Annotated in this window: 47 protein-coding genes (2 of these 47 running past the window's edge); 17 read left to right on the top strand and 30 right to left on the bottom strand. The window is 70.7% G+C overall.

Going from position 1 to position 57,671, the window contains the following annotated elements; genetic code table 11:
• From OV427_RS03630 to OV427_RS03640, 3 genes are all read left to right on the top strand, one after another.
• On the top strand, positions 1 to 997 hold the final stretch of the coding sequence (locus OV427_RS03630) for an efflux RND transporter permease subunit (protein ID WP_267854715.1). The gene continues 2,153 nt to the left of window position 1, outside the view; the window shows 997 of its 3,150 coding nt (coding positions 2,154–3,150); its start codon lies beyond the left edge, outside the window; it ends in the stop codon at positions 995 to 997.
• Positions 997 to 1,575: a MarR family winged helix-turn-helix transcriptional regulator gene (locus OV427_RS03635; RefSeq protein ID WP_267854716.1), complete on the top strand. Its 579-nt coding sequence runs from the start codon at positions 997 to 999 to the stop codon at positions 1,573 to 1,575. Before OV427_RS03630 ends, OV427_RS03635 begins: the two co-directional genes overlap by 1 nt.
• 61 nt (positions 1,576 to 1,636) lie before the next feature.
• Entirely contained in the window at positions 1,637 to 2,806 is a 1,170-nt protein-coding gene (locus OV427_RS03640; RefSeq protein WP_267854717.1) for a hypothetical protein, read from the top strand.
• On the opposite strand, the gene OV427_RS03645 is transcribed toward OV427_RS03640, so the two are convergent.
• The 3 genes from OV427_RS03645 to OV427_RS03655 form a co-directional block, all read right to left on the bottom strand.
• Entirely contained in the window at positions 2,772 to 3,944 is a 1,173-nt protein-coding gene (locus OV427_RS03645; RefSeq protein WP_267854718.1) for a CaiB/BaiF CoA transferase family protein, read from the bottom strand. The two genes, OV427_RS03640 and OV427_RS03645, sit on opposite strands and share 35 nt — an antisense overlap.
• Before the next feature lie 85 nt (positions 3,945 to 4,029).
• Positions 4,030 to 4,356 (bottom strand): SCP2 sterol-binding domain-containing protein, encoded by a 327-nt coding sequence (locus tag OV427_RS03650; protein WP_163997230.1) that lies wholly within the window; start codon positions 4,354 to 4,356, stop codon positions 4,030 to 4,032.
• A gap of 96 nt (positions 4,357 to 4,452) precedes the next feature.
• Positions 4,453 to 4,827: a response regulator gene (locus tag OV427_RS03655; protein WP_163997229.1), complete on the bottom strand. Its 375-nt coding sequence runs from the start codon at positions 4,825 to 4,827 to the stop codon at positions 4,453 to 4,455.
• A 210-nt stretch (positions 4,828 to 5,037) separates the two neighbouring features.
• Between OV427_RS03655 and OV427_RS03660 the strand changes: the two genes are divergently transcribed.
• Both OV427_RS03660 and OV427_RS03665 read left to right on the top strand, forming a co-directional pair.
• The gene (locus OV427_RS03660) at positions 5,038 to 6,039 is read left to right on the top strand and encodes a sensor histidine kinase (protein WP_267863350.1); all 1,002 of its coding nucleotides are present in this window, start codon (positions 5,038 to 5,040) and stop codon (positions 6,037 to 6,039) included.
• Positions 6,040 to 6,142: 103 nt separating this feature from the next.
• Positions 6,143 to 6,355 (top strand): twin-arginine translocase TatA/TatE family subunit, encoded by a 213-nt coding sequence (locus tag OV427_RS03665; protein WP_420718243.1) that lies wholly within the window; start codon positions 6,143 to 6,145, stop codon positions 6,353 to 6,355.
• A gap of 153 nt (positions 6,356 to 6,508) precedes the next feature.
• Here OV427_RS03665 and OV427_RS03670 read toward each other — a convergent pair whose 3' ends face one another.
• The 5 genes from OV427_RS03670 to OV427_RS03690 form a co-directional block, all read right to left on the bottom strand.
• The gene (locus OV427_RS03670) at positions 6,509 to 8,380 is read right to left on the bottom strand and encodes an AMP-dependent synthetase/ligase (RefSeq protein ID WP_267854720.1); all 1,872 of its coding nucleotides are present in this window, start codon (positions 8,378 to 8,380) and stop codon (positions 6,509 to 6,511) included.
• A gap of 240 nt (positions 8,381 to 8,620) precedes the next feature.
• Complete coding sequence (locus OV427_RS03675; RefSeq protein WP_267854721.1) at positions 8,621 to 9,370, bottom strand: sigma-70 family RNA polymerase sigma factor; 750 nt, start codon at positions 9,368 to 9,370, stop codon at positions 8,621 to 8,623.
• A gap of 221 nt (positions 9,371 to 9,591) precedes the next feature.
• Positions 9,592 to 11,016, bottom strand: a complete 1,425-nt coding sequence (locus OV427_RS03680; RefSeq protein ID WP_267854722.1) for an FAD-binding oxidoreductase — start codon at positions 11,014 to 11,016, stop codon at positions 9,592 to 9,594.
• Positions 11,013 to 11,570 (bottom strand): GTP cyclohydrolase I, encoded by a 558-nt coding sequence (gene folE / locus OV427_RS03685; protein ID WP_324290051.1) that lies wholly within the window; start codon positions 11,568 to 11,570, stop codon positions 11,013 to 11,015. The genes OV427_RS03680 and folE overlap by 4 nt, the downstream gene beginning before the upstream one ends.
• A 107-nt stretch (positions 11,571 to 11,677) precedes the next feature.
• Positions 11,678 to 12,019 (bottom strand): Rieske (2Fe-2S) protein, encoded by a 342-nt coding sequence (locus OV427_RS03690; RefSeq protein ID WP_267854724.1) that lies wholly within the window; start codon positions 12,017 to 12,019, stop codon positions 11,678 to 11,680.
• A 160-nt stretch (positions 12,020 to 12,179) separates the two neighbouring features.
• On the opposite strand from OV427_RS03690, the gene OV427_RS03695 reads away from it, so the two are divergent.
• From OV427_RS03695 to OV427_RS03725, 7 genes are all read left to right on the top strand, one after another.
• Positions 12,180 to 12,605, top strand: a complete 426-nt coding sequence (locus tag OV427_RS03695; RefSeq protein ID WP_267854725.1) for a hypothetical protein — start codon at positions 12,180 to 12,182, stop codon at positions 12,603 to 12,605.
• Positions 12,606 to 12,680: 75 nt separating this feature from the next.
• The gene (locus OV427_RS03700) at positions 12,681 to 14,039 is read left to right on the top strand and encodes a zinc-regulated TonB-dependent outer membrane receptor (protein WP_267854726.1); all 1,359 of its coding nucleotides are present in this window, start codon (positions 12,681 to 12,683) and stop codon (positions 14,037 to 14,039) included.
• 25 nt (positions 14,040 to 14,064) lie between these two features.
• Positions 14,065 to 14,988 (top strand): metal ABC transporter substrate-binding protein, encoded by a 924-nt coding sequence (locus OV427_RS03705; protein WP_267854727.1) that lies wholly within the window; start codon positions 14,065 to 14,067, stop codon positions 14,986 to 14,988.
• A 4-nt stretch (positions 14,989 to 14,992) separates the two neighbouring features.
• Complete coding sequence (locus OV427_RS03710) at positions 14,993 to 15,865, top strand: hypothetical protein (protein WP_267854728.1); 873 nt, start codon at positions 14,993 to 14,995, stop codon at positions 15,863 to 15,865.
• Positions 15,866 to 15,881: 16 nt separating this feature from the next.
• A complete protein-coding gene (locus tag OV427_RS03715; protein ID WP_267863351.1) occupies positions 15,882 to 16,673 on the top strand; it encodes a metal ABC transporter ATP-binding protein in 792 nt (263 codons plus the stop codon).
• On the top strand, positions 16,654 to 17,526 hold the full coding sequence (locus tag OV427_RS03720; RefSeq protein WP_267854729.1) for a metal ABC transporter permease: 873 nt from the start codon (positions 16,654 to 16,656) through the stop codon (positions 17,524 to 17,526). Before OV427_RS03715 ends, OV427_RS03720 begins: the two co-directional genes overlap by 20 nt.
• A 127-nt stretch (positions 17,527 to 17,653) precedes the next feature.
• A complete protein-coding gene (locus tag OV427_RS03725) occupies positions 17,654 to 19,132 on the top strand; it encodes a hypothetical protein (protein WP_267854730.1) in 1,479 nt (492 codons plus the stop codon).
• A gap of 3 nt (positions 19,133 to 19,135) precedes the next feature.
• On the opposite strand, the gene OV427_RS03730 is transcribed toward OV427_RS03725, so the two are convergent.
• The 5 genes from OV427_RS03730 to OV427_RS03750 all read right to left on the bottom strand — a co-directional run bounded on the left by OV427_RS03730 (position 19,136) and on the right by OV427_RS03750 (position 23,766).
• Positions 19,136 to 19,684, bottom strand: coding sequence for an isochorismatase family protein (locus OV427_RS03730; RefSeq protein ID WP_267854731.1), 549 nt, complete (start codon positions 19,682 to 19,684; stop codon positions 19,136 to 19,138).
• A gap of 75 nt (positions 19,685 to 19,759) precedes the next feature.
• Positions 19,760 to 20,176, bottom strand: coding sequence for a MerC domain-containing protein (locus tag OV427_RS03735; RefSeq protein WP_267854732.1), 417 nt, complete (start codon positions 20,174 to 20,176; stop codon positions 19,760 to 19,762).
• Positions 20,170 to 21,903 carry a hypothetical protein gene (locus OV427_RS03740; protein ID WP_267854733.1) on the bottom strand — a complete coding sequence of 578 codons (1,734 nt, stop codon included), beginning with the start codon at positions 21,901 to 21,903 and terminating at the stop codon, positions 20,170 to 20,172. The genes OV427_RS03735 and OV427_RS03740 overlap by 7 nt, the downstream gene beginning before the upstream one ends.
• 653 nt (positions 21,904 to 22,556) lie before the next feature.
• Entirely contained in the window at positions 22,557 to 23,054 is a 498-nt protein-coding gene (locus OV427_RS03745; protein ID WP_267854734.1) for a hypothetical protein, read from the bottom strand.
• A gap of 274 nt (positions 23,055 to 23,328) precedes the next feature.
• Entirely contained in the window at positions 23,329 to 23,766 is a 438-nt protein-coding gene (locus tag OV427_RS03750) for a hypothetical protein (RefSeq protein WP_267854735.1), read from the bottom strand.
• 272 nt (positions 23,767 to 24,038) lie between these two features.
• Between OV427_RS03750 and OV427_RS03755 the strand changes: the two genes are divergently transcribed.
• The 3 genes from OV427_RS03755 (at position 24,039) to OV427_RS03765 (ending at position 27,635) form a co-directional block, all read left to right on the top strand.
• The gene (locus tag OV427_RS03755) at positions 24,039 to 25,511 is read left to right on the top strand and encodes a hypothetical protein (RefSeq protein ID WP_267854736.1); all 1,473 of its coding nucleotides are present in this window, start codon (positions 24,039 to 24,041) and stop codon (positions 25,509 to 25,511) included.
• 98 nt (positions 25,512 to 25,609) lie between these two features.
• Positions 25,610 to 26,320 (top strand): Bax inhibitor-1/YccA family protein, encoded by a 711-nt coding sequence (locus OV427_RS03760; protein ID WP_267854737.1) that lies wholly within the window; start codon positions 25,610 to 25,612, stop codon positions 26,318 to 26,320.
• Between the two features lie 148 nt (positions 26,321 to 26,468).
• Positions 26,469 to 27,635 carry a lytic polysaccharide monooxygenase gene (locus OV427_RS03765; RefSeq protein ID WP_324289923.1) on the top strand — a complete coding sequence of 389 codons (1,167 nt, stop codon included), beginning with the start codon at positions 26,469 to 26,471 and terminating at the stop codon, positions 27,633 to 27,635.
• 57 nt (positions 27,636 to 27,692) lie between these two features.
• Here the strand turns inward: OV427_RS03765 and OV427_RS03770 are convergent, their stop codons facing one another.
• The 6 genes from OV427_RS03770 to OV427_RS03795 form a co-directional block, all read right to left on the bottom strand.
• Entirely contained in the window at positions 27,693 to 28,979 is a 1,287-nt protein-coding gene (locus OV427_RS03770; protein ID WP_267854738.1) for a DUF7305 domain-containing protein, read from the bottom strand.
• A complete protein-coding gene (locus OV427_RS03775) occupies positions 28,976 to 29,872 on the bottom strand; it encodes a tetratricopeptide repeat protein (RefSeq protein ID WP_267854739.1) in 897 nt (298 codons plus the stop codon). The genes OV427_RS03770 and OV427_RS03775 overlap by 4 nt, the downstream gene beginning before the upstream one ends.
• Complete coding sequence (locus OV427_RS03780) at positions 29,869 to 30,459, bottom strand: sigma-70 family RNA polymerase sigma factor (RefSeq protein ID WP_420718244.1); 591 nt, start codon at positions 30,457 to 30,459, stop codon at positions 29,869 to 29,871. Before OV427_RS03780 ends, OV427_RS03775 begins: the two co-directional genes overlap by 4 nt.
• Positions 30,460 to 30,493: 34 nt before the next feature.
• On the bottom strand, positions 30,494 to 31,576 hold the full coding sequence (locus tag OV427_RS03785; protein ID WP_267854740.1) for a hypothetical protein: 1,083 nt from the start codon (positions 31,574 to 31,576) through the stop codon (positions 30,494 to 30,496).
• Between the two features lie 121 nt (positions 31,577 to 31,697).
• Entirely contained in the window at positions 31,698 to 33,491 is a 1,794-nt protein-coding gene (locus OV427_RS03790) for a glycosyl hydrolase family 18 protein (RefSeq protein WP_267854741.1), read from the bottom strand.
• A gap of 180 nt (positions 33,492 to 33,671) precedes the next feature.
• Complete coding sequence (locus OV427_RS03795; RefSeq protein WP_267854742.1) at positions 33,672 to 34,013, bottom strand: (2Fe-2S) ferredoxin domain-containing protein; 342 nt, start codon at positions 34,011 to 34,013, stop codon at positions 33,672 to 33,674.
• Between the two features lie 605 nt (positions 34,014 to 34,618).
• On the opposite strand from OV427_RS03795, the gene OV427_RS03800 reads away from it, so the two are divergent.
• Positions 34,619 to 37,405 carry a vitamin B12-dependent ribonucleotide reductase gene (locus OV427_RS03800; protein ID WP_267854743.1) on the top strand — a complete coding sequence of 929 codons (2,787 nt, stop codon included), beginning with the start codon at positions 34,619 to 34,621 and terminating at the stop codon, positions 37,403 to 37,405.
• Positions 37,406 to 37,490: 85 nt separating this feature from the next.
• Here the strand turns inward: OV427_RS03800 and OV427_RS03805 are convergent, their stop codons facing one another.
• The 3 genes from OV427_RS03805 to OV427_RS03815 all read right to left on the bottom strand — a co-directional run bounded on the left by OV427_RS03805 (position 37,491) and on the right by OV427_RS03815 (position 46,016).
• Complete coding sequence (locus OV427_RS03805) at positions 37,491 to 43,043, bottom strand: hypothetical protein (RefSeq protein ID WP_267854744.1); 5,553 nt, start codon at positions 43,041 to 43,043, stop codon at positions 37,491 to 37,493.
• A gap of 217 nt (positions 43,044 to 43,260) precedes the next feature.
• The gene (locus tag OV427_RS03810) at positions 43,261 to 44,655 is read right to left on the bottom strand and encodes an undecaprenyl-phosphate glucose phosphotransferase (protein ID WP_267854745.1); all 1,395 of its coding nucleotides are present in this window, start codon (positions 44,653 to 44,655) and stop codon (positions 43,261 to 43,263) included.
• Between the two features lie 218 nt (positions 44,656 to 44,873).
• Positions 44,874 to 46,016: a glycosyltransferase gene (locus tag OV427_RS03815; protein WP_267854746.1), complete on the bottom strand. Its 1,143-nt coding sequence runs from the start codon at positions 46,014 to 46,016 to the stop codon at positions 44,874 to 44,876.
• A 102-nt stretch (positions 46,017 to 46,118) separates the two neighbouring features.
• Between OV427_RS03815 and OV427_RS03820 the strand changes: the two genes are divergently transcribed.
• On the top strand, positions 46,119 to 47,225 hold the full coding sequence (locus OV427_RS03820) for a glycosyltransferase family 4 protein (RefSeq protein ID WP_420718245.1): 1,107 nt from the start codon (positions 46,119 to 46,121) through the stop codon (positions 47,223 to 47,225).
• On the opposite strand, the gene OV427_RS03825 is transcribed toward OV427_RS03820, so the two are convergent.
• The 8 genes from OV427_RS03825 to OV427_RS03860 all read right to left on the bottom strand — a co-directional run.
• Positions 47,199 to 48,503, bottom strand: coding sequence for an O-antigen ligase family protein (locus OV427_RS03825; RefSeq protein WP_324289924.1), 1,305 nt, complete (start codon positions 48,501 to 48,503; stop codon positions 47,199 to 47,201). The genes OV427_RS03820 and OV427_RS03825 overlap by 27 nt on opposite strands.
• A 1-nt stretch (position 48,504) precedes the next feature.
• Positions 48,505 to 49,620: an LptF/LptG family permease gene (locus OV427_RS03830; RefSeq protein ID WP_267854747.1), complete on the bottom strand. Its 1,116-nt coding sequence runs from the start codon at positions 49,618 to 49,620 to the stop codon at positions 48,505 to 48,507.
• On the bottom strand, positions 49,617 to 50,726 hold the full coding sequence (locus tag OV427_RS03835; protein ID WP_267854748.1) for an LptF/LptG family permease: 1,110 nt from the start codon (positions 50,724 to 50,726) through the stop codon (positions 49,617 to 49,619). Before OV427_RS03835 ends, OV427_RS03830 begins: the two co-directional genes overlap by 4 nt.
• Positions 50,723 to 51,988 (bottom strand): phosphoribosylamine--glycine ligase, encoded by a 1,266-nt coding sequence (gene purD / locus OV427_RS03840; protein WP_267854749.1) that lies wholly within the window; start codon positions 51,986 to 51,988, stop codon positions 50,723 to 50,725. The genes OV427_RS03835 and purD overlap by 4 nt, the downstream gene beginning before the upstream one ends.
• A gap of 1 nt (position 51,989) precedes the next feature.
• Complete coding sequence (locus OV427_RS03845) at positions 51,990 to 55,001, bottom strand: zinc-ribbon domain-containing protein (protein WP_267854750.1); 3,012 nt, start codon at positions 54,999 to 55,001, stop codon at positions 51,990 to 51,992.
• Positions 55,002 to 55,004: 3 nt separating this feature from the next.
• Positions 55,005 to 56,549 carry a bifunctional phosphoribosylaminoimidazolecarboxamide formyltransferase/IMP cyclohydrolase gene (gene purH / locus OV427_RS03850; protein WP_267854751.1) on the bottom strand — a complete coding sequence of 515 codons (1,545 nt, stop codon included), beginning with the start codon at positions 56,547 to 56,549 and terminating at the stop codon, positions 55,005 to 55,007.
• Positions 56,550 to 56,654: 105 nt separating this feature from the next.
• Entirely contained in the window at positions 56,655 to 57,146 is a 492-nt protein-coding gene (locus tag OV427_RS03855) for a sigma factor-like helix-turn-helix DNA-binding protein (RefSeq protein ID WP_267854752.1), read from the bottom strand.
• Positions 57,147 to 57,191: 45 nt separating this feature from the next.
• On the bottom strand, positions 57,192 to 57,671 hold the 3' portion of the coding sequence (locus tag OV427_RS03860) for a MerR family transcriptional regulator (RefSeq protein ID WP_267854753.1). Its footprint extends 45 nt past the window's final position; 480 of the gene's 525 nt are visible here — the last part of the coding sequence; its start codon lies beyond the right edge, outside the window — the gene reads right to left on this strand; it ends in the stop codon at positions 57,192 to 57,194.

Consider the following 57,671-nt stretch of genomic DNA (forward strand, 5'->3'; position numbering starts at 1 on the left):
GGCGGCGTCGCTGGGCGCCACGCTGCGCGCCTTCCTGGGCCGCGACAAGTTCGCGGACTACCGCGAGGGCGGCGACACGTACGAGGTGAAGCTGCGGCTGCCGGAGGAGACGCTGGCCTCCGCGGACGCGCTGGGCAAGCTCACCGTGCGCGCGCCGAGCGGGCAGCTGGTGGAGCTGCGCAACCTGGCGAAGATCACCCCGGCTGACGGCCCGGTGCAGATCGACCGCGAGTCGCAGAAGCGGCAGATCACCCTGCTGGCCAACCTGAACAGCGGCTACGCGCTGAGCGAGGCCATCGCCTTCATGAATGGCTACGCGTCGAAGGAACTGCCCAAGACGGTCATCTACGACTTCGAGGGCAACGCGAAGGAGCTGGGCAAGTCGATGGCGGCATTCGGCTCCGCGCTGCTCCTGGGAATCATCCTCATCTACATGATTCTGGCGGCGCAGTTCGAGAGCCTCATCCACCCCTTCACCATCATGATGTCGCTGCCCTTCGCGCTCATCGGCGCCATCGGCGCGCTGCTCATCACCGGGCAGGCCATGTCGATGTTCGCCCTCATCGGCATCATCATGCTCATGGGTCTGGTGGTGAAGAACGGCATCCTCCTGGTGGACTTCACCCTGCAGCTTCGCGAGCAGGGGAAGACGGCCACCGAGGCACTGCTGGAGGCCGCCCCGGTCCGTCTGCGGCCCATCCTGATGACGACCATCGCGATGATCGCCGGCATGATTCCGGTGGCGGTGGCCCGCGGCGACGGCGCGGAGACGCGCGCGCCCATGGCCATCACCATCATCGGCGGCCTCGTCACCTCCACGTTCCTCACGCTGGGCGTGGTGCCGGTGGTGTACTCGCTGATGGACCAGCTCACGCAGAAGTTCAAGCGCCGCCGGGGTCCGGGCATGGCCCCGGGCACGGGGACGCCGCACGCGGTGGGCCCGCATGGTGAGACCCAGCCGGGGGTCGCCGCGGCGGCCCGTGTGGAGACGGCTTGATGCGACGGCCGGACGACAAGCCGGCCCTGCGCGTGGAGCCGCTCGCCGTCACGGGCGAGCCGGAGCATGAACTCGTCGAGGAGGGAGGCCTGTCGGATGAGGGCCTTCCTCCCGAGGTGGACGTCGATGCGTCCACCGAGGAGTCCCGCCGGCTGCATGAGCTCATCATCCAGCTCGGGCGGTACCGCTCACTGAGGGACCCGCTCCACGGCATCTGCGAGAACCACCAGCTCACCCCCACGCAGATCCACGCGCTGATGTGGCTGGGGAACGACGGCCCGACGAACGTGGGCGTGCTCGCGCAGCGCATCGGCATCACCAAGAAGACGATTACGGGCGTGGTGGACCGGCTGGAGCACATGAACCTGGTGGAGCGCGCCAGGGATGCCGAGGACCGACGCGCCGTCGTCGCGCGGCTCACCGAGCGGGGTGAGGCGCTGTATCACCAGATCAACCGCAGCGTGGACCAGGGCCTCCGGCGCGTGCTGGAGCTGCTGGAGCCCGACGACCAGGCGTCCCTGTTCGGGCTGCTGGAGCGGGTGCTGCAACGACTCGCCAGCCGAGCGCAGGCGATGTGAGAGAGTAGGGGCGCGCGTCGGCGGGAAATCCGTCCGGCGCGCGCACTGCTTCCCGTCGCGCATGCGCTCCTTCGTCATCCTCGTCGCCGGACTCGTTGCGCTGGTGGGGCCTGCTTCGGGCGCGCCCGCGGGAGCCCCGGTGTCGCCTCCTCCCTCCCCTGCCCCGCCTTCCCTGCTGGCGACACGGTGCCGGGCCTGGGCCGCCGACCCGCGCAATCCCTGGGCGCTGGCCCACGGCATGGTGCTGGACGGGCGCGCCTTCCGCACGACAGGCGGACGGGCCGCGGCGGACGTGGTGGTGGCGGACTTCCTCCATCGGACACCCCGCGCATCCGCGGCGGCCCCTGACCTCTTCTTCGACGCGTCCACCTCGGACGGCACGCCGGTGGAACCCCACCCCGCCCTCCAGGTGAAGACGCTGCTGCTCGCCGGCTACCCGCTGTCGCAGCGCTTCGAGGCGGCGTGGGGCCCGGTGACACTCCGCGAGCTGGTGGAGGACCTGAAGCGCGACTTCAGTCCCGCGCTGGCGTCGTCCCCCGACGGCGCCTGGACGCTGGATGCGCTGTCCCAGGTGATGAAGCCGGGAGCCACCTTCCGCGATGGCACCGGCGCCACCGTGCGCTTCGACGCGGTGATGGAGACCGCGCTCACCACGCTGGAGACGGCCCACGCCGAGCTGTCGGCGGGCCTGAAGGCCGGCCGCGCCGAGGTCCCCAAGCGCGGCCAGGGCATCTACGCCCACCCCTGCGGCGGGCTGCACTTCTTCCAGGCGGTGGCCGGCTGGGCCCGCCACCCTTCCGTGCGCAAGGCCTGGCGCAAGCGGCTGGACGCGCAGGTGGACGTGCTGCTGTACCGGCTGGACTCCGAGACGCGGCAGTACGAGACGGCCCTCGCCTCCGCGCCCGCGTACCGGCTCCCGCTGCTCGTGCAGATGCTGAAGTTCCACGGCCACCTGCTGGAGACGCTGGGCCGCTACCGGGACGACACGGGCTGGAAGCCCACGGAGGGCCAGCTCCAGACGGTGGAGCGGGCGCGCACGTACCTGGAGGGCACCGTGCGCCGGCTGGAGGCGCTGGGCGCCTTCAACGAGCTGCCGGCCATCGCCGCACGGGAGCGCCAGCTCGCGCTGGACCTCGTGGGTGACACCTGCCACGCCGCGCACGGCGAGGCCCTGTGGAGCGGGCGAAGCGGCGCGCTCAGTGCCCCAGGCGCTTCAGGTCCTCGTCGGTGAAGCCGGCCTCCGCGAGCACCTCCCGCGAGTGCTGACCCAGCGCGGGCGGCTCACGCAGCGGCGTGTCCCCCATGCGCAGCGGCGTCAGCAGATGGGTCACCTTGCGGCCCAGCCTCGCGTCCTCCGCCTCCACGAAGAGGCCCCGTGCGCGCAGCTGCGCGTCGTGCAGCACGTCGTCCCCTTCCGCCACCGCCTCGATGCACAAATCCGAGCCCGCGAAGCGCTCCTGCCAGTACGCCAGCGGGTGCTCCGCGAACAGGCGCGTCAGCTCCGCCTTCACGCGCGCCCCCGCCTCGCCCGGCGCATACGCGTCCTCCATCAAATCCATCCGCTCCAGCCGCTGGCATACGCCCGAGAAGAACTTGGGCTCCAGCGCGCCCACCGCCAGCCACCGGTCATCCGCCGTGCGGTACAGGCCGTAGCACGCGTAGCCACCGTTGAGCGCCTCCGTCCCACGCTGCAGCGGCCCGCCCTCCGTCCCCATGAAGAGCCGCGACGCCAGGTGCATGTGCAGGAAGGCCACCGCCCCGTCCGTCATCGACACGTCCACCATCCGCCCCTTCCCGGTGCGCTCGCGCTCGTGCAGCGCCGCGAGGATGCCCACCAGCGCGAAGAGGCTCCCTCCGCCGATGTCGCCCATCTGCACGCCCGGGAAGGCCGGCGCCCCACCCGCCTCGCCGCCGTACCCGAGCAGCCCCGCGCGGGCCACGTAGTTCAGGTCGTGCCCCGCCTTCAGCCGGTCCGGCCCCGTCTGCCCGTAGCCGGAGATGGCGCAGTAGATGAGGCGCGGGTTCTCCTCCCGCAGCACCGCCTCGCCCACGCCCAGCTTGTCCATGACGCCGGGCCGGAAGCTCTCCACCAGCACGTCGTAGTGGCGCACCAGCCGCTTCAGCGCCTCGCGCCCCTCGGGCGTCTTGAGGTTGAGCGTCACCGAGCGCTTGTTGCGGTTGAGGCCGTAGAACAGCCCGCTCACGTCGTCGCGCAGGGGCGGCATCTGCCGGACGTAGTCGCCGCCGTCCGGCTCCTCCAGCTTGTCCACGGTGGCCCCCAGGTCCGCCAGCACCAGCGTGGCGTAGGGCCCGGGCAACAGGCGCGACAAATCCAGCACGCGCAGTCCGGTGAGCGGAAGCGACGACATGGGGACTCCTCCAGCGGGTGGAAACGACAGCGGCGCGGCCCCCGGCAGGAGGTCGCGCCGCGCGAGCCGAGAGGCTCTGGATTCGTTACGCCAGCAGCTTGGCCAGCTTCATCGCGAGGCCCATGTCCATGGGCTTGAACTTCAGCTTGCCCTGCATGGCGGCCATCTGCGCGTTGAGCTTCTTCTCGCGGATCTTCACGAAGTCGTCGTTGCTCACCGCAACGGTCATCTTCGCGGTGCCCTCGGCACCCTTGGAGACCCAGTTGTCCGGCTTCGTCAGGTCCACCGTCCACTTGCCGCCACCTTCGCCAGAGATGTCGAAGTGGATGACGGCGTTGATCTCCTTGGCCAGCTCCGGCTTCTGCTTGAGGACGTTGGGGATTTCGGTCTCGATAATGTCCTGCGCGGTCACGGCTCGCTCCTTGGCCTGGTCGTTGATTGTTGAATCAAGACGGGGGGACCGTAATGGCGCCCCCCAGGTAGGTCAAGACAACCGATGCGCCATCCGTCAGGCGCTGGTGGATGCCGCGGTGGGGTTCAACGAGCGGCGGACCATGTCCAGCAGGTCGTTCAGCTCGAAGGGCTTGGCCAGGTGCCCCACCGCGCCAATGTCGGCGGCCTTGCTGCCCACGTTGCGGTCCGCGCTGAGGACGATGATGGGCACGTCGGCCACCGCGGGCCGCTGCCGCATCCGCTGGGCGAACTCCCAGCCATCCATCACCGGCATCATCAGGTCCAACAGGATGAGGTGGGGGGGCTCGGGCTCGAGCCGCTCCAGGGCCTCCTTGCCGTTGCGAGCGCGGCGAATCTCGAAACCCTCGGCCTCCAGAATCTCAGAGAGCGCTTCCAAGATGTCCGGGTCGTCGTCGACGACCAGGACCACCGGGGCGCCAGCATGTTGTGCGTTGTGCGGGGTCAGAGCAGTCTCCCTGGGTGCGTCGCCGGGATTCTTCCACCATGCCTGCGTCCGGCGGCGCAAGAAAGTGCGCCGGTCCTTCCAACCTGCGGCGCACGTTGCAAAACCGACAGTGGCTGTCCACCCTTTCCGTGACCTGCTGGACTGGAGGCGGAAAACGTGGCGAGCCCAAGGGACATGGGAGCAGGCGGTACCCCGGCAGCCCCCGGTCTCATCCTCCTTCCACGCCAGGGGAGCCCACGCCTGCTCGGCCGCACGCTCCTCGAGCACCTGGGCCTGAGCGAACTCCCCCCCGCCGTGACGTCCGTGGACACGCTGCTCGGCGCCGCCGGCTTCCGGCCGCGCTCCGCGGACCGGAGCGTCTGGGAGCGTGATGGCCACGCGGTGCTCGCGGGCGAGGAGTCCCTGGAGGACGGGGCGAGGCTCCTGTGGACCTTCCCGGTGCGCTGGGACGAGGAGTCCGTCCGCCGGCACGTGAAGTACCTGGGCCTGGCGTCGCACGACCTACGAGGCTCGCTGGCCAACATCCGCTCCTACGCGGCCCTGTTGCTCAACGGGCGCTCGCCGCTGGAGCCGAAGGTGAAGCGCGGCCTGGAGACGATTCTGCGCAACGCGGACCGCTCGCTGTCCTTCGCCCAGGACTTCTTCGACGCCAGCCGCGCGGACCTGGGCTCGCTCCCCTGTGAGGCGGAGCGCCAGTCGCTCCTGCCCCTGCTGGACGCGGCGGTGGAACGCCAGCGCGCGGCGGCCACGGCGGCCAACGTGGTGTTGGTGCTGGACGTGGACCCGGTGGCGGGCCTGCCGGACGTGTCCGTGGACGGCGCCCGCATCCAGCACGCGGTGGAGTCCTTCATCCAGTACCAGCTGGCGCGCGCCCAGGCCGGCGAGGTCATCCACCTGCGCGTGCGCCCCGCTCCGCCCCACGTGAGGGTGGAGGTGCGCCGCGACGGAGCGCCCCTGTCCGACGAGGACGCCTCGGCCGTCTTCCAGCGCGAGGAGCGCGCCTTCCGCGAGAAGAAGCTGGAAGACCCGCTGCGCATCTCCCTCGCCCGGCAGGAGGTGGAGGCACACGGCGGGGGCGTGGGCGTGGAGACGGACCGTGGAGGAAGTACCCTGTTCCTCACACTCCTCCTCGCCCCTCCGGCCGAGCTTGGTCCTCCGGCGAGCATGCAGGTGTAGGCGCTCCACCGGCTTTGCTGGCGGATGGTGACGCCCACCGGTATGCTCCGGCGCGTTTACGCGAAGGAGCCGTCCGATGCTCGGGCTGAAGCCTATGGAATTGATGCTGATCCTTTTCGTGCTGCTGCTCCTGTTCGGGGCCACGCGGCTGCCGCAGCTCGGCTCCTCCCTGGGGAGTGCCATCCGCAACTTCAAGAAGGGCTTCGGCGGCGAGGAAGAGGCCGCCCCCGGCCAGAAGTCGCCCGGCAACCTCGCCAGCGGCGGCGGCGTGGAGAAGGACGTCTCCAAGTCGCAGAGCCCCAGCCACCACGCCTGAAGTCTCCGGGGCCCCTTCAGGGCCCTGAAGCACCGACGCCCGAGCCACCCCGCCTTCGCGAGGTGATTCGGGCGTCGTCGTTTCCGGCCACGGCCTGTGCCGCCCCCACAAGCCCGGCCCCACAAGGGAGCCGGGCCGCGAGGCGACGGGACGTCAGTCCACGACGGCGGTGCCTTCGTACATGGCGTCAATCTGCGCCTTGTACTTGGCGTTGCAGACCTTGCGCTTCACGCTGAGCTTGGGCGTCAGCTCCCCCGTCTCCTGGGAGAAGTCCGCCTCCAGCACCGAGAAGCGCTTGATGGTGGAGTACGGCGGCATCTCCCCGTTGACGGCGTCCATGGCGGCCTTCACCGCGGCATGGACCTCCGGCCGCTTCGCGTTCTCCGCGTAGGTGCCCACCGGAGCGCCCTTGTCCTGGAGGAGCTTGCGCGCGCCCTCCTCGGACACGGTGATGAGCGTCACGAGGTACGGGCGCTTGTCGCCGTACACCATCGCCTGGCTGATGATGGCGTGCGTCTTGAGCTGGTTCTCGATGTTCTGCGGCGCCACATTCTTGCCGCCCGCGGTAACGATGATGTCCTTCTTGCGGTCGGTGATGCGCAGGTAGTTGTCCGCGTCCAGCTCGCCGATGTCGCCGGTGTGGAACCAGCCCTCGGGGTTGATGGCCTCGGCGGTGGCGGCGGGGTTCTTGTAGTAGCCCTTCATGACGCCGGGGCCGCGGATGAGGATTTCCCCGTCGGAGGCAATCTTCAGCTCGCTGCCCGGCAGGGGCGCGCCCACGGTGCCAATCTTGATCTTGTTCTCGCGGTTGACGGTGGTGCCGGCGGACGTCTCCGTCAGGCCGTAGCCCTCCAGCACCTTGAGGCCCAGCAGGTCGAAGAAGTAGCCAATCTTCGCGGACAGGGGCGCGCCGCCGGAGATGAACAGGCGCATGTTGCCGCCCAGCTTCTCGCTGATGGCGGCCCGCACCTTGGCGAACACCAACTTCTTCGCCAGCGAGAAGGCCAGGGTGTCGTACGCGCGGCCCTGCTTGCGCGCCTCCACGTACTCGTCGAAGAGCTTGAAGGCCCACCGGAACAGCCGGCCCTTGAGGCCCGGCGACGAGGAGCCGTTGGAGACGACGTTGTTGTAGACCTTCTCGAAGACGCGCGGCACCGAGGGCAGCACGGTGGGCTTCGTCTCCACCAGGTTGGCGAGGAGCTTGTCCACCGACTCGGCGATGATGAGGCGGTAGCCCATGCTCAGCCACGCGGCCTTCACCACCTGGGCGAACACGTGCGCCAGCGGCAGGAAGAGCATGACCGAGTCGGTGGGCTCCATCATGCCCACCGACTGGGAGGCCTTCGCCTCGTAGTACCAGTTGTTGTGGGTGAGGATGACGCCCTTGGGCTCGCCCGTGGTGCCGGACGTGTAGATGAGCGAGTTGGTGTCGTCCAGGCGGATGCCGGACACGCGCGTGTCGAAGGCCTCGGGGCGCGCCTGGATGGCCTCGCGGCCGTGCTTCATCAGGTCGGCCAGCGACATCTCCACGCCGCCCGCGATGGCGCCGTCGAAGACGACCACCCGCTTCAGCGAGGGCATGTCCGCCAGCTTCTGGCGGATGCGCGTGAGGCGGCCCGCCTGCTTCGCGTCCTTCTCATCGTTGTCGATGAAGAGGAACGACGTCTCCGAGTGGTTGATGATGTAGCGACACTCGTCCGGCGTGTTGGACGAATAGATGGGGACGGTGATGGCCTGCGCCGCGCTGATGGCCAGGTCACAGACAATCCACTGGAGGCTGGTGTTGCCGAAGACGGCCACCCGGTCCCCGGGTTGCACGCCCTGGGCCACCAGGGCCTCGGAGAGCGTCTTCACCTCCTCCAGGATCTGCGCCCACGTCACGTCCTGCCAACGCCCGTCCCTCTTGTGCGTGACGCCCACCTTGGAGGCGTTGCGCGCATTCTGGACGAGCAGTTGGACGAGGTTCCCATCTTGCGACCCCCCGGCCGCGGGAGCCGGAGCTGCCATCTGATTCTCTGCTCTCACTTGAGCTCCTCCTCGAAATCCGCTTTGGCCTGTCTGGCCCACGGCTGCGCGCGCCTTCCCTCGCACAACACAAGGAAAATCAAGCGCATGGCGGGTGGGTTTAGCACGCACGATTGCTTGCAGGCAAACCAACCTGACAGTCGCGTCACGCGAAAAAACGAGAGCGGGGCCGGCCGGGGAGAGAACCCGTCCAGTCCCGCTCGCTTGAGGCATCTCCCCGGGTGGGGAGGCGGCCCTGACTCACGCCGCGTCGGCGGAAGCCAGGTCGTCCATGTGCTCCTCGTTCTCGTTGAACGCGGAGAGGTAGCGCTCGAGGAAGTTCTTCGTCTTGAGCTCCACCTGGCGCACGCGCTCTCGCGATACGCCCCAGCGCTGGCCCAGCTCCTCCAGGGTGAGCGGCTTGTCCTGGGTGAGCCGCTCCGTGAGGATGTCCCAGCCCAGGTCGCCAATCCGCTTGCGGACCTTGGAGAGGGCCTCCTGGATTTCCGTGTCCTGCTCGCGCGACAGGTACACCTGCTGGGGAGAGGGGCCGCCGTCCTCGATGCGGTCGAGGAACGTGGTTTCGCCCTCCTCGTCGATGGTGGCGTCCAGGGAGAAGTCCACCATGCTGCCGCGCTCGGCCTCACCGCCGCGCACCTGGCTGCGGTTGTCCTTCAGGTACCGGGTGATGTAGGCGCGAATCCACCACACCGCATAGGTGGCGAAGCGCACGTTCTTCTTGGGGTCGAAGTGCTCGATCGCCTTCATGAGACCGACGTTGCCCTCCTGGACGAGGTCATCCAGGCGAGCGCCGCGGTTGGCGAACTTCTTCGCCACGGCGACCACGAAGGCCAGGTTGGAGCTGGCGAGCGTCTGTCGCGCGGACTCGTCTCCCTTCCGGGCGCGCCGAGCCAGCTCGTACTCCTGCTCGCGCGTCAGCTGCTGGTGCCCGCCGAGGTTGCGCAGGTAGTGCGACAGGCCCTCGGCCGCGTACTTCGTCGTGTTGGCCATGTTTCCCGTCCTCCGTTCGATGCCGGACGCGCTCGCCCCCGCCGCTCCGCGTCCACCTGCAACTAAGACGCGCAACGAACGAAAGGGTTTCTCATTCCGACTCAGAGGGACATTTCAGTCGCTGTTCCGAGTCACGGAGCCGTCAATGCCCACTGCTTCCCGATACTTGGGAAGTAAGGGGCACGACGGCCCGGCGAAAATGAGCCCGTTTCGGCTACGAATTAAGAACGCTTGGGCGCGGGGAAGATTTTCTCGGGATTGAGGAGCCCTGATGGGTCGAAGAAGCGCTTGAGGCGGCGCTGCAATTCGATGAGCCCCGGCTGCTGCTCCAGCGACAAATATTCCCGCTTCGCGTGGCCTACACCATGCTCGCCTGTGATCGTGCCGCCCAGCTCCACCGTCATCACCAGCATGCGGCGCAGGGCCTCCTCCACCAGCGGCCGTTGGTGCGGCCCCTCATAGAGGATGTTGGCGTGCAGGTTTCCGTCGCCCGCGTGGCCATACGTGGCCACGGTGAGGCCCAGCTCCGCGCCCAGGGCCTTCAACCGTTCGATGATTTCCGGAATCTTCGAACGTGGGACGACGATGTCCTCGGAAATCTTGTGAGGTTTGAGAGCACGGAGCGCCGGGGAAATGGAGCGGCGTGCGGCCCAGAGCTTCTCGCGCTGGGAGTCGTCCTGGGCCGCCAGCGTCTGGGTGGCTCCCTGCTGTGTGCAGATGTCACCCAACTGCGACAGCTCGGCGAGCAGGCCGTCTTCATTGTTGCCGTCCACCTCGGCGATGACGGCGGCGCCGGCGCCCGGCGGGAAGTGGAAGCCGCGCCCGTCCACCGCGCGCAGGGCCACGTCGTCGATGAGCTCCAGGCAGCGCGGGAGGATGCCGGCGGCGAGCACCGCGGACACGCCGCGCGCGGCCTGCAGGACGGAGGGGAAGACCACCAGGGCGGTCATCACCTTGCGTGGCAGGGGGATGAGCTGGACGGTGATTTCGGTGGCCACGCCCAGGGTGCCCTCCGAGCCGACGAAGAGGCCCACGAGGTCATAGCCGGCCACGCCCTTGATGGTGCGCCGGCCGACGCGGACGACCTCACCGTCCGGTAGCACCCACTCCAGGCCGATGACGTAGTCGCGCGTGACGCCGTACTTCAGCGCGCGCGGGCCGCCGGCGTTCTCCGCGATGTTGCCGCCCAGCGTGCAGAACTCCCACGAGTTCGGGTCCGGCGGGTAGAAGAGACCCACCGCCTCCACCGCCTTCATGAAGTCACCCGTCACCACGCCGGGCTCCACCACCGCGGTGAGGTCCTCCACGGAGATGGAGCGGATGCGCTTCATGCGCTCCAGGCTCACCGCCACGCCGCCGCACAGGGGCAGCGAGCCCCCGCTCTTGCCACTGCGCGCCCCGCAGGGCGTGAAGGGCACGCCGTGCGCGTTGCACACCTTGAAGACGGCGGACACCTGCTCCGTCGTCTCCGGGAAGACGACGGCGTCCGGCGCGTACACGCCGCTGTCCGACTCGTCGCGCGCGTAGGCGGCGAGCGTGTCCTCGTCGCGCCGCACCTGCTCCGGGGAGAGCGAGCGCAGCAGGTCCGCGCAGGCGCGCTCCACCCGCGCAAGCTCCACGCGGGTGAAGTGCGCGGGCGTGCTCATCGGCGGGCCCCCAGCCGCGCCCACAGCTCCCGGCGCAGCGCCCCGTCGCGCCGCAGGCCGCCCTCGTAGGCCTCCGCATGGGTGACGGCATCGCGCTGGTGGTCGCCCCGCAGCCGCATGCAGGCCTGCTCCGCTTCGATGATGCAGGCGGTGGCGGGACTGCCGAGCACTCGGGCCAGGGAGCCGGCCACCTGCCTCGCCAGGTCCTCCTGGAGGATGAGCCGGTGCGCGAAGCAGTCCACCAGCGCCGACAGCCGGCCGAAGCCCACCACGCGCGAGCGCGGCACGTAGGCCACGTGGGCGCGCCCGGTGAAGGGCAGCAGGTGGTGCGGGCACATGGAGTGGAAGCGGAGGTCCGTCACCACCACCAACTCGCCCGACGAGTCCTTGGGCGCGGGGAAGGTCTCGCCCAGCGCCGCCTCGGGCGTCCGGGCATAGCCGTCGAGGAACTCGCTCACCCAGGCCTCGGCCACGCGCTCGGGGGTACCCTCGAGGTTGGCGTCCTGGAGCGGCAGGCCCGCGGCGCGCAGGAAGTCCTCCACCGCGCGGGCCATGGCCGCCCGGTCCGGGACGACGGCGGAGGGAGTCTGGGCGGTGGCGCTCTTGCGACGGGCTCGGGGAGGACTCAAGGGGCGGGCGCTCCTGGTGTGGGGGGCGGCGTTCAGCGGGCCGGGAAACTACCCGATGCGGACAGGAGGATGTGCTCGCCCTCCACACGCACTTCGTAGATGCGGACACCCGCGCCGGGTCGCCGCGAGCACTGCCCCGTCCGGACGTCGAACGGCCAGGCGTGTAGCGGGCAGTGCAGCACATGCCCGTCCAGGTCGCCCTCCGACAGCGGGCCGCCGCGGTGGGGGCAGGTGTCGTCCAGGGCATGGAGGCGCCCCTCCACCCGGACGAGCGCCACCCGGGTGCCGCCCACCATCACCACCGCGCGGCCCCGGTCGTCCAGGTCCGCCAGCGTCGCCACCGGAATGAAGTCACCGTCCGGATGTCCTTGCATGCGCGGGTCTCCAACGCCTGGGGGCGCGTGACGCATCCCGCCGCCGTGAATGTGAATGGAGGAATGCCCGGCACGTCCATCTCCATGAACACGGTGTGATAGCTTGCCTTGACACTCCAAGGGGTCCGTCAGTACAGCACCCAGGCTCATCCCTCTTCCGATGACCCGACACGCTCACACCTTCTCCCGGTACATCGCGACGCTGCTCGTCGCGCTGTGGGCGTGTCAGCCGGTGGGTGCGCTGTTGCACGGGAGGACGGCGCACGCGCACCGCTTCTGCCCGCAGCACCAGACCTTCGAGGAGTCGGCGCGCGGCACGGGCTCGGGCCTGTCCCGGCTCGCCGCCGCGCGCAGCCCCCAGCTGAGCGCCGTCCCCGACGCCGCGACGGACACGACGGGCCCGCTGCACGAGTCCTGCCCACTGCTCACGTCCAGCTCGCGCGACGAAGTGGCGGCCTCGCGCCCGGTGACGTTCTCACTGGAGCGGGTCGTGGTGTGCGCTCCCGCCACCGCGCCGCCCAGGGCCTCCCCTCCCCTCGCCATCCTCGCCACCGCTCCCAAGGCCTCTCCTCCCGCACGCGGCTGAAGTCGCGTCCTGTCGGGTCATCAGCCTTTGGTCGACGTCCGCTTGCGCGGGCGTCCGGTACGAGGAGCATCCCAGGTGTCCACCGTGTCCAGGCGTCCCAGCGACGCCCTCATCGTCGTGTCCGTCGTCACCCTCCTGTCCACCGCCAGCGCCGCGGCGCAGGAGACGTCTCCACCCACTGAATCCACACCGCCCGCGGCCGAGTCGGGCCCTCCCGGGGAGGCGCCCCCCGCCGAGCTCAGCCCGGAGGAGCTGGAGGAAATCCAGAAGGCGCTGGGCAGCGACACGCAGGAGGCGCAGCAGAACGCGCCCTCCGGCACCGCCAGCGCGCCGCAGTCCTCGCCCGGGGGCAACACGCTCGCCGTGCCGGGACTGAACACCAGCGGCACCAACTTCCTGGACCTGAGCCTCATCCTCGACGTGGCCGGCGCGGCCTTCACCGCGAAGGAGCCCTTGCAGACCGGTGGACATGACCCCACCCACAACGGCTTCAACCTCCAGCAGTTGGAGCTGTCCATCGGCTCGGTGGTGGACCCCTACTTCCGCTTCGACGCCAACCTCGTCTTCAGCCAGTTCGGCGTGGAGATTGAAGAGGCGTACGGCACCACGCTGGCACTGCCCGCCAACCTCCAGGTGCGCGCGGGCCAGTTCCTCACGCGCTTCGGACGCATCAACGCCACCCACCCGCATGCGTGGGACTTCGTGGACCAGCCCTTCGCCGTGGGCCGCGTCTTCGGCGGCGAGGGCAACCGCGGCCTGGGCACGGAAGTGTCGTGGCTCACGCCCCTGCCCTGGTACGTGGAGCTCATCGGCAGCGCCACCGATGCCGTCGGAGAAGGCACCGCGCGCAGCTTCTTCGGCGCGACCGACGAGCGCGTGCTGTCGCCGCTGGACCTCCAGCTCACCGGCGCCGTGAAGCAGTTCTTCCCGCTGTCGGACAACCTGTCCCTGCTGTGGGGACTGTCCGCGGCCACCGGGCCCAACCCCACCGGCCACGACAACCGCACGGACGTGTACGGCACGGACGTGTACCTGCGCTACCGGCCCATCACCGAGGCCAGCACCACGCTCGTCACCTTCCAGACGGAGGGCTTCTACCGCCGCCGCCAGGTGCCCGGGGGCGTGCTGACCGACTTCAACGCCTACGCCCAGGCCGCGTGGCGCTTCTCCCAGCGATGGGCCACCGCCGTGCGCTACGAATTGGGCACGGCCGCGAAGGGCGAAGGCGGCGCCACCGTCGTGGACCCGCTGGACCCGGACTGGACGGAGGACCGGCAACGCATCACCGCCAACGTCACCTTCTGGCCCACCGAGTTCTCCCGCCTGCGCCTCCAGGGCGCCACGGACCGGGTCGGCTGGCACGAGTCGCCGGACTACTCGGTGTTCCTCGCCCTCGAGCTCGTCACCGGCGCCCATGGCGCCCACGCATTCTAGACCCTCTCACAGGAGCTCACGCCCCATGCGAAACTTCCGTCTTCTCGCGGCCCTGTGCGCCGCCGTTTCCCTCCTCGCCGCCGCGCCCGCGCGCGCGGACCTCAACGTCGTCACCACCCTGCCGGACCTCGCCGCCATCACCAAGGCTGTGGGTGGCGACCACGTGCAGGTGCAGTCCCTGGCGCTGTCCAGCCAGGACCCGCACTTCGTGGACGCCAAGCCCAACCTCGCCCTGGCCCTCAACCGCGCGGACCTGCTCATCGCCATCGGCCTGGATTTGGAGATTGGCTGGCTGCCCACGCTGCAGCAGGGCGCGCGCAACTCGAAAATCCTGGTGAACAACCCGGGCTTCCTCAACGCCTCGCAGTTCCCCCGCATCCTCGAAATCCCCCAGGGCAAGGTGGACCGCAGCCTGGGTGACGTGCACCCGGGCGGCAACCCGCACTACCTCTATGACCCGCGGCAGGGCCTCGCGGTGGCGCGTGGCATCACCGAGCGGCTGGCGCAACTGGACCCGAAGAACGCCGCCGACTACCGCGCCAACCTCGCGAAGTTCTCCGATGAAATCGAGAAGGCACGCGCGGGCTGGGAGAAGCGGCTGGCCGGCATGAAGGGCGCCCCCGTCATCGCGTACCACCGGACGACGGCGTACCTGGCGGACTGGCTCGGCTTCCAGCCCATCGCCTTCCTGGAGCCCAAGCCCGGCATCCCGCCCAACCCGTCCCACGTCGCCTCGGTGCTGGCGCAGGGCCGGCAGCAGAAGGCGCGCATGTTGCTCATCGAGAGCTACTACCCGGACACCACCGCGAAGCTCGTCGCGTCCAAGATTCCCGCCCCGCTCGTCACGGTGCACGGCGGCACGGACTTCCGCGCGGGTGAGACGTACATCCAGCACATCGAAGAGCTGGTGGGTCGCATGGAAAAGGCGCTCGCCGGAAAGGGGGACTGACGCCATGAGGGCACGACTCCTCCTTCCCCTGATGCTCCTGTCCGGCTGCGCGCTGGACGCCGGCGAGGGCTTCGCCGTGCTGGAGCCCACGGTGAGCGCCAGCTACACGCCCCTGTCCTCGCGCGACGCGGGCAACGGCTTCCAGCAGCTCGCGTCCGACTTCCAGGTGCGCCTGGACGCCGCGGCGCTGGGCCTCTCCCACGTCGAGCTGCTCAGCGCCGCGAGTGGCGGGAGTAGCGGCGGAGGGAGCGGTGAGACGTTCGACCCGGCCAACCCTCCGCCCGGCTACAGCCTGTGCCACGGCGGGCACTGCCACCGCGATGACGGTGCGCTGGTGAGCTACGAGGACATCCAGGCGGAGCTGAACGGCGGCGGTGGCTCCACGTCCTCGCTGGTGGCCGCGCTGCACGTGGACGCGGAGCTGGACCTGCTGGCCTCGCAGACGCTCACACCCGAGTGCGAGCCGGACTGCGAGCTGCCGAAGGGCACCGTGTCGACCGCGCACTGGGACGTGATGGCCGTGCGGCTCCAGGGCGCGGTGAGAGACCACCGCGCCACGCCGCGCTTCGCAGGCGAGCGCCCCTTCCGCCTGGACCTGGCGGTGGAGGGAGATGAAGAGGAAGCCGAGCCGCTGGTGGAGCTGAGCGGGGCGCTGGACGTCCCCGCGGACCGCGAGCACGAGCCGCGCGTGAAGCTGGCGCTGGCCCTGGCGCTGCCCCCCACCCTCTTCGACGGGCTGGACTGGTCGGCCGCCACGCCCGGTACCGACGGCGTGGTGGACCTGGGCGCGCCGGAGAACGAGGCCGTGCGCAAGCAACTGCTGGACGCGCTGGCCGCACTGAAACCCGAGGCGGAGGTGAGCCGTGAAGACCGCTGACACGACAGACCCCTTGATGGCCGAGCACTCGGTGCCCGCCACCTTCACGCCCGGCGACCCGCTGCTCACGTGCGAGAAGCTGGTCATCGGCTACAACGACAAGCCCATGCTGCCGCCCATCGACATGGTCATCCGGCGCGGCCAGTTCGTGGCGGTGGTGGGCCGCAACGGCTCCGGCAAGAGCACCTGGTTCAAGACGCTGCTGGGGATGCAGCCCCCCGTGTCGGGTGAAATCCGCAGCAACTCGCCAGAGATGCGCAGCGCGTACGTGCCGCAGACGTCCGCCATCGACTCGCTGATGCCGCTGCGCGCGCGCGAGCTGGCAGGCTGGGGCCGGCTGCGCGGGTGGAGCTTCCTCTGGCCCTTCCCCCGGAAGGCGGACCGAGACGCGGTGGAGCGGGCCCTGGAGACGGCGGGGGCCAAGGCCATTGCCTCGCGGCCGTACCGAGAGCTGTCGGAGGGCCAGAAGCAGCGGACGCTGCTGGCTCGGCTCATCGCCACCGAGGCGGACCTGGTGCTGCTGGACGAGCCCACCGCCGCCATGGACGCCGTCGCCGAGCGCGAGACGATGCAGCGGCTGTGCTCGCTGGCGCACAATCGGGGCATGGGCGTGGTGGTGGTGGTCCACGACCTGGAGGTGGCCGCCGAGCACGCCGACATCCTGTTCTTCGTGGACCGGGAGACGTCCGCCTTCGTCATGGGAGACGCGCAGCACGTGTTCTGCCACCCCGCCTTCCGCCGCCAGTACGGCGACGAGTACTGCCAACGCGCACCCAAGGGACCCCACCGTGGAAACGATGCTCGCTGAACCCTCCAAGTGGCAGGAGTTCCTGGCGGGGTTCGAGCTGTTCCGAGACCCCCTGCTGTGCGCCCTCATCGCCGGGGGCGTGCTGGGCTTCCTGAGCGTGTACGTGGTGCTGCGGCGCATGGTGTTCGTCAGCGCCGCGGTGGCCCAGTCCGCGGGCCTGGGCGTGGCCCTGGCCTTCTTCGCGAGCATCCACCTGGGCTTCCACGTGGAGCCCGTGCTGGGCGCCACCGCCATGGCCCTGGCCGCCACGCTGCTCCTGATGACCGAGCCCACGAAGCTGAAGCTCACGCGCGAGAGCCTGCTCGGCCTGGCCTACGCGCTGGCCGGCGGCGCGGCCATTCTCGTGGGCGACCGCATCGCCCAGGAGGCCCACGACATCCAGGGCATCCTCTTCGGCACCGCGGTGCTGGTGACGCCGGAGCAACTGCACACCGTGGCGATTGCCGGCGCGCTGGTGATGGTCATCCACCTGTGGTGGTACCGGGGCATCACCTTCGCCAGCTTCGACCGCATCGGAGCCCACGTGCAGGGGCTGCCGGTGCGCCTGCTGGACGGGGTGCTGATGGTCTCCATCGGCGTCATGGTGGGCGTGTGCGCCCGCGCCCTGGGCGCGCTACCGGTGTTCGCCTTCTCCACGCTGTCCGCCATCGCCGCGCTGATGCTGGAGTTGCGGCTGCCGGCGACGTTCTTCGTGGCCACCCTCGCGGGGGCCATCTCCGGCGTGGGCGGATACCTCTTCGCCTACTTCTACGACTTCCCGGTGGGCGGCTCGCAGACGGTGCTCGCCGGAGTGCTGGTGGCTGTGGCCATGGCGGTGCGGAGTCTGATGCGGCTCGTACAGCGGGCGGCCTGAGCGGGACGCGGGCGCCGGGTTGACGGCGCCCGCCCCTCGTCGCGTGTCGCGCGGCCCGATATACGACTCCAATCGTAGCGTTCCATCGGCAGACCGTGCGTTCCGTCCCAGGCCGGAGGGGGCTTACATGAATGTCCGTGGGTTGATGCCGTGGCTCGTGATGATGGCGGTGGGCTGTGCACATGCCCCCCGGACCGCGGAGCCGGAGCAGCCGAAGTTCGAGCACGTCTTCCAGAAGCCACTGGCCGAGGCACTGGCCACCACGCGCGAGCTGCTGTCCGCGAAGGGCTACACCTTCGAGGAAACGCAGGACGCGAGCCAGTTGCTCACGACGTGGGAGAAGCCGGACCACCGGGGCACCGGCAACATGACCTTCTCCCGCTACCTGGTGACGGGCATCGCCGTGGGCCCGCGCCAGTCGGTGGTCCGCATCTTCCGCATGAAGTTCAACGCGGTGGGCAACGACGCCAGCCTGAGGAACGTGTGGTGGAAGACCCTCCGGGAGCGGGCCGAGCTGACCGGCACCGCACAATTCGCCGTCACCGTCATCGACGATGCCCCGGTGGCACCGCTCGAGATGCGCATGGCCTCACGTGGCAGCCGCGACATGGACCTGGAGAAGGAGCTCACCCTGCGACTGGAGTCCGCGCCCTCCCTCGAGGTGGTGAGCGGCAACCTGCACCAGGACCCGGTGCTCACGCCCGTGCGGAACGCCGAGTTCTACCTCGTCCGCTGGCATGACACGGCGCCGCCGCCGGGCCAGTGCGGGGAGACGGTGCGCGACCTGGACGGGCTGATGATTCCGGCGCTCACCCTGCTCATCGGCGAGCAGCTCGGCTCGCGCGAAGTGCCCCTCGTGGTGGGCAACGTCGTCTGCCATCTGGCCGAGGCGGGGCTGCCCGTGGCGCTCGGCCTCTCCATTCCCCAGACGGAGCAGCAGCGGGTGGACCGCTACCTCGCGAGCGCGGGCACACCGGCCGACCAGGACGCGCTGCTGGAGGGGCGCTTCTGGACGCGCCCCTACCAGGACGGCCGCAGCAGCCGCGCCATCTTCGACCTCATCGACCGGGTGCGCGCCATGCGGGCCGCCGGCCTGCGCGTGACGCTGGTGGCCTATGACACCGACACGGCCTGGGCGAGCGAGCGCGACGCCGAGCTGGCGAAGGTGTGGACGCAGCGCCGCAAGACCCACCCCGACGAGCTCCAGGTCATCCTGGCCGGCAATGCGCACACGCGCACCGTCACCGGGGCGGCATGGGACCGGGACTTCACCCCCATGGCGCACCACCTGAAGAAGGGACGGCTGGTGGTACTGGAGATGAGCTACGCGCAGGGCACGCGCTGGGGCTGTGACCTGGACCGCGCCGGCAAGCTGCAGTGTGGATACATCGGCGCGACGCCCTCGGAGCGGGTCGCCGCGCCGCCGGGGCAGACGCCGTACGTCCAGCGCTTCGAGTCCTCCACGAGCGAGGGCATCGACGGGCTGCTCTACGTGGGCCAGTTGTCGCCGTCGCTGCCCGCCATCTCCAAGGACGTGCTGCCGCCTCCGCCGTCCGGCCTCGGTCCGTTGCCTCCGCCGGGGGCCGACAAGCCGTCCGTTTTCTAGGCGTCAGCGCACCGCCGCGGAGACCTTCTTGAACTCGGGCGTGCCCGCACGCTCGAGCAGGTCGAACAGCGCGGCCTCCACGGTGACGACCTGGGCGCCCGCGTCGCGGCACAAATCCAGCCCCACGCGGCGGTCCTCCGCCGAGCGCGACAGCACCGCGTCCGCCAGCAGGAAGGGGGACAGCCCGCGCTCGGTCAGGTCGCGCACCGTCTGGAAGACGCAGATGTGCGCCTCCATGCCGGCCACCAGCACCTGACGCCGGTGGCCCAGCGCGGCCAGCACCTCTGGAACGGCCGCGCTGAACTCCATCTTCTCCACGGGCTTCACGTCGCCCAGCCGCATGCGCACCAGCGAGTGCGTGGGGCCCAGCCCCTTGGAGTACTGCTCGGTGAGGATGATGGGGAGGCCGAGCGCGCGCGCCCCTTCGATGGCGGCGTTGGTGCGCGTGAGCGTCCGCTCCAGCGCGTCCCGGTCCATGGCGGCGCACAGCCGCTCCTGGATGTCCACGATGAGCAGCGCAGCCTGGTCCAGCTTGAGGCGGAAGGTGGGCATGTCCCCTCCTCGCGCGAACCCGTCCGGCCCGTCAAGCGGCGGAGGCGGGACACCGCTCGCGAAAGACGCTCCCACTCACCGTGATTCGGGAGGGCAACAGTCGCGGCACAGGGCGCGGTTTCGCCCGTGGGCCACCGCCATCACCAGCCCGCCCGCCAGCGTGAGGCCCGTCTCCCACCAGCCAGCAGCCCCTTCCGGGACGAGGAAGGCCCCACCCGCGAGCAGCCCCACGCCCAGCGCGGCGAGCCCCGGCGCGGAGATGCGGCGGTGGTGGCGCCAGCCCGGGACGAAGGAGGCCAGCGCGCTCGCGGCCACCAGCACGAGGAGCCAGCGGTGCACGGACTCGGCCCCCAGCACCCCGGCGACAGCCACTGGAAGCACGCCCAGCACCACGGGCAGCACCACGCAGTGGACGATGCACAGCGCGGAGAGCCACTGGCCCACGCCATCCCAGCGCGAACGCGCAGGCGTCGTTTCCGAAGCGGTCAGCAAGACACCTTCTCCAGGGGCCGAGGGCCCGTGCTTCCGGCCTCCGGCGTGGGCGCGAGCTCCGACGGGCGGACCAGCCGCAGCACGCGGCCCCGTCCGGCGATGAAGAGTCGCGCGCGCCGCAACTCCGGCAGGTGCGGGTCCGCGTCGCGCCAGCAGTCGAGGAAGGCGGTGAACGCCGCCACCGCCTCCTCCCACGCGCCCACCGCCACCAGCACCTCGGCGGACAGCAGGCGGGCGTGGCCGCAGCCAGGCCGCTCCGACACCAACGACCTCGACAGCTCCAACGCCCGGTCCTCGCGGTCCGAGTGCAGCCGCAGCCGGGTCAGCGCCTCGCGCGCGGGACGTGAGAAGGGCATGGGACCGGCCGCGCGCAGGCGGCGCTCCAGGCGCAGGGCGCGCGTCAGCGTGGCTTCAGCACGGCCCATGTCGCCCCGGCGGGCCTCCAGCGCGCCGCGCAGCTCGTGCGCGGCCACCTCCACCACCCGGGCCACATCTCGCGGACACAGGGCGCGGCCCTCCGAGCGGCGCTCCTCCGACAGCGGTGGATGGAGCGCGTCGAGCGCCTCGCACGCGTGCTCCACCACCGGCAGCCGGCCCGACTCCAGCGCGCTCAGGCCGCGCGTGTAGTGGCGCACGCCGTCGCGCAAGGCACGGTCGGCCAGCGTGGCGGAGTCCGGCAGCTCCATGGGCACGTCCGCGGCCGCGCGCCAGAAGCCGAAGCGCAGGTGCGCGGACACCATGGAGAGGGCCCCGAAGAGCACTGCTTGCGGCTCGCTCCCCGTCCCTTCCACGCGGTGCCGCAGGCGCCGGGCCCAGGACTGGGCCTCGGTGTACCGCCCCGCCTCCGCGCAGCCCTGGCTGAGCAGCCGCATGGCGGTCTCTGCGCTCGGGGCCGAGGGAGAAGACAGCGACTCGCCCGCGAGGTACGCATCGTCCGCGGTCACCGCGGCCTCCAGCGCCCGGCGTGCCTCGTCTCCTCGCCCCACCCGCTGCAGCAGCCGGCCCGCGGTGAGCAGCGCGGGGCTGGCCGCGGGGGCGAGCTCCACCAGCTTCCGCGCGCTCTCCAGCGCCGCCTCGGGCCGCGCGCTGTGCAGCATGGCGTTCGCCCATGCGTGGTGCACACCCGCGTGGTCCGGATGCGTGCGCAGCAATTCACGCAGCAGGGCCTGTGCATAGGGCTGACCCTGTCCGGGGCGGCCGTCCGCCTCGTAGCCGTCCACGAGGAAGCCGGCCAGCAGCAGCCGCGCCTCGCCGTCCTCGGGGTAGCGGTCCACCAGGCACTCCATGTCCCGCACGAAGGCATGACGGCCATTGGAGGGGCCCTTGTCCGCGAGCAGGCTGGCGGCGACGACGTAGCGCTGCTCCAAATCGGTGGTGCCCTCGCTCAGCGCCAGCGCGCGGCGGATGGCCTCCGCCCGCGTGCCGGCGAAGCGGGCGCCAGCACCTCGCGTGAGGGCCAGGCCCCACCACGCCATGGCCAGCTCGGAATCCCTCCGCGCCGCCTCGGCGAAGGAGCGGCGTGCCTCCGAACCCCAGCCCAGGTGCAACAGCCGCAGCCCCTGGTCGAAGTACGCCTGCGCCAGCGGCTCGCGGGTGCTCACTTCCAGGTGCGCGGTGCCCAGGCCCTCGCGCAGCGGTGGGGACGGCAGGGCATTGTCCGCCACGTCCTCCCACGGAATCTGGATGTAGACGGACGGCTCGTCTGCTCGAAGAAGTCGCGCCAGCATGATGTGCTCCTCAGGCCCCGGAGACCGGGGCGAGACAGGCGTTCAATCCAGAATCCAGTGCACTGATGCGAGAACCGAGACGCCTCCAGGCCGCGGCCAACGCATCCGCCGCGACGGGAGACGTCTTCCCGCGCGCCCCCAGACACGTGCGACGCCAGCCCGTCCCCAGCTCCCGCGCCACCCACTCCTCATGGCCGGCGAGCCACCCGGCCAGCGACGCCAGCACGACACGAGCACCGCGATTCTGCTCCGCTGTGACGGGCTCGCGCCACGGGCCTAATTCCTGCGCTCGAAAGACAGATGTGGGAGGCGCCACTTCCAGCAGGCGCGGAGAAAAACCGTCCCTTGCAACGAATACGGCTTCCCCGCACTCACACAGCACCCCGAAGCCCCACAACACCAGACGCCCCTCACCCTGCATATCCATTGAGTATGCGCTCTGCCCTTCGGCGCCCTCGGGACGCGCATGGCGTACGAGCCCACGGCGCAGGAGGAGGTTTCCCTCGGGGCAGCACACGTCCCGGCCGAGGCACCACATGGAGACGTCGAACAGACGCGCTCCCTCGCGGCGCAAGTCGTCGGGCAGTACGGAGGTGGCACGCATCTCAATTCCTCACACGATGGATATGCAGGGCGCGGGAGTCGGGGTGGGACTACTCCTCGTGGTCGTGGCCTTCGTGCGAGGACTCCTCGATGACCAGTGAGATGGTCGCCGTGGAGGTGGGACCGAAGGTGAGGGTATGGGTGCCCACTGTGAGGGGAACCACGTAGCGGCCCTTGATGTCGGTGCACACGGAGGAGCTCGTCGTGTGCTCCTCGATGTCCACCACGGTGCCGCTGGAGTTCCGGATGACGAGCGGCACGTCCACCTGGGTGAAGAAGACGTAGTCGGTGGCCTCGGTCGCGGCGAAGGACACGGAGCCCGTCTTGCCGCCCGTGCCATCCACGAGGGTGACGTCGTAGCGGCGGTGGTCATTGCCCACGGCCGGAGGCGTGCCGGTGGTGGTGGCGGTGAGGGCGACGGCCGGCCCCTCCTGGAGGTGCTCGCATCCCTCGACGTCGACGCTCGCCTCCTCTTCTTCGTCGTCTCCGCAGGCAGTGGAGAGCAGCGCGGTGGACATCAGGAGGGCGGCAAGGAGCTTCTTGTTCATGGTGTGACTCCACGGTGGTTGGACTGCGATTGCGCCACGCCGCCACGCCGCGCGGGACACCGCCAGGGAAGGCAGTGCCAGCGCGAACGCGTAGGCATGGAATAGTCAGACGTCTGCGCGATGCGGTGGGCGCGAGAGGGCGTCAGCCAGCGACTGCATGGAGCCACGGTCCTCTCGCTCCGCACGGGGCGGAACGAGGACCTGGGACTTCACGGGTCGACGGACGCCACACGACACGAGCGTGCCGTGTGAAGAGGAGACGCGCTCCCGAGTCTCACGCGCGAGGCGGAGAGCCCTTGGGAGCGAGGTGCAGCCGTGCGACAGGCTCCGCGTGAAAGCGGAACACCGCCAGCGCGGGCGCGGAGCGGATGGACACCACCGGGAGGACGGCGGTGGCCTCCGCCGGAGGCAGGGCCTCACGACGGAAGAAGACATGGACGCAGTGCGCGTCCACGTCGTGCGTTCCTCCGACGACGTCGGGACGGGAGGCGACGCGGGCATCGTCGAAGGAGTCCTCGACCTGCCCGGATGCGTGCGCGCTCCCCTCCTCCACGTGCACCATCTCGCCGTGCTCCAGACACGTGGCGTGCTGGACGAGGGCGAAGTGCATGACGTTTCCCACGTACGCCAGCGCGCACACGAGCACGAGCGGCAGCGCCAGGAGGCGCGACCGGACGAGACTCACGGGCAGATGGCGGGTGGAAGGGCTCACGTCAGCGGGTTCCCAAATGATACGGGATTGCGTTTTGTAAACGATACGTGAGGCCCGCGCAAGTCATACCCTCGCATGTGTTTCACACGGCATACCCCATCGCACCCGACTTCACCGGAGCGTCCGGGTCCAGCGGCATCGTGGTGAAACCGGGTCCACGCCGACCACCCGGGAGGGCTCCGGTGGCCTCGGGCTGATGGACCGGTGAACCCGTGTGGGCGTAGGGTTCCCGCGCCCCGGGGAGTCCCGGGCGTTTTCGAGGACAGGACTTCGTGCAAGAGTTCATCGACGTGCTGCGGAGCCAGGCGCGCCACATCGCTCCCGAGCTGGCGCAGCTCGCGTACAAGCGGGGCCTGGCGGTGACGCAGCAGGACGGCACCACCCGGCCCATCCCCATCACCGCCACCCCCGTGGTGCTGGACGCGGCGGAAATCCGCCGCCGCGCCGAGCTGTCCGCCCGCTTGTCGTCCGCCACCGTGAAGATGGCGCGCGCGCTGCTGGACGGCCCCGACGCGCAGGAGCTGCTGGGCGCGCTCTCTCCGCTCGAGCGCTCGCTCGCGGAGCGCACCTGGCGCCAGGCCACACGCCTGGCCACCACGCGGGTGGACTACTTCGTCGCCGGCGGCAAGCCGTGGGCGCTGGAGGTCAACGCCACCATCCCCGCCATGCAGGGGTATTCCGACATCGCGGCGCGCACCTTCATCGAGGTGGTGGGCCGCTACTTCCGCTACCCGGAGAAGGCCCTGCACACGCTGCTGAGCCTCAATGGCAGCAACGCGCTGGCGCTGTACCGCTCGCTGCTGGACGGGTACGCGGCGGAGCGCAACGGGAAGATGCCGGACACGGTGGCCCTGCTGTGCCGCCGCAACGACGCGCAAATCACCGAGCTGCGCTGGCTGTGCGAGCGCTTCCGCGAGTTCGGCGCGGACGCGGACGTGGTGCACCCGGATGAGGTCTCCGGCGACGACGCCTTCGAGGTGCGCGGCAAGAAGTACGACCTCGTGTACCGGCACCTCTTCGTGCGGCGGCTGGAGGAGACGCCCTCGCCGTGGGTGGAGGACTTCGTGGGCACGGTGCCGGGGAAGAAGGCCGTGTTCCTCAACCCGCCCGCCTCGCAGGTGGAGGTGAAGTCCACCTTCGCGCGCCTGTCGCAGGCGCTGTCCGAGCCGAGCCTCGCCAAGGCCGCGGGCCTCACGGCGGACGAACTGGAGGCGGTGCGCGCCTCGGTGCCGTGGACACGCGTCTTCCGCCCCGGCCCCGCGGTGGGCCCCGACGGCGAGCGCGCCGGGGACCTGGTGGCCCTGGTGGCCGCGGACCCGAAGCGCTTCGTGCTCAAGCGGGCGTGGGACTACGGCGGTAAGGCCGTGTTCCTGGGCCGCTCGACGGGCACGGTGCCGTACACGGAGCGCGTGAAGGCCGCCTACGGCGAGCTGCTGGGCTGGCCGGAACTGTGCGCGCGCGCCGCGGCGGACCCGGCGGGCGGCGGCTTCGTGGTGCAGGAGGTGGTGGACTCGCCGCCCGAGGACCACCTGCTCTGCGAGCCGACCGGCACGGTGCTCCCCGCGTCCTTCTTCGTGGACTACTCGGCGTACGCGTCGGTAGGGCTCGCTCGCCAGCCTGCCTGGGGAGGGGTGTGCCGGGGTTCCATGTCGGAGATCGTCAACATCGTCGGCGGCGGTGGGGTCCTACCGCTCATCACCTCGGAAGTGGCCTCCAAGCTTTTGCTGGCATGGAAGGCCATTTAAGGGGTTTCACACGGGCCGGCGCGCGCGCATGACGCGGCCGGACACGCTATAAGAGCTTCGCCGCCGGGCCCATCCCGGCATGAAAGGAATCACAGTCCATGGCCTGGGAAACCTCCGGTTGGCAGACGGCTGAACACGCGCCGGTCGACACCGTGCTGGTGCAGGAGTCGCAGCGCGCCTTCATGACGCGCGTGCACGGTTGGATGTTCGGTGGGCTGATGGTGACCGCCATCATGGCCCTGGTGACGGTCAGCAACGAGCCGCTGCTGCGCGCGGTCATCAACTTCCGCATGCCCCTGCTGCTGGTGCAGTTCGGCGTGGTGCTCGGGCTGTCCTTCCTGGCCCCCCGCCTGTCGGGGGCGGTCGCCGCGTTGATGTTCCTCGGCTACTCGGCGCTCACGGGGATGACGCTGTCCATCTTCTTCCTCATCTACACCGCGGGCAGCATCGCCCAGGCGTTCTTCCTGACGGCGGGCGTCTACGGCGCCATGGCCATCTACGGCACCGTCACCAAGAAGAACCTGAGCTCGTGGGGCACGTTCCTCTTCATGGGCCTGGTGGGCATCATCCTGGCCAGCCTCGTCAACTTCATCATGCGCAGCGACGCGATGTCCTTCGTGGTGGCGTGCGCGTCCGTCGTCGTCTTCGCGGGCCTGACTGCGTACGACACCCAGAAGCTGAGGGAGCTGCACGCCGGCACGGGCTACAGCAGCGCCGCCACGGTGAGCATCGTCGGCGCGCTGACGCTCTACCTGGACTTCATCAACCTGTTCATCGCCCTCATGCGGCTGCTCGGCAAGCGCCGGTAGGCACCGAGCACCCTCGCGGTACACGAGAAGCCGTGGCGCGGGCCCTTCCGGGGGCGGCGCCACGGCTTCTTCGTTTTTCGCAACCCGATGACCCGAAGTCCGGGGCTGCCCCCTCCTCTCCCTCGCGCAGTCCGCACAGGAGGAAGGGATGTTCCCAGCAATCCGGAAGTCGCTTGCGTCGTTGCTCGTCGTGTCGAGTGTGCTGTCCGCCAGTCCGGCCCTGGCGCATGGCTCCATGGAGGTGCCCCTCAGCCGCGTCTACAGCTGCTTCAAGGAAGGGCCGGAGACGCCGAAGTCCGCCGCGTGCAAGGCCGCCATCCAGGCAGGAGGAACCCAGGCGCTCTACGACTGGAACGGAGTGCGTCAGGGCAATGCGAATGACAGGCATCGCGAAATCATCCCGGACGGGAAGCTGTGCAGTGCGGCGAACGAGAGCCACAAGGGGCTGGACCTGGCGAGGGCGGACTGGCCGTCCACGCTCATCGCCCCGGACGCCAGCGGGCGCTTCGAGTTCGTCTTCCATGCGACCGCGGTCCACGCCACGGGGTACTTCCGGCTCTACGTGACGCGGGAGGGCTACAACCCCGCGCTGCCGCTGAAGTGGTCGGACCTGGAGGCGAATCCCTTCTGCACGGTGACGAACGTCTCCGCCCAGAACAACCGCTACCGGCTGAGCTGCCCGTTTCCGCAGGGGAAGACAGGCTCGCACGTCGTCTATGGCATCTGGCAGCGCTCCGACAGCCCGGAGGCGTTCTATGCCTGCACCGACGTGAGGTTCAGCGACACGCCGCCTCCGCCTGTTTCCTGGAAGGAATTGGGACAGCTTCAGGCCCGCGAGGACCTGCCCTCCGGGAGCAAGGTGACCTTCCGCCTGTTCGACGCCGCGGGCGGTGACGTGGAGTCCCATGTCCTGGCGCTGGACGGCGCGGCGAGCACGGCGGCCAGCTGGATGTACCGGCTCGCGCAGCGGGTGAACACGGGCTCCAGCCGCGTGCAGGTGGGCGTGCTCCAGACGACGGGGAGCGTCGTCCCCGTGGAGAGCGCGACGGCCAACCGCGTCTATGCGCGCGAGACGGGCTACACGTTCCAGCTCGACGTGGAGAAGCCCTCCAGCGGCGGAGATGGCGGCACGGCCGCGTACAAGTACCCGGCGGGCCTCTCCAGCTACACGGCGGGGACCGTGGTGGAGGGCACGGACGGACTGCTCTACCGCTGCAAGCCGTTCCCCTACTCCGGCTGGTGCAAGGGCGCGGCGGCGTACTACGCGCCGGGAACGGGGAGCCACTGGCAGGACGCCTGGGAGCGCGTGCCCTGACAGGTGCTCGCCGCCGGTGACGGTGGGCCGAATGCAACCGTCACCGGCCGCGAGGAGTCAGTTGCCCGGACACTCGACACCGGCGTCGAGCACGTCCGCGTCGTAGTGGAGCCGGAGCGTCCCGGAGGACTCGAGATGCCGCACGAACACCGAGCCGAACACCTCCGCGTTGCCGCTCAGGCTCAGCAGGGCGCCGGGCGCGTAGACGTTGCCGGCCAGCACGCTGCCCGCGGACAGGGCGAGCACGCTGGAGCCCACGACGTACACGCGGGTCCGCGAAGGCATGTCGGCGGAGCCCAGCGTGAGCGGCCCCGCCACGGCGACGCTCCCCCCGATGAACAGGTCCAGCTCTCCGGGTGGCCGCACGTCCACCGTGAGGCCATCGCCCAGGTCCACCGCGTCACCGATGAAGAGCGCGGTGCGCGCACGGATGACGAGCGTCGCGCGCCCCGTGCCGGTGATGCGCGTGAGGTGGAAGCGCCCGCAGGGCAGCTCCAGCGTGCGCTCGCCCTGGATGCCCTCCAGTGCCGCCGCATCCAGGCCGATGGCCGCGTTGTCGTTGTCCAGCGAGTGATGGGCGACGAGCGCGGCGACATCCACCTGGGACGCGGCCTCGCAGGCACAGGGCATCACGGCGTCGACGGGCTCACGGAGCACCTCGGCGGCCTGCACCGGGCCCAGCGTGTACTCCGGCGGAACCGAGAGACTGCCGCCCACGGTGAGGGAGGCCAGCGCCACGTCTCCTCGTACGCGGGCCGTGCCCGTGACGGTCGCGGAGACGGTGCTCCCGCTGAGGGGACCGCCGCTGTACAGCGCTCCGCCCACCGTGAGCGGGCGCCCCAGTTGGATGCCTCCGTCACCGCCGACCTGGAGCGTCCCGCCCACGGAGACAGTGTCGTTGGCGGACAGGCTCCCGTTCACTCCGACATCACCACCGGCGCCGCCCGGCTGATACGGAGCCAGCGAGCCCCGGAAGGCATCGGTCTCCAGAGACGCACTGAGCGCGAGCCGCTCGCAGGTGCAGAGCGCCTTGCGGAAGGTCCGCTCCGCGAGCTGGCCGCTGCAGACACTCGCGCCGGTGTCTCCCACGACGATGGGCGGACCGCGTCCCGCGCAGTACGCCGTCCAGTCGGGAGGCACGCCGGAGTCGGGAGGCACGCCTGCGTCGAATGGGTTGCCGCCGTCGACAGGCTCGCCGCCATCCGGCGGGCCGGCGTCTTCGGAGGGCACCTCGAGTCCTCCACCGTCGGGCGAGCGGAGGGTGGCCACCAGGTCGCCCTGGGTACAGCTGGCGCTCAGGGTGGTGCCCGCGAGCAGCAGGGAGAGGCCCCAGTGCCGCTTCATGGCGCGGAGAGCTCCCGCAGCCGGGCCCTGGCCGTCTTGCCGAGCGGAGAGTCGGGGTGGCTCGCCAGGAACGACTCCAGCGCCCGGGCCTCCGCCGCCGCGTCGCCGAGCGCCCGGTACGCCTCCGCGATGCCGTGACGGGCTTCCTGACCGAGCACGCCCTGGGGCTGGAGCCGGAGCGCTTCCTGGAAGTGGCGCAGCGCGCCTCGCGCGTCACCCAGGTGCTCCAGCCGGAGCGAGCCCGAGGCAACCCGCGCGACATAGGACGCCAGGGACGCGGGCTCGGCGCGAATGACGCGTACGTACAGCGCGTCCGCCTCCTTCCAGCGTCCACCGGCCCGGAGCTCGTTGGCCTTGCGGAGCAGGTCCTCCGGAGCAACCGTCGAGAGGGCCTGCGAGGGCGCATCCCGCCGTGGCAGGCGCGTGGGCGGTGTGGCCTTCTTCGGGGAAGCCTCGGAGGACCCTGCTGGCGTGACGGGCGCGGGCACCGGAGCCTCCACCGCCGCGACATCGTCACCGGGCGAAGCCGGACTCACCCCTGGCGGAGTCCCTTCCGCCGCGACAGGGGCACCCGCTGGAGCTGGCCGCACGACAGGCCGCACCGCTTCCCGAGGCTCCGACATAGGCTCGGAGAACGCGAACCGCCAAACGGTCGCGGCCGCGGCTCCCGTGAGCACGAGCGCCCCCGCCATCAACCACATGGGGGGCCGCTTCGGCTTCCGGATGGGTTGCCGGGCTGAAGCCGCTTCCTCGACGGCCACCGCCGCCAACACGGCGCCAACGAGCGCGGCCGACTTCTGCCGGGAGATGCGGCGCGCCGGGCCCGCCTCTCCATCCAGCGGCGCCAGCAGGTCATCCAGGAGCGCGTCCCCCTCTTCTCGCACCGGGCTCATCCCTCCCCCTCCCCCGCCGACGCGAGCGCACGCAGTGCCGCACGCCCCAGCCGGAGCCGGCTGCGCACGGTCTCGAAAGGAATCCCGAGCTCCGTGGAGATCTCCGGCACGCTCAACTCCAGCACATGGTGCAGCACCATCGCGTGCCGCTGTTCCGTGGACAGCTTGTCCAGCAACGTCACCATGTCCCGCCGGTGGACGTACTCGTCCGGCTGCGCATCCTCCGAAGGCACCGCGACCAGCTCCGCCGGCTCATCCGCGTGCCGGGCCTCGCGTCCCCTCGAGCGCTTCAGCCAGGCGAATGTCGCTCGCGCCACCACGCGGTCGGCCCACGCATGGAAGCGGCCCTCGCTCCGGTACGTAGGCAGCCCGCGCATCAGGGCGATGAGCCCTTCCTGCGCGATGTCGTCCACGTCCGCGTCGCCCCGCACGAGGTAGCGCACCAGGTTGCGCACACGCGGCAGCAACTCCATCAACAGGGACTCGGTCGCCTCGCGCCGTCCCTGGATGGCCGCCTGGATGCGAGGGTCCTCCGCCTCGCGGGGGGCAACGGTCGCATATGAGCCCGAGCTCCTCATTTCCGACATGGAGAACCCACCGGGCTGAATCGGGTCATCGGACTCACGGAAGAAACACCATCGCCAGCCCCGCCCGGGGGCGGACGGCCCATCCGTCACCCCGAGGTACGATGTTTCCCTCAATGGCGTATCCCAGCGAGGGGCGCCCCAGGAGCAGCTCGGCGGAGAGGCTCGCTTCGAGAGCGAGCCGCGTGGCCGGACTCCACCGGGCCGTGAGTCGCGGCCCCAGCAGCAGGGCCAGCATGGCGCTCGAAGGTGCCGCGTCGACCTCCGGTGCGAGCGCCTCCGTCCTTCGAGTGAACACCACCGCTCCGGCCCCCAACCCGGCGGCGCACCCCAGCGGACCGGTGGACGCGAGGGGTACGTCCGCCCACAGCACGGCCCCCTGCTGTCCCAGCGTGAGCCGCGTGTGCGCATCACTCAGTCGAGCAGGCAGTCCCGCCAGGAACTGAAGCCCCAGGCGCAGTGAATCGCCCTCCCATCCCGCTCCGAGCAACAGCCCCTGATGACCCCTCCGGGCATACCCATCGAGCGCGGCATGTGCCCCCACCGAGAGCATCCATTGACCGGGGGAAGACGCGGGGGGTGGTGCCTCCACGGTCCGCACCGGCGCGGGTGGGGCGACGGGCACGGGCGGGGGAACGGCGGGAGGTTCCACCACCTCGCCCAGGGGCTCACCCATGTCCACCGCTCGCAGTGCGGAGCGGACCGCGAGCGCCAGGGCCTCCGCACCCGCGGACCACTCCAGCGAGCCGGGCTTGCCGTCCAGGCGCGCGGAGCGGACGAACAGGTGACGGCTCGAGGGCTCGGCGACCTGGACATGCACGTCGGCCCCGTCGCGCAGGAACCAGAGAACGACACGGGCCTGGTGACGTTCCGCGCGCCCCTCCGCCGCGAGCCACCGTGCGGAAGACGGGCCCTCGAAGGGAGGGCCCGGGTCCTCCACGAGCAGCACGGGCAAATCACTGCTCTGCCCGCGCACGCGCTCCAGCAGTGCCTCGTCCTCGGCGGAGGCCACGTGCGCCACGACCCTCCACGGCTCGGAGGCCCTCGCGGGGCCCGCGAGCAACAGCAGCAGGACGCTCCCGAGCACACGCCGCAGCAGCACATCCGCCGCCAATGACATGCGGGAACCCTAGCGCCCGGCAGCCAACGACAGAAGCCTCACGGAGTACGAACGCAACCGCGCGGGCCCGTGTCTGCCTTCACGGACCCGCGCGGTGCGGTGACGCGGGAATGCGCCGCTCTCAGTGCAGCTTCTGGTAGAGCGCTTCGACGAGCGAGCCGTCGTCGCCGCTCAACTCCCAGAACATCGCGCCGCCCAGGCCCTTGCTCAGGATGTAGTCCGACTTGGCGCCCATGCTCTGGGTGTCGTCATACGCAATCCACACCCGCGTGGAGGGGTTGTACACGTAGGCCTCCTTGCTCTCCGGGTGGAAGAACTTCGTGTACCCGGAACCGGCACGCTCGTAGTTCGCCTTGATGTCCTTGAAGTCGAACACGCCCGTCAGCCCCGAGGAGCCGTCGTCCCACGTGCCCTTCGTGGGGACGCCGCTCTGGAAGAGGCCGTTGTTCACGTTGGGCACGCTGCCCCACCCGCGCCCGTAGAACGGCACACCGAGGACGATCTTCGACGCGGGCACGCCCAGCTCCAGCATCTTCGCCACCGAGCCATCGCTGTAGAAGCCATCCACCGCACCGGGGTCACCCGTCACGCGGTTGAGCGGCGAGTGGAAGTTCACCGTGCTCTCGAAGGCCCCGTGGTAGTCGTAGGACATCACGTTGATCCAATCGAGCACGTCGGACAGCTTCTTCGTCTCCATCCGGTTCGCGAGCAGGTCCGGCGACGCGCCCGAGGCGATGGTGAGCAGGTACGCCTGGCCCGTCTGCGCGGTGACGGCGTTGAGCTGGCTGCGGAACTCCTGCATCAGCAGCGTGTAGTTCTGCTTGTCCGCGGGGCTGTAGATGTTGCCCGGCAGGCCGCCGCTGACGGGGTACTCCCAGTCGATGTCGATGCCGTCGAACACGCCCGCGCCGTTGGCCGGGGTGACGCCGGGGAACTGGCCACGGATGTACAGGTCCACGCAGGACTTCACGAACGCCGAGCGCGAGGCCGCGGTGGCCGCCACGCGCGAGAAGTACGTCGACCAGGACCAGCCACCGACGGAGATGAGGAGCTTGAGCTGCGGGTTCGTCCGCTTCAGTTCCTTGAACGCGCGGAAGTTGCCACGAAGCGCCCCGGCGTCCCACTCGCCCGGCCAGCCGCCGCCCTTGTCGATGTCCGCGTACGAGTCCCCGAGGACGCACTTCCCATCCGAGGTGATGTTGGAGAACGCGTAGTTGATGTGCGTGAGCTTCGAGGCCGGGACGTTGGCCACCTGGTAGTTGCGCGCGTAGATGCCCCACGCGGTGAAGTACCCGATGATGCGCTTGTTGCCCGGTGGCGGGCCGCCAATCTCCACGACGACGGAGACGGTCTTCGTGCCCACGTTGCCCGCGGCGTCGTACGCGCGCACCTCGTAGATGTACGTGCCGTTCTGGGCCGCGGCGGAGAACGCGCGGCTGTACTGGCCGCCCGTGGCCACCACCGCGCCGTTCTGCAGAATCTCCACCTTCGTCACGCCCACGTTGTCCGTGGCGGTGGCCGTCAGGGTCAGCGTGCCCGCCGCCGTGAAGCGCGTGGCGTTGGCGCTGAGGTTCGCGGTAGGCGCGATGACGTCACCGCCAGTGCCCGCATCCGTGCCGCCGCCGGTGCCCGCATCGGTGCCGCCGCCCGAGGCCCCCACGTCGAGCCACAACGCGGCCACCGCGAGCGGCGTCCAGTCCGCCTGCGAGGTGTGGGCCTGCCGGCACTCGTAGATGCGACCGCCGTAGATGACGCGCGTGCCCACCGGGTAGAAGACGCCGACCGCCCACTCCGCTTCGAGCGGGGCCGTCTGCCGGGACTCCTCGGTGGACTCGGTAGCGGTGACGTCCGGACTGCAACCTGCGACGGACAAAGCGGTGGCAATCAGGCCCCAGGCCCAGCTGCTGCGACGCATGCGTGTGCTCCTCGCCGCGTCGCAGGACAGCAGGGCACGGGCCGGGGACTCGGGAGTCCCGGCACCACGCACCCGCCCACCTCCGCGCGGACTTTCTTCGGGTTCAGCACGAAGGAGTCACGCAGTCATTTAATCGGGTTAATCGGGTGATTCGCGTCGCGTGGTGCTTGTGTGGAGGCGTCAGCCCTCCGCCTTCTCCTTGCGGGAGAACGGCATCATCAGCCGTTCCACGGGGCGGCCGTTGACGAGGTGCTGGTCGACGATTTCCGGCACGTCCTCCACCTTCACGCCGCCGTACCAGGTGCCCTCCGGGTAGACGACGACGGAGACGCCGAAGGCGCATGTGTCCAGGCACCCGGCCGCGTTGGCCCGCATGCCGCCCTTGAGGCCGCGCTTGTCGAGCTCCTCCTTGAAGGCGGCGCGCACCTCCTCCGCGCCCTTGCTGGCGCAACACCCCTTCGGGTTCCCTTCCGGGCGGCGGTTGGTGCAGACGAAGACGTGTCGTTTGAAGGGAGGAGGCATGTCCGCCTCCTAACGCGACGGACACGTGAAATCGACGCCGCCGTTCACCACCGGACCGCCCGGCGTCGGCCCCGGGGGCCGGTTTCTCGCCGGGCGGGTTGGCGCCTCCAGAATCCGTGCACAGACTCCCAGCAAACGTCTTCCAGTGATCACGCTCGCTTGCGAAGAAGTGACGATACATGACTCGCCATCTGCCCTTAGCCACTGCAAAGCATTGGTTGCTAGTGCCGCCGCTTGGCTCTAGATCGTCGGCCCCCGCAGCGCGCCGCTACAGGCAGGCAGCCAGCCGTAGCACCCCATTCTTTTCAGGCAGTGGCCACAATAGGTGGTGTGTATGACACTCCATGGCACTACTCATGGGGGCAGCGGTTTCTTTGACGGGATTGCCACGGACGTCGTATTGATCCGCCCGCCCGCCAGGCAGGCGGGCATCCCCAAAGACAGCCTTCGGCGCCCTTGCGCGCTTCACACCGCTTCGCGAGCCCACTCCGGAGTCACCCGCACGTATCAACGGGCACTCTCCAGAACCTGAGCGATCTCGCGCCCTTGGCATTTTGCAAAATTTAGCACCTGGACTTTCAGTGAACCCCCGTGGAGGTCGTGACATGGACAAGGAGCTGAGCTCGAAGCCGTCGGTGAACGGGAAGGAGCGACGCAACGGGCGAAAGGGGCGCGCGGCGGCTACGGGACTGACCGTGGAGCGCTTCTTCACGACGCCGGGCGTGGACCCCGCGGACGAGCTGGCGTGGGAATACCGCAGCGCCAGCATCACCGGCGAGGACGGCAAGGCCGTCTTCGAGCAGAAGAACATCGAGGTTCCGAAGTCCTGGTCGATGCTGGCGACGAACGTCGTGGCGTCGAAGTACTTCCGCGGCACGCCGGGCACGCCGGAGCGCGAGACGAGCGTGCGCAGGCTGGTGGCGCGCGTGGTGGACACCCTCACCCAGTGGGGCGTGCAGGGTGGCTACTTCGCCAACGACACGGTCCGCGAGACGTTCCACGCGGAGTTGACGCACCTGCTGCTGCGGCAGAAGGCGTCGTTCAACTCGCCCGTCTGGTTCAACGTGGGCGTGGAGGCGCAGCCGCAGTGCTCCGCGTGCTTCATCAACAGCGTGGAGGACAACATGGACTCCATCCTCACGCTGGCGCGCACGGAGGGCATGCTCTTCAAGTACGGCAGCGGCACGGGCAGCAACCTGTCCACCATCCGCGGCAGCAAGGAGCTGCTGGCCGGCGGCGGCACCGCGTCCGGCCCGGTGTCCTTCATGAAGGGCTTCGACGCCTTCGCCGGCGTCATCAAGAGCGGCGGCAAGACGCGCCGCGCGGCGAAGATGGTCATCCTCAACGCCGACCACCCGGACATCCTCGAGTTCATCCGCTGCAAGTCCGCCGAGGAGAAGAAGGCCTGGGCGCTCATCGACGCGGGCTATGACCCGTCGTTCAACGGCGAGGCCTACTCGTCGGTCTTCTTCCAGAACTCGAACAATTCGGTGCGCGTCACCGACGACTTCATGAAGGCGGTGGTCAGCGACGGCGCGTGGACGACGAAGGCGGTGCGCGACGGCCGGCCCCTGGACACGTACCGGGCGCGAGACCTGTTCCGCGAAATCGCCGAGGCGGCGCACCTGAGCGGCGACCCGGGCCTGCAGTTCGACAGCACCGTGAATGGCTGGCACACGTGCTCGGGCACGGCGCGCATCAACGCGTCCAACCCGTGCTCGGAGTACATGTTCCTGGACGACTCGGCCTGCAACCTGGCGTCCCTGAACCTGATGCACTTCCGCACCATCGACGGCGACTTCGACGTCACGGCCTTCCGGCACGCCGTGGACATCATGCTGATGGCGCAGGAAATCATCGTCGGCTTCTCGCGCTATCCCACCGAGCGCATCGAGAAGAACAGCCACGACTTCCGCCCGCTGGGCCTGGGCTTCGCGAACCTGGGCGCGCTGCTGATGGCCACGGGCCTGCCGTACGACTCCCCCGCTGGCCGCAACTACGCGGGCGCGATCACGTCGCTGATGTGCGGCGAGGCGTACGCGATGAGCGCGCGACTGGCGGAGAAGAAGGGCGCGTTCGCCGGCTACGCGAAGAACGCGGACCCCATGCTGGGTGTCATCCGCAAGCACCGCAAGGCGGCGTACAACATCGCGCCGGAGGGCGTGAGCGAGGACCTGTACGAGGCGCAGAAGGAGGCCTGGGACGCGGCGCTGGCGCTCGGCGAGGAGCACGGCTTCCGCAACAGCCAGGTGACGGTGCTGGCCCCCACGGGGACCATCGGCTTCATGATGGACTGCGACACCACCGGCATCGAGCCGGACATCGCGCTCATCAAGTACAAGAAGCTGGTGGGCGGCGGCATGCTGAAGATCGTCAACCAGACGGTGCCGCTGGCGCTGGAGAAGCTGGGCTACCCCCAGACGCAGGCGCAGGACATCATCAGCTACCTGGACAAGCAGGAGACGATTGAGGGCGCTCCGTTCCTGAAGGCCGAGCACCTGCCGGTGTTCGACTGCGCCTTCAAGCCCGCGCGCGGCCAGCGCAGCATCGGGTGGATGGGGCACATCCAGATGATGGAGGCGTGCCAGCCGTTCCTCTCGGGCGCCATCTCCAAGACGGTGAACATGCCGTCGAACGCCACGGTGGAGGACATCGAGAAGGCGTACCTGGAGGCCTGGAAGCGCGGCCTCAAGGCCATCGCCGTGTACCGCGATGGGTGCAAGCGCACGCAGCCGCTCAACACGTCGAAGGACGCGGTGAAGGACACCAAGGCCAGGGTGGCCGAGCCCGCGGTCCAGCCGGCCGTGAAGCCGGAGCCCCGCGCGGTGCGGCGGCGCCTGCCGGACGAGCGCCGGTCCATCACGCACAAGTTCTCCATCGGTGGCCACGAGGGCTACCTGACGGTGGGCATGTACGAGGACGGGACGCCGGGCGAGCTGTTCATCGTCATGGCGAAGGAGGGCTCGGTGGTGAGCGGGCTGATGGACAGCTTCGCCACCAGCGTGTCCCTGGCGCTCCAGTACGGCGTGCCGCTGAAGGTGCTGGTGGACAAGCTCAGCCACACCCGCTTCGAGCCGAGCGGCTTCACCGGCAACCCGGCCATCCCCATCGCCAAGTCGATTACCGACTACATCTTCCGCTGGCTGGAGCTGAAGTTCCTGCCGAAGCAGGACGAGTCGGAGGACGCGGTGCTGGCTCCGGTGGAAGTGGCGCCGGCGCAGGCGGCCCTGCCCGCCGAGGTGGTGTCCGCGCCGCCGCCCGTGTCGGGGCTGCGCGCCACGTGGCTCAACCAGGCGGACGCCCCGCCGTGCCACACGTGCGGAGCGATCATGGTGCGCAGCGGTGCCTGCTACAAGTGCGGCAACTGCGGCGCCACCAGCGGCTGCAGTTGAGCCGGGCACAGCGCGCTTGAAGTGAAAAGGGCTCCGGAGCGCATCGCTCCGGAGCCCTTCTGCGTTTCACCCTTCCCTGCTTGCCTCAGGCGCCTCGCGCAGAGGGGAGGCGGTCGTAGGCCGCCGAGGCCTTGTCGATGACGCGGGTGAGTTCGTCCAGCGCCGAGGTGTCGACGGGCTCCGCGCCCTGGTCCGCGATGACGAAGGCGACGGGACGGCCTCGGCTGCGGACCGTGGCGACCAGCAGTTGCGAGGACGCTTCCCCACCGAGCGCGGAGAAGATGGCCTCGTCCTGCGCGCTGACCGGGGCGTTGAAGACGCTGGGACCGGCGCCGGCCGCGATGGCAACGGTGAGCAGCGACGGGGCCTCGAGGTCCACCTTGAGCGCGGACACCGCCGGGCTGTCGCTGCCCGGGCCCCAGGCATGCCCCACCCGCGCGAGGCCGAGGCTCTCTCCGAGCAGGAACGCACGCCGGAAGCGTCCCGCGCAGTACGCGAGCAGCACCTTGCCGAGCGTGCCCTGCGTCCCCACCCCGTCGAGCGCCGCGAGGACCTGCTCCGCCGTCACCGCGGGCCCGGAGGACGGCATGTCCGTGGAGGCGCTGGCCGCGGCCAGGAGGGAGCTGACGAGCTCGGACTGATCCACCGGGGGCTGCCACGGCTGCGGGATGAAATCCCAGGCAGAGGCCAGCGGCACCTCGCCCGCGGTGGGCTCGGTGGGCGCGGCGGAGACAGCGGGACCGTCGAGGTCCACGGCACGGTCCGCCCAGGTCGTCTCGGCCGTGTGGCCGATGGTGCCGTTGCTCTCGCCGCCCTGCCAGCCCACGAACTCCCAGGTGGACGCGAGCTCCATCGTCTCGTTGGGCGAGGCCGGGACGTCATCGAGCTCGATGGGGGCTCGCGGAGCGGGCTTCACGGACTCGAGCGGGGCCACCAGTGTGAGAACAGCGGTGGGTGCCTCGGGCGACGTCGCGCCAGGCACGGCGTCGGCGGGCGGCATGGCGGTGGCGTGCGAATCCGCCTCTACGTTGAGACGGGCCGCGGCGATGGGAGCAGGGTCCGCGTGCGCTTCGGTCTCCGCGTCGGGACGGGACGTAGCGACGTGCGCAGGGTCCGCGTGCGATGCGGTGTCCGCATGAGCCTGGACCGGGGCGGCTTGCGCGTCGGAGGCGGGGGCCGCGTGCGACACGGTCTCCGCATGAGTGTGGGCCGAGGTGGAGTGCACGTCGGAGGCGGGGACCGCGTGCGACGCGAGCTCTGCATGGGCTTGAGCCGGAGCGGCTTGCGCGTTGGAGACGGGGCCCGCGTGCGACACGGTCTCCGCATGGGCATGAGCCGGAGCGGCGTGCTCGTTGGAGGCGGAGCCCGCGTGCGATGCGGTCTCCGCATGGGCATGAGCCGGAGCGGCGTGCTCGTTGGAGGCGGGGCCCGCGTGCGATGCGGTCTCTGCATGAGCCGAGGCGGCGTGCGCGTCGGACGCGGTCTCCGCATGGGCGTCGACCGAGGCGGCGTGCTCAACCGAAGCGCGGTCGGCGTGCGACGTGGTCTCCACATGGGCGAGGGCCGACGCAGCGTGCTCGGCGGCGGCGCGGTCTTCGTGTGACAGGGCCTCCGTGTTGCCATGAGCCGCGGCGACACGGTCGTCGGAGGCGCGAACTTCGTGCGACCCGCTGTCCCTGTTGTCGACATGGCTCGTAGCGACAGCAGCGGGCTCTGCGTCCGACCCCGTTTCTGCGTCGTGTCGAACAGCCGCGGCGACGTGCTCGACAGTGGCAGGGACCTCGTGCGAGGCGGGAGTCCCAGACTCCGTGTGGACGAGGTCCGTGGCGGCGTGCTCAGCGGAAGCACTGACCGGGGGCATCGCGGCGGCATCGACTGCGGGCCCGGCGTCGCGAGCCAGGGACGCGATGGTGCTCGATGCAGCTTCCGCGTCGGGGTGGGCGGGGACAGCCTGCTCGATGCCCGCGTCGACCGAGGCCAACGCTGACTTCGTGGAGGCAGCATCCGCACCCGCCGTGTCGATGGCGCCGGTGAGCGCCTCGCTCTGCTGTGTTTCCGGCTGGGCCTGCGCAACCAGCGGCGTGGCTGTGCCAGGGGTGGACGCCGAGCCGTCAGCATCAGCGTCTGCTCGAAGCGAAGGCGTGGCTTCGACCCGCGCCTCCGTGAGGTTCGCGGCCTCCGGCGCTACCACGGCGGCAGGAGCCCCGCCCCCGTCCAGCGTGCCCGATGCTGAAGACAGACGGGCCGCCTCCTGCTGCGATTCGTCCTCCTCGCCGAGCGCATCCGCGGGCAAGGCGAAGCCATAGGCCGTGGTGTGCTCGGCCGTGGCGACTTCGCTCCGACCACTCGAAGCAGCCGCAGGCGATTCGACGGAGCCCACCTCTTCGTGCGGCTCGCCGTTCGCGGCGGCCATCGGAGTCGCGGCCTCGGACAACTCCGACGCTGCATCCTCGCTGCCACGAATGGAGGCAGCCACGGAGGAAGTGGAGGCCGCGGTGACAACGGCATCCTCGCTGGCTGCCACATGCGCGCTCGCGGAGGCGTCTGCTGCCGCGCCGGCAACCGCCATCCGGGCAGTCATGGGGGCAGCTTCGTTGTCAGCCGCGAGGCTGCCCGTGGGCGACTCGGCTGCGCGAACGCCTTCGTCGGTCGGCAACTGCGTCACCGGGTCGGTGACAGCGAGGTCGAGCACCGGCTCGGAAGGAGCCACGGTGTCGCTGTCGGGGGCGCTCGGAGCAGCCACTTCCGAATTCGCGGCAACGGGCGCGGTCCCCTGCTCCGCACGGCCCATCGCCACGGGCTCCGCGCTGGCGACGGAGGCAGCGAGCACCTCGGATGCTGGCGAGCCGGTCATGGACGCGGACGGATGGGCGTCAACAGGAGCCGTGACCTCGGGCGCAGGGCTCGCGCTGCTGGTGCTTCCGGCCTCAACCATCGCCGCGGCGCCGGGCTCATCAGGCAGGAGCTCACCCGCGAGCACCTCCTCCGGAGCAGCCTCCCGCATCGGCAAGGAGGCCGCCGACGCGACTGCATCCTCGGGTTGCGACGGGTTCGCGTCCTTGGCCGCCGTGACAGGCGCGCGCGCCGCGACATCCTCCACCACCTCGGACGAGGCAGCGGCGACGAGGTCCACGCCGTGCGACAGCTTCTGTTGTTCCGACGCGGGCGCCGATGTTGCGTGCGCCACCGGCGAGAGCTCGGGGGCCCGCGGAGCCGCGGGCGACATCCCCGGCGGCACCTGGGGCATTCCCGGATGCGCCGCGGTGGGCATGCCCATCGGAGGACCGGACACGCGAGCCGGCGGGGCCTCTCCGGGCCGTGGCGGCATGGGAGGAGCCATGCCCGCCTGGGGTGGACGCGGGGGCATGGGCTGCCCACCCATCGGCATGGCCGGACCTTGCGGTCCCGGAGGCATGCCGGGCCCACGGGCGCCCGGGGGAGGCACCGGGCCACCTGGAGGCGGCCCCTGGCGCGGGGGCATTCCCGGATGCGCACCCATCGGAGCTCCCGGAGGAACCGGAGCCCCGGGCATCATCCCCGGAGCCATCGGCCTCCCCTGGGCTGGCATCGGAGGCCCGCCCGCACCGGGAGGCATCATCGCGCCCGGAGGCATCGGAGGCCGTGCGGCGCCCGGAGGCATCGGTGCACCCGGCATCGCGGGAGGACGCGCTCCCTGCGCCACCATCCCCGGAGGCGCTCCCGGCGGCGGCGGCACGGGCACGGAGCCCTGCGCCATCATCCCCGGAGGCGCTCCCATCGGTGCTCCCGGCGGCGGCGGAGGCACAGAGCCCTGCGCCACCATCCCCGGAGGCGGTCCCATCGGCGCTCCCGACTGCGGAGGCACGGGCCCGACGGCCTGCGGAGGCCTCGCGCCAGGCGGAGGCGCCATGGGCGCGTTCGCGGGGTGCGGAGGAACAGGTCCCATGGACTGGGGAGGCATCGCCCCGCCCTGCGCCATCGCGGGCGGCATGCCCCTGGGCGCCATGCCCGGAGGTTGCGGAGCAGCCACCCCTGGCGGAGGCGTGGGCCGCCCCATCATCGGAGGCTGCGGCGCTCCGGGAGGACGCGGCGCCGCGCCTTGCGGAGCCGTGGGCTGCTGCTGCGCCTGCCCCGGAGGCGGAGCCGGCGGACGCGCCATGCCCGGGGGAACGGCCCCCTGGGGCCCCGGCACCGCGGGCAGTCCCGTCCTCGACGGAGGCCGCGCGGCGCCCGTCATTCCCGGCGGCACCGCGGCCAGCTCCGGAGCCGGGGCGGGTCTCGCAACCATCCCCGGAGGCCCCTCCATCCCAACGGGCCCGCCCTGCGGAGGCACGGGCCGAGCCGGCCCCGCCGCATGCGGCTGAATCGGAGCGGGGGGGACGGGTGCCTGCGGAGCACGATTCATCCCCGGAGGCTGCGGCGGCCCTCCAGCCTGACGCGCCACCATGCCCGGCGGCTGCGAGCCCGCGGCGACGACAGGCGCCTCGGCGGACGGAGCATTTCCCACCGAAGCGGCCATTCGCGGAGGCACGGCCTGCGCATGCCCGAACGGAGGAGGCGTGGCCCGCACGCCCGCGGGCACGGACTCCGACTGCGTCGCGACCCCCAACATCGGCGACCCGGCCGCAACGCCAGCGACCACCGGCGCGTCCTCCTCGATGACGCCATCCTCCAGCACGTCGAGCTCTTCCGCCGGCTCGGCGTCCGGCTCGAGCGGAGGCATCATCTCCAACCGTGGCAGCTCCGGCGGCGTGAGTCGCGGCGGCGAAGAGGGACGGCCCCCCGGAGCGCCCTGCGGGCCACGAGCCTTGTCCACGGGCATGAGCTGTGGAGGCGCCGGAGGCCGGCCGTCCCCCTGCGCCGTCAGCACCGGCGGTCCGGACGGCACCGGACTCGACACGCGCATCTCACCATCCTCGCCCAGGTCGATCATCGCCACCGGCGGCGCGGGGGGAGCCAGATAGCCCGAGAGATGCTCATTGCCGGAAGCGGCCGGCGCCCATCGCACCTCGGACGGCTCACCCGCGTCCGCTTCCGCGTCGTCGCTGAGGTACTGGCCCGGAGCGAGCCCACCGAAGATTCCGTCGGACGACGGCTCGGGACGCACGGGCGCGGGGGGCAGCGAAGCCGCGGACACTCGCTGCTGCGCGCTCGCGGGAGCCTGCGTGGCCCCGGACTGGGCCTGGGCGGGGCGCCGGGTGGGCTCGAGCCGGATGTACCGCGACTCCCGCTTGAGGTCGTAGCGCTGGGCCTGGAAGTGGAACACCCGGAGCTCGGGCGCGACATACGGGACGATGCGCAACCCGGTTGCGAAACTGAGCGCGTCCGTGTCCCGCAGCTCCATGGGGTTCACCATGGCCACCTTGAGCCGCCGCCCCTCCTGCCCCAGGGGGAAGGCCTGGTGCTTCTCCGCCAACGCGGCCGACAACAGCGCCAGCGTCGCGTCCGTCACCGCCGCGAAGTCCGCTTCCTGCGCGATGGGGTAGCGCGACTGCTCCCCCAGCACCATGGCCAGCGTGTCGATGTCGATGATGTCCAGCTCGACGAGGTTGGTCCCCAGCCGCCCACCGTAGATGAGCTGGGCCTTGAGGGCCTCGTCGAGCTGCGACTGCGTGATGAGGCCCTTGCGGACCAGGAGTGCCCCGAGCTTTTCGGCCATGCCGAGCCGATTGTAGACGGCTTCCTGTCCCGCACACCTCCCCCGAAGCCCCGGCATGGCCCTTTCACCCTGCCTGCTCGCTGGCCCGCACACCCCGCCGCGCCGCAAATGCTCCCGGTGAAGAATTCAGTGGGCGCTTGCCTACCGCGCCCCACTCCAGGCGGCCGCCGAGGCCAGGTCCTCCCGGACCTTCGCCACGGCCGCGCCGGCAAGCCGGTCAGTACGCGTTCTTCGACAGGAAGCCGCCGAGCGCGGTGCGCACGAGAATCTTCAGGTCCATCAGCAGCGACCAGTTCTCGATGTAGTACAGGTCGTACTCGATGCGCTTCTGGATGGACGTCTGGCCGCGCAGGCCGTTGATCTGCGCCCAGCCGGTGATGCCCGCCTTCACCTTGTGACGCAGGTGGTAGCGCGGAATCTGCCGCTTGAACTCCTCGATGAAGACGGGGCGCTCGGGGCGCGGGCCCACAAGGCTCATGTCGCCCAGCAGCACGTTGAAGAACTGGGGCAGCTCGTCCAGCGAGTACTTGCGCAGGAAGGTGCCAATGGCCGTACGGCGCGTGTCGCCCGGGCAGGCCATCATCGCGCCGGAGTGCTCCGCGTCCACGCGCATGGTGCGGAACTTGAGGATGGGGAAGGTGCGCCCGTCCATGCCCATGCGCTCCTGGCGGAAGAGCACGGGGCCGCGGCTGCTCAGCCGCACCGCCAGCGCCGTGGCCAGCATCAGCGGCGAGGTGATGAGGATGGCCACCAGCGCGAAGAGGATGTCGAAGGCCCGCTTCGTCACCCGGCTCCAGCCCTCCATGGGGTCGCCCTGGAGGCGGATGATGGGCAGCCCGCCGAACTCCTCCAGGCCGCCGTAGAGGGTGATGTACTGGTACAGGTCCGGCACCACCCGGACGTCCACCGTGCGCAGCGCCAGTTGCTCCATCAGCCGCTTCACGTGCGCCTGGTCCTCCAGGGGCAGCGCGATGATGACCTGGTCCACCGGCTGAGCGTCCAGCGTCGCATTCACCGAGTCCACGTGGCCGATGACGCGCACGCCGCCCACGTACTGGCCCACCTTCTCCGGCCGCAGCGTGAGCACGCCCGTCACCCGGAAGCCCAGCTCGCGGTGGCCCTCCACCGTTTCAATCACACGCTGGCCCAGGTCCCCCGCGCCGATGACGAGGATGGACTTGAGGTTGTGGCCGCGCCGGCGGATTTCACTCAGCACCCAGCGGAACAGCAGCCGGTTGCACGTCACCAGCACGAAGGCGTAGCCGACGAAGATGACCAGCGTGAGACGCGAGTAGCGCTCGCGCGCGAAGTACGTCGCCGCCACCAGGATGAGCGTCGCGGTGATGGTGGACTTGAAGACCTCGAACACCTCACCCGTGTTGGTGCGCGCCCGGTTCGTCGCGTACAGGCGCGACTGCTTGAACGTCACCGGGAAGATGAACAGCACCATCAGCAGCGAGACGAGCGTGTCGTCCCAGGGCGGAATCCCCTCGGTGATGGGGAACAGGCCGGAGAAACGCGTGGCGTACGCGAGGCCGAACGCCACCGCGAGCATCACCATGTCCGCGACAATCTTGATAGACGTGTAGAACCGCTGGAGACGACTGAACACCGCGGGACTCCTGTAACCTGGTCAACGGGCGGCCCACCCGCTGCAAGACTCGCACCCCATGCCGACGAGCACGCGAATTGCCCAACACCCTGTGACGGGCGCGTGTCCTAGCACGGGAAAACGCGTGAAACCAATGGGTTGCAGTGACCCCTCCCCCACAGAGTGAGGTGGGAAACGGTGGGGGACCACGGAAGCTGGAGGGGTGACTGACAGCGGCGTCACACCCCAGCGGCGCGGGCTGGGGAGGACTTCCCCAGCCTGAGGAGGTTCTCCACCTCGGCGAGCATGGCGCGCTGGAAGGCGGCGCGGCTGAAGCGCTCGGCCTGCGAGCGAGCGTCCTCGGGGCGGAAGCCGGGCTCCCATGCCTCGAACTGGCGCACGGCGGCGGCGAGCGCGGCGGGCGTCTGCTCGGAGAAGAAGAGGCCGGTGCGCGACGTCACCGTCTCCAGCACGCCGCCCCGTCCATAGGCGATGACGGGGCGGCCGGTGGCCTGGGCCTCCAGCGGGGTGATGCCGAAGTCCTCCTCGGGCGTGAAGATGAGCGCGCGAGCGTCGCGGTAGAGGCCCGGCAGCGCGTCGTCACTGACATTGCCGAGGAAGCGGATGTGCGGAGGCACCGGCCCGGACATGAGGCGCGAGGCCTCCTGGCCCGTGCCCACCACCCACAGCGGGGCGTCCAATTCGCGGAACGCCTCCAGCGCCACGTCCAGCCGCTTGTACGGAGCGAAGGCGCCGAGCCACAGGAAGTAGCCGCCCTGCCCGCCTCCTTCCAGCGGCTGCCGGGCGAAGCGCTCCAGGGCCACCGGCGGGTGGACGACGGAGGCCTCACGTCCCCAGAAGCGCTGAATCTTCCCGGCGATGTGGTGGCTGTTGGCGACGAAGCGGTGCACGCCCGAGGCTGTCTGACGGTCCCACCTTTGGAGCCACGGACGCACCGCGTGGGCGGCGGCGCGCACGGGCAGCCGAGCGCGACCCGGGCCGAAGTAGTCGTCGAAGAGGTCCCACATGTACCGCATGGGCGCGTGCACGTAGCTGAGGTGCGGCGTGCCCGGCGGGGTGCGCAGGCCCTTGGCGACGCAGTGGCTGGAGGAGAGGACCAGGTCGTAGTCGTCCTGGAGGCGCAGGGCTTCGATGGCGCGCGGCATCAGCGGGAGGAAGTGCCGGTAGCGCGCGTGGATGCCGGGGATGCGCTGGAGGAAGGACGTGAAGATGCGGCGGGACTCAATGGCCGGGGACTGGCTGCCCGGCTTGTGGACGAGGGTGTAGATGTCCGCGTCCGGGAGGACCTCACAGAGCGCGTCGAGGACGCGCTCTCCCCCGCGGTGGGTGACGAGCCAATCGTGGACCAGGGCGACCTTCACGGGAGGGCTTCTAGCATCTGAAGCGCTCGGTTCCGAAAGGACGGCCAGGCCGCTCGGCTGCCCGCCCCCCAAGAGGGCCTCACGTGTGGTACGCGGAGGGCCGTGGCCCACGTCCTCCTCGACCTGCGCATGGTGCGCGGCCGGCTGCATGGAATCGCGCGGTACGCGCTGGAACTGGCGCGGCGGATGCCGGCGCTCGCGCCTGACCTGCGCTTCACCGCGCTGGTCGCGCCGCAGGGGCTCCCGGACGGGCTCGGAGAGCTGACGCCGCCCATGCCGCTGCACCGCTCGCGAGCGGGGTTCCTCTCCCCTTTCGAGCAGCCCGCGCTGGTCGCGGACCTGATGAAGCTCAAGCCGGACGCGTTCCACGCCACCTCGTTCTCGATGCCGCTGTTCTGGGACGGGCGGCTGGTGGCGACGCTGCACGACGCCAACCACCTGGCGCTGGCGGACCAGTACACGCCGGTGCAGTCGCTCTACTACCGCGTGGTGGTGGGCCCGAGGGCGAAGCGGGCGTCGGCGCTGGTGACGGTGTCGGAGTTCTCGCGTGAGGAGTTGGCGAAGTACCTCCACCTGTCGCCGTATCGGTTTCAGGTCATCCACAACGGAGTGGACGCGCGCTTCCAGCCGGCGACGCCGGGCGAGGCGAAGGCCTTCCGCGAGCGGCACGGGCTTCCTGCGCGCTACGTGGCGGCGGTGGGCAACGCGAAGCGCTTCAAGAACCTGGAGCTGCTGAAGCACGTCGCGCCGGAACTGCCGGTGCCGGTGGTGCTGCTGGCGGGCAAGGGGGCGGTGGCGCACGAGCTCGGGCTGCACGAGAACGTGCTGGATTTGGAAGAGCTGCCCGAGGCGGACATGCCGCTGTTCTACGGCGCGGCCTCGGCGCTGCTGCTTCCGTCGAAGTACGAAGGCTTCGGCCTGCCGGCGCTGGAGGCCATGGCGGCGGGCTGCCCGGTGCTGGCGGCGAACGCGACGGCACTGCCGGAGGTGGTGGGCGCCGCGGCGCTGACGCTGCCCCCCGACGACGCGGCGGCGTGGCGGGAGACGACGCTGCGCGTGCTGCGGGACGACGTGCTGCGCAGCGAGTTGATTGAGCTGGGCCGCGAGCGGGCCGCCCGCTTCACCTGGGACGACTGCGCGCGGCGCACGCTCGCGGTGTACCGGCGGGTGCTGGAGGCGCCTTCAGCTCCGGGCACTCGCGGCGGTTGAGTCGGGCCCATCACGCACCACCCCGCTGCCCTCGCACAGCCCCAGTCCCCACACGAGCGCGAAGGACAGGTGCACGCTGGGATGGAATGGCAGGTAGTGCACCAGCGACAGCACGTGGAAGCCCACCCACGACAGCAGCGCGCCCGTGGCCGCCAGCGAGCCCGCGCGGTGGCGGCGGATGAGCGCCCGTCCCAGCAGGCCGTGCATGGCCGCCAGCAGTACCAGTCCCACCAGCCCCGTCTCCGCCCACGCCGTCAGCCAGAGGTTGTGCGAGTCCGTGGCCAGGAAATCGTTGATGCCCGTCTGCGCCGCGGTGGCCATGGCCGCGGTCCGGTGGTTGCCGAAGCCCACGCCCGTCAGCGGGTGCTCGCGGACCAGAATCCACCCCACGGACATGGCCAGCTCGCGCTCGCCCCCGTAGACGTTCCCCAACGCCTTCCCCAGCCGCGCGCGCCATGCCGGTGACACCAGCACCGCCATCACCACCACGGCCAGCAACGCCAGCCCCACCCGGCGCGTCCGGCCCTGCACGAGCAGCAGCAGCGCCACCACGCTGACAATCAGCGCCGCGCCCAGCGCTGCCCGCGCGAAGGCGTTGTAGATGGACACCAGCATTCCCAGCACCACCACGCCCGCCACCGCCCGGCGCCGCGCCACCTCCGAGCCGCCCAGCACCGCCAGCGCCGGTCCCAGCAGGGCGATGGCCCCGTGCGCGAAGCGCAGCCGGTGGAAGAAGAAGCCTCCGGCCGCATAGCGCGGCGACTCCTCCGTGCCGAAGTTCTCATGCAGGCGCGCCACGCTCAGCTTGAGGAACGCGGGAGGCTCCCACGGCCACCTCACCCGGTTCTGGAACAGCCCCAGCGCCGCGGCCAGAATCCACCCTCCCGCCACCACCGCCGCCAGGAGCATCCACGGCACGCCCACCGTGCCGATGCACGCCACCGCGGCGCCCGCCACCGTGTCCAGCACCTGGCCGTAGCGCGAGCCGCGCGGCCACTTCTGCGCCGCGCCCGTCAGCAGCGCCACCGCGGGCGACACGAGCTGCCACGCGCACAGCGTCAGGCTGGCCAGCACGTACGCGCGGACGTCCGGCGCCAGCCGCAGTCGCTTGCGTGCCACCAGCACGCCCGCGAGCAGCACCGCCGCGCCCGCCGCCACCTGGAGCACCACCTCCGCCAGCACCAGCCCCACCGCCCACACCACGAGCACTGCGGCCACCGCGCGGCGCAGGCGTGGGTCCACCGTCGGCGGAGGAGCAGAGGCCATGGGGGTCGACACGCTATCTCACCAGCACCCGGCCGCGAGGAAGGTGCAGCAGGCCCTCGCGCCGCAGCCACACCGCCCCGGCCACCAGCACCAGGAGGAAGGTGGGCATCCACGCGGCCACGAAGGGCGGCAGCCGCTCTGTCAGCACCAGCGTGCGGCAGACCACCATCAACCCCCACATGGCCACCGCCGTGAGCAGCCCCTCGATGATGGCCGCCGTCAGGTGACCCCGGCGGTTGGTGCGCAGCGCCAGCCCCACGCCCAGCAGCGCCGCGGGCAGCGCCGCCATGGGATAGGCGAACCGGTTGTGCAGCGCGAGCTCGAACTGGCGCGTCGCGAGCCCCACCTCCTTGCGCGCGGCAATCTGCTCCCGCAGCTCCGCCACACGCATCTGCTCCGGCCGACCCGGGCGGATGCGGAAGACGTTGGCCGGCACGCCCAAATCGTACTCGGCCTCGGCGAGCTGCTTCACGGACGTGCGGCCCTCGCCGGGGAAGCTGCGGTCCACCACGTCCACCAGCCGCCAGCGCGTGCCCTCCTGCGAGTGCATCTCCGCCGCGTCCAGGCGCTGGCGCAGCTCGAATTCCTTCGACACCGTGAAGATGGACACGTCCCGGAAGCCGTCCTGCGCGCTGCCCGAGCGGAGGAAGAAGATGCGGTCCCCCCGCCGGAACCACTGCTTCGGCGTGTAGTAGAAGCGCCAGTCGCCTCCACGGTTGAAGCGCTGGGTGGTGATTTCATCCACCCGCCGTCCCGCATGCGTCGCCACCCACTCGTCGAAGGCCACCAGCCCCACGCACGCCGTCAGCGAGCACACGAGGATGGGCACGTACAACGCGGACGGGCCGAACGTCAGGGCGCGGATGGCCGTCACCTCGCCCTGCTTGCGCAGCGCGGACACCGCCGTCCCCGCGGCCAGGAGCAGCGCGGCGGGCCCCAGTTGCTGCACCGACACCAGCGCCTTGTACGCGTACAGCTTCGCCGCGGCCTCCACCCAGCCGGGCCCGGTGTACGACTTCGCGCGGTCCACGAAGTCCACCACCACGAAGATGACGACCAGCCCCGTGAGGATGCCCAGGGCGAAGCGCAGGTACGTGCGCAGCACGTAGCCGAAGAGGGTGCCCTTCACCGGACCGTCCCCGAGCGGTTCACGCGGTAGAGGGCCACCGCGCCCACCAGCATGAAGATGACGTTGGCCAGCTGCCCGGCCAGCTCCACCGGCAGCTTCCCCTTCTGTCCCATCTGCTCGAAGGCGCGGCTCAGCAGGTAGTACAGGACGTAGCCGCCCAGCGTCAGCAGATAGCCCCAGGCCCGCCCCGACTGCCGTCGGCCGATGGCCAGCGGCGTGCCCAGCAGCGCGAAGGCGATGGGCGCCAGCGCGTTGCCCAGCCGGTTGTGCAGCGCCATGCGGAACGAGCGCGGGTCTCCACCCTGCGCCTCCGCGTCGGCCGCCGCCTGCATGAGCTCCATGGGCGTCAGCTCCTCCTTCGCGGAGGTGAAGCGGCTGCGCTGGCCCATGGACACGCCCACGCCCACGCTGATGTCCGACTTGTCGAAGTGGATGACGCTGTAGTCCTCGCCCGCGCGGCCGGAGCGGTGGACCTCGCCGTCCTCCAGGGCGAAGCGCAGCACCTCGCCCTTCCCGCTGACGCCCACCTGACCTCGGTGCGCCAGCACCAGCAGCGGCGCGCTCGCCTCGCGGTCGTCGTGCAGCAGCACGTTCGTCCACCGCCCGTCCGTCGACGCCCGCTCCGCGTAGAGTGTCAGGTCGCTCAGGTCCTCGTAGAAGACGCCGGACTTCACGTCCCCCACCACGTTCTTCCGGATGACCTCGCTCACCAATTCCTTCACCCCGGTGAGCCCCCAGGGCTGCGCGGTGGAGGTAATCAGCATCATCAGCGCGCTGAGCGTCGCGGCCACGCCCATCGGCGCGGCCAGCAGGCGCATCGGCCCCACGCCCAGCGACTGGAGCGCCGTCAGCTCCCTGTCTTCTCCCAGCCGCCCCAGCCCCAGGAGGATGGCCAGCAGGAAGGCGATGGGCAGCGCCATCATCAGGAAGTGCGGCGCCAGGTAGGCAATGAGCCGCCCCAGGTCCACCAGCGTCACCGAGGAGCCCAGCAGCACGTCCGTGCCCCGCAGGAACTGCATGACGAACAGGAGCAGGAACATGAACGCCACCCACACCCCGAGCGGCACCAGCAGCTCCCTGAGCAGGTAGCGAGAGACGCGGTTCACGGCGCGGCCTTCATCCCTCGCGCGCCGATGTCCCGGCGGAAGTGCATGCCCTCGAAGCGCACCGCCTCCGCCGCCGCGTAGGCCCGCTCGCGCGCTTGCGCCAGGTCCTCACCCCGCGCGCACACCGTCAGCACCCGGCCGCCGCTCGTCACCAGCGCGCCGTCCTTCGCATCCACGCCCGCGAGGAACACCCTGGCGTCCGCCGGCACCGCGTCCAGCCCGTCGATGCGCTGGCCCTTCCTCGGCGCGTCCGGGTAGCCCTGCGCGGCCAGCACCACGCCCACCGATGCGCCGGGGTTCGACACCAGCGGCCGCGGCTCCAGCCGGCCTTTCGCGCATGCGTCCACCAGCGGCAGCAGGTCCTCGCCCAGCTGCATCATCAGCACCTGCGTCTCCGGGTCGCCGAAGCGCGCGTTGAACTCCAGCACCTTCGGCCCGCTGCGCGTGAGCATCAGCCCCGCGTACAGCACGCCCCGGAACGGGAGCCCGCGCCGGCGCAGCACGGCCAGCGTGGGGGCGACGACGCGCTCCCCCACTTCAGCCAATTGCGCGTCGGTCAGGAAGGGGGCCGGGCTGTACGCGCCCATGCCGCCGGTGTTGGGCCCCGTGTCCCCGTCTCCCACCCGCTTGTGGTCCTGCGACAGGGGCAGCATGACGTAGCGCTCGCCGTCGCACAGGGCCATGGCGGAGACCTCCTCGCCCTCCAGCAACTCCTCCAGGACCATCGTCTGGCCCGCCGCGCCCATGGCGCCCACCGCGCGCACCGCCGCCCGGGCGGCCTCCACGTCGTGCGCCACGATGACGCCCTTGCCCGCGGCCAACCCGTCCGCCTTGACGACGATGCGGCCCTGCTCCACCGCGTAGGCTTCTGCCCGAGCCACGTCCGTGAAGGTGCGGAAGGCCGCGGTGGGCACGCCCGCCTCGGCCATGATTTCCTTCGCGAAGGCCTTGGAGCCCTCGATGAGGGCCGCGCCCGCCACCGGGCCGAAGCAGGGGATGCCGGCCTTCGCCAGCGCGTCCGCCACGCCCGCCACCAGCGGCGCCTCCGGCCCCACCATCACCAGGTCCACCGCCTCGCGCTTCGCCAGCGCCACCACCTCGTCCGGCACTTCGGCGCGCACCGGGACGTTGGTGGCCAGCCGCGCGGTGCCCGGGTTGCCGGGGCCGCACAGCAGCCGGGTGAGCCGGGGGCTCTGGGACAGCTTCCACGCGAGCGCGTGCTCACGGCCTCCGGAACCGAGCAGCAGGACCTTCACATCCACCTCACCGTTCCAATTGGTAGAGCATCCGCTTGGCGGGGAGGTACGACGGGTCCAACCCCACCACGCGCACCAGGGTGTCTCGTGCCACGTCGCGCCGCTGGGGCGCATCCAGCTCCGCCAGCCGCGCCTGCGCCGACAGCAGCGCGGGCGCCAGCGCCAGCGCGTCCCTCAGCGAGCGCTTTGCGGGCTCCACCTGCCGGGACTCCGCCAGCGCAAGCCCCAGCGCCAGGTGGGCGATGGGCATCTGCCGGCCCTCCGCGGCCGCGCGCGCGCCCAGGGCCTTCGCCTCGGACGTGTTGCCGCGCTCGAGCGCGATGAGCGAGCGGTACGCGAGCGCCGCCGCGTTGTTCGCGTCCACCTCCAGCACGTCGCGGAAGTGCCGCTCGGCCGCGTCGAAGTTGTCCTGGTGGAAGCGCAGCAGGCCCTCGTACAGGAGCGGGGACGGGTCCTCCGGCCCTTCGGCCAGTGCGAGGAGGTTGCCCTCCACCCCCTCCACCGTGTCGTGCGGGCGCAGCCAGAAGCGCGTCGCCACCGGCCGGGGCGCCAGCCGCATCGGGTCCGATTGGAGCGCCGGGTTGAGCGCGCGGAAGGCGTCGTCCCGCCGCTTCGCGCTCGCGGAGGCCACGCCGGCCAGCAACTGCGCATCCAGCCTGCGCCCATCCAGCCGCACCGCCTCCTGGAAGCGCTCCACCGCCTCGGCGGGCTTCTTCTCCAGGAGCAGCAGCCGGCCCTCGAGCACCTTCTCCAGCGAGGCGTCATCCAGGCGCCCCTGGAAGCCCGTGAAGTGCTCCCGCGCCTTCGCGGCGTCGCGGCGGCCCAGGGCCACCAGGAAGACCTGGAGGTGCGCCTCGGGCAGTGCCTTCACCAGCGTCAGGGCCTCCTCGGCCGACTTCGCCGCCCCGTCCGCGTCGTTGGCGGAGCGCTGCGCGGCCGCCAGGTGCACCAACACCTCGGCCACCTCGGGGTTCTCGTAGCGGGAGCGGTTCTTCAGGAGCGCGCGCAGCTCACGCACGGCGGCGGTGGGGTTGTCCTCCGACTGGTAGCGCAGCATGGCCAGCGGCAGCAGCGCACGCAGCTCGGTGGGGTCCGCCTTCACGCGCGCCTCGTACAGCTTGCGCGCCTCCCCGTGCTCCCCCACCTCCTGGTAGATGCGCGAGGTGACGGCCAGGCTGTCCCAGTCCCCGGGGTTCGCCGCCAGGCGCTTGCGCAGCGTGGCCAGCGCGAGCGAGTACTCACCGGCCGACTCGTGCGCCAGCGCGCGGTAGTACGCCACGCGCTTGAGGTCCGGGGCGAGCTTCTGCGCGTCGTCGAAGTGCGTGCGCGCCAGCTCGCGGGACGAGGACAGGAAGACGCGCCCCAGCACCAGGTGCGCCTCCGCCTTCTGCTCGTCGGTGACCTTGGGGAGGGCCAGCAGTTCCTCGGCCAGCTTGCGCGCCTGCTCCATCCGCTCCGGCTGCCGCGAGCGGACCAGCAGCAGGTTCGCGTTCGACAGCAGCAGCGACGCCGTGCGGCCGGAGCGGGCCTGCGCGGTCTCCACCAGCGCGCTCGCCTCCTGGAAGGTGGCGTCATCCATGCCCGAGCCACGGCCCAGCGCCAGCGCCTGTACGTAGCCGGCGATGGCCGCGTCGCTCTGCGGGTCCAGGAGCAGCGCCTGCTGGAAGGACTCCTCCGCCTCGCCGTACGCGAAGCGCTCGTCCCGGGCGAGCTGCTGCTGCCCCTCCGCCAGCTTCTCCGCGCTGGTGGTGCCGGTGAGCTCCTCCAGGTACTTCAGCTTCCAGCGCGACAGCGAGGCCTGCACCGCTTCGGGGACGGGCGGCGGCGCTGGCGGCGGTGCATTGCGACGTACGTCATCCTGGTGCTTCGCGTAGAGGAAGTACGCCCCGGCGCCACCGCCGAGGAGCACCACCGCGAGCACCCCCAGGAGCGCGCCCCGCCGCCCACCGGATGCGCGGTCCGCGGCCGGGAGTTGCGCGGTGCCCGTCCGCACCGAGGAGATGCTGGAGTTGCGCACGCCACTTCGGGGCTCGGGCCCCATGGACGGCGCGGCCGCGCGGGGACCGCTGCGGGGCTCCGGGCCCATGTCGGGGATGATGTCGGTGCTGATGGGAATGCGCGGGCTGCTGTTGCTCCTCGGCTCCGCCCCCAGCGCGGGGGCCGCGGAGGCACGCGGGGCGCTGCGAGGCTCGGGCGGCAGCGGAGACGCGGACGCAGAGCCCGCTTCCAGCGAGGTGAGCGGCGGCAGGAAGTCCGCGCCCGCCGCGGCAACAGGCACGGGCACGGGGGTCTCCGCCGCGGGCACGGCCGACGCCGGCTGCCGCTGCCGGCAGTCGTCGCACATGCCGAGCGCCTGGTCGAAGGAGTCCGTCAGCGGCTTGCCACAGGAGCGGCAGCCGCCCGTGGCCGGCTTCCCAGCCGAGGCGGCGGGGGACGCCGCGCGCGGGGCGGAGGCCCCACCGGGCGAAGGCGCCACGGGCACGCGCGCCACGAGCTCGGGAGGCGCGGAGGGTGCCGGCCCGAGGAAGTCCAGCAGCGGGTCCTCCACGGCGGCGGCATTGCCCGCCCCCGAGGCGGCCGGCGACGCGAGGCCGGGAGCCGCGAACGGGTCCACCGGCGGCGCGGACGCGGGGGTGGGAGACGGCATCGCGCCGAAGTCGGAGAACAGGTCCGAGCCCGGTGCACCACCCCCACCCTGTGCGGGACGGGGTGGCGCCGCGGCCGCTGGCGCGGGACGGGGCGGCGTGGCGGCCGCGGGCGGAGGCGAGCCGAAGTCTCCGAAGAGGTCGTCCGCGGCCGGGGCCGCGGGCGCGGCCTCCGGAGTGGGAGGAGCCGGGGTGGCGGGCGCCGCGGGCTGCGGCGTGGGAGCCGGCGCGCCAACTGCGGGCGCGGCCGTGGGATCGCGCCGCACGAGCTGCAGGTGCCGGCAACGGGGACACTGCGCGCGAACGCCCTTGGCGGTGATCAGTCGATCATCGATCGCATAGGCGGCCGCGCATTTCTGACAGACGATGCGCATGACTCAGTGACGGAAGTGTCGCACTCCCGTCAGCACCATGGCCATCCCATGTTCGTCCGCCGCGGCGATGACCTCCGCGTCCCGGACCGAGCCGCCAGGGTGGACCACACATGTCGCACCAGCCCGGGCGGCCTCATCCAGCCCGTCCCGGAAGGGGAAGAAGGCGTCCGAGGCCACGGCGCTCCCCTTGAGGGCCTCGCCGCCGCGCTTCATCGCGATGCGCACCGAGTCCACCCGGTTCGTCTGACCGCCGCCCTGCGCGAGGAGCTGGTCCCCCGAGGAGAACACGATGGCGTTGCTCTTCACGTGCTTGCACACCTTCCAGGCGAAGCGAAGGGCCCGCTCCTCCTCCGGCGTGGGAGCACGCTTGGAGACCACCTTCCAGCTGAGCGCGGGCTCGACGGCGTCCCGGTCCATGAGGAGCAGACCGCCAGACACGCTCCTGGCGTCGAGCTGGGCCCTCGGCCGGGCTTGCGGCGAGGCAAGCGCGGGGCCCGCCTCCAGCAACCGCAGGTTCTTCTTCGCCGCCAGCACCTGGAGCGCCGCGGCCGAGTAGGACGGCGCGATGACCGCCTCCAGGAAGGTCTCCGCCATCGCCTGGGCGGTGGCCTCGTCCACCTCGCGATTGAGGGCGACGATGCCGCCGAAGGCGGACACCTCGTCCACCGCGCGCGCCGTGCGGTACGCCTTCACCAGCGCGTCATCCACCGACACGCCACACGGGGTGTTGTGCTTGATGATGACCGCGCAGGGCTTCTCCGGGAACTCCAGCAGCAGCCCCAGCGCAGCGTCCAGGTCGAGGATGTTGTTGTACGAGAGCTCCTTGCCCTGCAGCACCTTGGAGAAGGCCACCGTCGGCTCGGACGGCGCGGAGTGCTCGCGGTAGAAGGCGCCGCGCTGGTGCGGGTTCTCCCCGTACCTCAAGTCTTGCGCCTTCTGGTACGCCAGCGACAGCTCGCCCGGGAAGGGCTCGCCCGCGCCACCCGACAGCCACGCGGAGATGGACGCGTCGTAGGCCGCCGTGTGCGCGAAGGCCTTGCGCATCAGCTTGCGCCGCGTCTCCTCGCCCACCGCCTTCTGCTGCTCCAACTCCGCGAGCACCGTGGGGTAGTCGTCCGGGTCCACGACGACGGCGACGTGCCGGAAGTTCTTCGCGGACGCGCGCACCATCGCCGGCCCGCCGATGTCAATCTGCTCGATGACGTCCGCCTCGGCGGCGCCCGAGGCCACCGTCTGGCGGAACGGGTACAGGTTCACCGCGACGAGGGAGATGGGCTCGATGCCGTGCGCCTTCATCTCCGCCCTGTCACCCTCCAGGTCCACGCGGCCCAGCAGGCCACCGTGGATGCGGGGGTGCAGCGTCTTCACGCGGCCACCGAGAATCTCGGGGCTCTGCGTGTGTTCGGACACCTTGGTGGCCGGGACGCCGGCACCCTTGAGCGCCTCCAGCGTGCCTCCGGTGGAGAGCAACCGGAAACCCAGGCGAACGAGGCCCTGGGCGAAGGGGACCAGACCGCGCTTGTCGGAAACGCTGAGGAGAGCCAGCACGTGTGGGCCTCGGTGTGCGGGGAGCGGCGCGGTAGTAGCAACCACCCCCAGGGGTGTCAACGCAACACGTTGGCCTTCGTCGACGGGCGAAAGTCGCCCGGTGTTTCAGGGCTTGCGGGCCGAAATCGGCGGCTCGGCCTCGGTGGCCTCACGCAGCTTCATGAGGCCGCGCGTCTCCACCTGGCGGATGCGCTCGCGGGTGAGGTTCATGATTTCACCCACCTCCTCGAGCGTGATGCCGCCCTTCTCCGCCACGTCCAGGGCGCAGGTGTGCTCGAGCTCCCAGATTTCCTTGTCGGGGAAGTTGAGCTTGATGGACCCCGTCTCCGGATTCACGTCCAGATAGAGGTTGTGCTTGCAGGAGACGAACATGCACGGGCGCGGGCCATTCACACAATCCGCGCGGGTGCGCGGCCGCGTGTCGTCCATCTGCTTCAGCAGGTCCGCCTCTTCCGGGTCCACCTGGCCAGTCAGACGACGCCGTCTCAGGTCGCGCGCCATCTCCTTGCGCGACATCGTCTTGGAACGGCGGCGCTCCTGCGCCTGCTCCGTTTCCTGGTCCCCGCCCTCCTCCTGCAGTTGCTTCACTTCCGACATGTCCCCTCCACGTGAGGCCAGTCTACCCGGTTCCGGGCCGGCATCTTATTGCGAACGGATGGTTTCGTCTTCGCGTGCGGTTACTGCGCTGCCCAGCCGGGCCACATCCCGGACCAGATCCTGCGCTCTTTGCCTCAGGGTTGCCAACTCCACCTCGAGGGTACGACGGTGCTCCCCTCCAAAGGCGCGGTCCCCCAGTTCCTCCTGGAACCCGTTCAATAGACCCGCCAGGTCCCGCTCCAGCTGGTCGATGTGGTTGGCATGGAAGACGTAGGAGCGCTTGATGTCCTCCAGGGTGTGCCCCTCCGCCATCATCTTCTTGATGACATTGATGCGGCGCACCGCTTCCACCGGGTAGAGCCCCCGGCTCCCCTGATGCTTCCCCTTGCGGCCCACACGGCGGCTGCGCGGTAGCAGTCCCGCCTGGACGTACTTGCGGAACGTCGCCTCCGACAGCCGCACGCCCCGAGGCCGGAAGATTTCCAGGATGGCGCTCGCGGGCAGGCCGCCCGCGTTCTCGCGCTC

It is taken from the genome of Pyxidicoccus sp. MSG2, assembly GCF_026626705.1.
Taxonomy (GTDB): Bacteria; Myxococcota; Myxococcia; order Myxococcales; family Myxococcaceae; genus Myxococcus.

What these genes read in the sequence shown, in the direction of transcription:
- OV427_RS03675 (WP_267854721.1), bottom strand. Translation starts at nt 9,370, where the DNA reads ATGGCCAACACGACGAAGTACGCGGCCGAGGGCCTGTCGCACTACCTG.
- OV427_RS03765 (WP_324289923.1), top strand. Translation starts at nt 26,469, where the DNA reads ATGTTCCCAGCAATCCGGAAGTCGCTTGCGTCGTTGCTCGTCGTGTCG.
- OV427_RS03665 (WP_420718243.1), top strand. Translation starts at nt 6,143, where the DNA reads ATGCTGATCCTTTTCGTGCTGCTGCTCCTGTTCGGGGCCACGCGGCTG.
- OV427_RS03645 (WP_267854718.1), bottom strand. Translation starts at nt 3,944, where the DNA reads ATGTCGTCGCTTCCGCTCACCGGACTGCGCGTGCTGGATTTGTCGCGC.
- OV427_RS03635 (WP_267854716.1), top strand. Translation starts at nt 997, where the DNA reads ATGCGACGGCCGGACGACAAGCCGGCCCTGCGCGTGGAGCCGCTCGCC.
- OV427_RS03775 (WP_267854739.1), bottom strand. Translation starts at nt 29,872, where the DNA reads ATGAGCCCGGTGCGAGAAGAGGGGGACGCGCTCCTGGATGACCTGCTG.
- OV427_RS03855 (WP_267854752.1), bottom strand. Translation starts at nt 57,146, where the DNA reads ATGTCGGAAGTGAAGCAACTGCAGGAGGAGGGCGGGGACCAGGAAACG.
- OV427_RS03705 (WP_267854727.1), top strand. Translation starts at nt 14,065, where the DNA reads ATGCGAAACTTCCGTCTTCTCGCGGCCCTGTGCGCCGCCGTTTCCCTC.
- OV427_RS03730 (WP_267854731.1), bottom strand. Translation starts at nt 19,684, where the DNA reads ATGCCCACCTTCCGCCTCAAGCTGGACCAGGCTGCGCTGCTCATCGTG.
- OV427_RS03770 (WP_267854738.1), bottom strand. Translation starts at nt 28,979, where the DNA reads ATGAAGCGGCACTGGGGCCTCTCCCTGCTGCTCGCGGGCACCACCCTG.
- OV427_RS03660 (WP_267863350.1), top strand. Translation starts at nt 5,038, where the DNA reads ATGGGAGCAGGCGGTACCCCGGCAGCCCCCGGTCTCATCCTCCTTCCA.
- OV427_RS03805 (WP_267854744.1), bottom strand. Translation starts at nt 43,043, where the DNA reads ATGGCCGAAAAGCTCGGGGCACTCCTGGTCCGCAAGGGCCTCATCACG.
- OV427_RS03725 (WP_267854730.1), top strand. Translation starts at nt 17,654, where the DNA reads ATGAATGTCCGTGGGTTGATGCCGTGGCTCGTGATGATGGCGGTGGGC.
- OV427_RS03795 (WP_267854742.1), bottom strand. Translation starts at nt 34,013, where the DNA reads ATGCCTCCTCCCTTCAAACGACACGTCTTCGTCTGCACCAACCGCCGC.
- OV427_RS03780 (WP_420718244.1), bottom strand. Translation starts at nt 30,459, where the DNA reads ATGTCGGAAATGAGGAGCTCGGGCTCATATGCGACCGTTGCCCCCCGC.
- OV427_RS03785 (WP_267854740.1), bottom strand. Translation starts at nt 31,576, where the DNA reads ATGTCATTGGCGGCGGATGTGCTGCTGCGGCGTGTGCTCGGGAGCGTC.
- folE (WP_324290051.1), bottom strand. Translation starts at nt 11,570, where the DNA reads ATGGCCCGCGCGGTGGAGGACTTCCTGCGCGCCGCGGGCCTGCCGCTC.
- OV427_RS03790 (WP_267854741.1), bottom strand. Translation starts at nt 33,491, where the DNA reads ATGCGTCGCAGCAGCTGGGCCTGGGGCCTGATTGCCACCGCTTTGTCC.
- OV427_RS03745 (WP_267854734.1), bottom strand. Translation starts at nt 23,054, where the DNA reads ATGAACAAGAAGCTCCTTGCCGCCCTCCTGATGTCCACCGCGCTGCTC.
- OV427_RS03680 (WP_267854722.1), bottom strand. Translation starts at nt 11,016, where the DNA reads ATGAGCACGCCCGCGCACTTCACCCGCGTGGAGCTTGCGCGGGTGGAG.
- OV427_RS03800 (WP_267854743.1), top strand. Translation starts at nt 34,619, where the DNA reads ATGGACAAGGAGCTGAGCTCGAAGCCGTCGGTGAACGGGAAGGAGCGA.
- OV427_RS03690 (WP_267854724.1), bottom strand. Translation starts at nt 12,019, where the DNA reads ATGCAAGGACATCCGGACGGTGACTTCATTCCGGTGGCGACGCTGGCG.
- OV427_RS03715 (WP_267863351.1), top strand. Translation starts at nt 15,882, where the DNA reads ATGGCCGAGCACTCGGTGCCCGCCACCTTCACGCCCGGCGACCCGCTG.
- OV427_RS03710 (WP_267854728.1), top strand. Translation starts at nt 14,993, where the DNA reads ATGAGGGCACGACTCCTCCTTCCCCTGATGCTCCTGTCCGGCTGCGCG.
- OV427_RS03740 (WP_267854733.1), bottom strand. Translation starts at nt 21,903, where the DNA reads ATGCTGGCGCGACTTCTTCGAGCAGACGAGCCGTCCGTCTACATCCAG.
- OV427_RS03640 (WP_267854717.1), top strand. Translation starts at nt 1,637, where the DNA reads ATGCGCTCCTTCGTCATCCTCGTCGCCGGACTCGTTGCGCTGGTGGGG.
- OV427_RS03760 (WP_267854737.1), top strand. Translation starts at nt 25,610, where the DNA reads ATGGCCTGGGAAACCTCCGGTTGGCAGACGGCTGAACACGCGCCGGTC.
- OV427_RS03695 (WP_267854725.1), top strand. Translation starts at nt 12,180, where the DNA reads ATGACCCGACACGCTCACACCTTCTCCCGGTACATCGCGACGCTGCTC.
- OV427_RS03845 (WP_267854750.1), bottom strand. Translation starts at nt 55,001, where the DNA reads ATGCGCATCGTCTGTCAGAAATGCGCGGCCGCCTATGCGATCGATGAT.